Source organism: Mesorhizobium sp. C372A, assembly GCF_030323245.1.
GTDB lineage: Bacteria > Pseudomonadota > Alphaproteobacteria > Rhizobiales > Rhizobiaceae > Mesorhizobium.
In genome coordinates, this window is sequence record NZ_CP100475.1 from 2447501 (window position 1) to 2505171 (window position 57671).

Genomic DNA, 57671 nt, shown 5'->3' on the forward strand with positions numbered 1-57671 from the left:
CATGAGCCGAAAGGTTCGTGATTTGTCGCGGGAGACGCTCAATCTCCCGCATATGATGGGTTTGCCTAACCGCACCCTCGAACCGATCTCGAGAAGCTGGTCTTTTTGTGCCAATGACATCGAATTTGGATCCCGCACAGGATCCGGTTCAGGCGACAATTCCTTTGGAATTGCGCGGACGCCAACCCCGCAAGGGAGAGGCTGAAGCGACAATCCTTCGGATTGCGCGGATGGGCATTGGCAATGAGAACGATCAAGTGTCTTAAGGGCAATTGGTGGATGCCTTGGCATGCACAGGCGATGAAGGACGTGATACGCTGCGATAAGCTACGGGGAGGTGCGAATACCCTTTGATCCGTAGATTTCCGAATGGGGAAACCCACCTAAGGTACTTGGAAAATCAGAGTAGCAGAGCGATCTGCTACTGTGGTTTCCAAGTATCGATAATAGGTAACTTATCCTGAATACATAGGGATAAAGTGGCGAACGCGGGGAACTGAAACATCTAAGTACCCGTAGGAAAGGACATCAACCGAGACTCCGGAAGTAGTGGCGAGCGAACCCGGACCAGGCCAGTGGCGATTGAGAGACAAGCGGAACCTTCTGGAAAGTAGGGCCATAGTGGGTGACAGCCCCGTACGCGTAATGCAATCAATCGTCCTCGAGTAAGGCGGGACACGTGAAATCCTGTCTGAAATTGGGAGGACCACCTTCCAAGCCTAAGTACTCGTGCATGACCGATAGCGAACTAGTACCGTGAGGGAAAGGTGAAAAGCACCCCGACAAGGGGAGTGAAAGAGTACCTGAAACCGATTGCCTACAAACAGTGGGAGCCCGCAAGGGTCACCACGTACCTTTTGTATAATGGGTCAGCGACTTAGTGTGACGAGCAAGCTTAAACCGCTAGGTGTAGGCGCAGCGAAAGCGAGTCTGAACAGGGCGTTCAGTTCGTCGCATTAGACCCGAAACCGAGTGATCTAGCCATGAGCAGGTTGAAGGTAAGGTAACACTTACTGGAGGACCGAACCCATAACTGTTGCAATAGTTCGGGATGACTTGTGGCTAGGGGTGAAAGGCCAATCAAACTCGGAAATAGCTGGTTCTCCGCGAAATCTATTTAGGTAGAGCGTCGACCGAATACCCCAGGGGGTAGAGCACTGGATGGGCTAGGGGTCCTCACCGGATTACCAAACCTAACCAAACTCCGAATACCTGGGAGTACTAGTCGGCAGACACACGGCGGGTGCTAACGTCCGTCGTGAAAAGGGAAACAACCCTGACCTACAGCTAAGGTCCCCAAGTTATGGCTAAGTGGGAAAGGATGTGAGGATCCCAAAACAACCAGGATGTTGGCTTAGAAGCAGCCATCATTTAAAGAAAGCGTAACAGCTCACTGGTCTAAATAAGGGTCTTTGCGCCGAAAATGTAACGGGGCTAAAGCCATACACCGAAGCTTAGGGTTTGGTCCGCAAGGGCCAAGCGGTAGCGGAGCGTTCTGTAAGCTGACGAAGCCATACCCGTGAGGGGTGGTGGAGGTATCAGAAGTGCGAATGCTGACATGAGTAACGTAAGGGGAGTGAGAGACTCCCCCGCCGAAAGACCAAGGGTTCCTGCTTAAAGCTAATCTGAGCAGGGTTAGCCGGCCCCTAAGACGAGGCGGAAACGCGTAGTCGATGGGAACCACGTTAATATTCGTGGGCTTGGAGGTAGTGACGGATCGCACAAGTTGTCCAATCTTATCGGATTGAACGGGCAGCGGAGCGGTTCCAGGAAATAGCTCCTCCTTATAAACCGTACCCGAAACCGACACTGGTGGTCAGGTAGAGTATACCAAGGCGCTTGAGAGAACTATGCTGAAGGAACTCGGCAAATTGCACGCGTAACTTCGGAAGAAGCGTGACCCTTTTCTACGCAAGTAGAGGAGGGTGGCACAGACCAGGGGGTAGCGACTGTTTATCAAAAACACAGGGCTCTGCGAAGTCGCAAGACGACGTATAGGGTCTGACGCCTGCCCGGTGCTGGAAGGTTAAGAGGAGGGGTGCAAGCTCTGAATCGAAGCCCCAGTAAACGGCGGCCGTAACTATAACGGTCCTAAGGTAGCGAAATTCCTTGTCGGGTAAGTTCCGACCTGCACGAATGGCGTAACGACTTCCCCGCTGTCTCCAGCATAGACTCAGTGAAATTGAATTCCCCGTGAAGATGCGGGGTTCCTGCGGTTAGACGGAAAGACCCCGTGCACCTTTACTATAGCTTTACATTGGCATTCGTAGTGGCATGTGTAGGATAGGTGGTAGGCTTTGAAACCTGGGCGCCAGCTCAGGTGGAGCCACCCTTGAAATACCACCCTTATTACTATGGATGTCTAACCGCGGCCCGTTATCCGGGTCCGGGACAATGTATGGTGGGTAGTTTGACTGGGGCGGTCGCCTCCTAAAGAGTAACGGAGGCGCGCGATGGTGGGCTCAGAACGGTCGGAAATCGTTCGCTGAGTGCAATGGCATAAGCCTGCCTGACTGCGAGACTGACAAGTCGAGCAGAGACGAAAGTCGGTCATAGTGATCCGGTGGTCCCGCGTGGAAGGGCCATCGCTCAACGGATAAAAGGTACGCCGGGGATAACAGGCTGATGACCCCCAAGAGTCCATATCGACGGGGTTGTTTGGCACCTCGATGTCGACTCATCGCATCCTGGGGCTGGAGCAGGTCCCAAGGGTATGGCTGTTCGCCATTTAAAGCGGTACGTGAGTTGGGTTCAGAACGTCGTGAGACAGTTCGGTCCCTATCTGCCGTGGGTGTAGGAATATTGAAAGGATCTGTCCCTAGTACGAGAGGACCGGGATGGACGGATCTCTGGTGGACCTGTTGTGGCGCCAGCCGCATAGCAGGGTAGCTATATCCGGACGGGATAACCGCTGAAGGCATCTAAGCGGGAAACCCACCTTAAAACGAGTATTCCCTGAGAACCGTGGAAGACGACCACGTTGATAGGCCGGGTGTGGAAGAGCGGCAACGCTTGAAGCTTACCGGTACTAATAGTTCGATCGGCTTGATCGTTCTCATTCCTTATGCTCATCGTGAACACGATGATCTGACCAGCGCTCACGCATGGGCGGCCCTTCCAGGGCCTATGCTCCGCGAGGGCGCCGGAAAACCGGCGACGCGCAGTCGCGCTTGCGGGCTTACGCCCGAAAGCAAAACACAAACGTCGCCTTGGCACGAAAAAACAGCTTCTCGATATAACGTGCGTTTTGCCGACCTGGTGGTTATGGCGGAGCGGCTGCACCCGATCCCATTCCGAACTCGGCCGTGAAACGCTCCAGCGCTGATGGTACTTCGTCTCAAGACGCGGGAGAGTAGGTCGCTGCCAGGTCTGCAAAACGCACGTTGAACTCTCATCCGCAAACCGGATGAAACTGAAATCTTCTCTCTACGAAAAGGCCCGCCAAGGGATCACGGGCCGCGCAAGCGGCCCTTTCATTTGGTCAGCCATATACCTATCTGTAAGCCATCCTGTTCATAGGCCCAGGCTTACGTCCAGATAAGCAAGCAAACGCTTGCTTCAGATCCGGAGCAGGCAAGAGCTTGCCCTGGAGAGTCCGGAGCAAGCAAGAGCTTGCCCTGGAGGTGACGCGGGGTGGAGCAGCCCGGTAGCTCGTCAGGCTCATAACCTGAAGGTCACAGGTTCAAATCCTGTCCCCGCAACCAACAAAAAAAGCCCGCTTCACGCGGGCTTTTTGCGTTCGGACCGTGATCGATGGCCGCGACCGGATATTCAACGATCGAGGAGGGCAGCAAGGCTGGCGTGCTCGACTTTATTGACAGGTCCGCGAACCGGGGGGTGATGCCGCCTCGGCGCATTTCGGCGAGAGCTACACGTCGAGCATTGGGAGTTCGCCAGCCCGTCATGGCAAGCGATCTGCACGACAACAGCATGATTCGAGCGGCGGAGAGATCGTCGTACGAAGGCGCGAACCGTTGATTTAAACAACCCGCGCCTTGCCGAAGCTTTTCGTCGCGGGCCGCGTCAGCCAGCTCGCCGCAATGACGCCTGGAAGACCAGCGAGGTCCAGCTGTTGCTCGAGGCGAGATGGCAATAGAGCAGCGCAAGCGCGCCGGATTTCCTGAGATCGAGAAACGCCTCGTCGCTCAATTTGTTGAAGGCCGGCTCGTCGATCACCTGAAAGTCGGTGAGGTTGAGGGTCTCGCCGCCCTCCAGCGTCACCTTGCTCTGCCGCGGCGCGAACAGGCCGTGCGCGTCGATCTTGTCGATCATGGCGCGAGTCGCATTGAAGTCGGTCTGGAACTGGCTGCAGAAGGCGAGCGCCTGCTTCGAGGCCTCGGCCGGCTCGTTGCCGTCGAAGAAGGGCGCGATCTCGTCGCTGTCCTTGGACGAAGGCATCTGCTCGACGACGCGTTCGCTGGCACGGTCGATGCACAACGTCAGGCGGCCGGTCGTTTTCGATTCATCGGCGAGGATGAAGGGGTAACGGCGGACATAGGCGGGAATGTAATGCGGCTCCGCCCATTTGCCGTCGGCGCCTACGAACAGGTTCTGGTCCTGGCGCAGACCGGTGATGATGACAGGCGCCTTGGCGTCGCCAATGAAAACGATCGGATAGGAGCGCATCGCCGCCGGCATTTCCGATGCGACGACGGGGATGGCGTGCGCGGTGCGGGCAAAGGAGAAATCGGCCCGCGCCGTAAGGCCGAGTGAGCCGTGCCGCAGCGGATTGAGCGCCTCGGGTTTTTTGTAGAACAGCGGCAGCGTGTTGGTCGCGGTGCTTCCGGCCGGGGCCGTGTCTGTTTTCGCGTCAGTCATCCCTAGTGTTCTCCTCTTATACCATTCCGGTTTAGGCCAGTGGCTGCCGGTGCGCAACGCGTTGACGGCTGCTTCACCCTACGTGGCCAAGATAAATCTATCTGTTTGTTTGATCGTGCTCTTTTGTACTTCTGGAGATCGAGCTCTATAGACAGCACGCCATGAAGCGGCGAGATTGGCTGACGGGATAGACATCTCAAGAGAGCCGTCTGAAAGACAGACGAACCAGGGCAGGCGCATGGCATCGCTTTCGGATTTCGAGCAGGGGCAGAGCTTTTCCGTCGAAGCCGGCGGTCAGACGCTCACGATGGAACTGAGCGCGGTGCAGCCCATTGCCAACAGCCCGCGCGACGGCGGTGGCTTCACGCTGCTGTTCAGGGGGCCGCGCGACGCGGCGCTGCCGCAGGCTATCTATCGGTTCAACGGCAAAAGCGGCGCCCATGAGATCTTCATCGTGCCGATCGCTGCCGATGAGGCAGGGCGGCTTTACGAGGCGGTATTCAACTGATTTTTTTCGACCGGATCGGCCACGGGGACGCTCCGGCCATCAGGGCGATTTGGCAGCGCGGCGGCTCGACATATGATCGACTATATCGAGATTGCGGACGTATTTGACGGAGCGGCGTGTAGCGCACTGTGCGCGGAAATTCGGGCGGCCTTGGGCCGTCCGGCCGGCCTGCTGGGGCGTGCCGACCAGAAGATGGCATGGCCGGAGATCCGAAAGACCGTGCGCGCCGATGTTTCGCAGGCCACTGAAGAGCGAGTGAGTGCCCTGTTGGCGCAGCAGAAGGCGGCTCTGGAGCGGCATTTCGGGCTGCTGCTCGGCCAGGTCGAGAAACCTCAGTTCCTTCACTATCGGCAAGGCGATTTCTTTGTGCCGCACCAGGATGGCAACACGCCGCTCATTCACGACGAGTCGCGGTTCCGAAAGATCTCGGTGGTGATCTTTCTCAACCGTCAATCGGACAACCCTTCGCCAGAAAGCTATGCAGGCGGCTCGCTGGTCCTGCATGGGCCTTACAGCGGCCCGGACCTGCGCATTGCCATGCCGGCATTGCCGGGCTCTCTCGTCGCCTTTCGCTCGGAAACGACGCATGAAGTCACCCCGGTCACGTGCAACGAACGTTTCACCATCGTCTCCTGGTATCGCGGCACGTGACGACCGGCACGGCCCTTACGGCGAACGGATCATCAGGTCGTAGACGCCCTTGTCCTCGGCAACGGTGAAGCCGAGGCGCTTGTAGAGCCGCCGCGCTGGATTGTTCTTCTCGACATGGATCGAGACCGACTTGCCGACGGCGGCGGCCTCATCGATGAGATCGGCGAGCAACGCACCGCCAGACCCCTTGCCGCGATGCGCCGGCAGGAAGGCGATATCTATGATGCAATGCTCGCTCGCCGAGCGCTCGATATACAGGCGACCGATATCTTGCCTTGCCTGCTCGATCACCAGCCAGTCGGCGTTGGGATAGTATTTCTGGTAATGCGCGTGCTGCGCTTGAAACTGCATGTCGAGGAACGCCGTTTTCTGCGCGTCGCTCCACGGCGTGACGGCAAGTTCTTCGGCGCGGGTCGAGGCGTAGAGCGCCGACAGGAACGGCAGATCGGTGTCCGCCATCGGGCGGAACGTCAGATCAATCCGCGCCGCGCGCACCCAGCAAAATATAACAGGCCCGTTGTCCACAATCGGAAGCTGGATCATGGAGTGGCGCTTACGGACGCGCCGGATAAACGCCTTGCATGGCAATGATGAACGTCATCGCCAGATAGGGAGGCAGGTTGTTGTGAGGCAACGTACTGCCCGTTATGCTCAGTGCCTGGGGGTCCATCTGGACCAGATTTTGCGAAGTGTTGTTCTGATACAGCGTTCCGCCCCCGGACTTCCCCAGAATAACCGCATCGGTAAGAGTTCCCTGGGCGCCACTCTCGGTGGATATCGCGACAAAATGATTATGTTGCGGCATTTCCGTTTGCAGAAGGGTGACGGACGTTTCCCCACCCGTCTCGCCGAGAAACCGCTCCGACAAGCCATTGCCCTGTCCTTGCCCCATGGGCGCGGAGCCGGCCAAATTCGGCAACGCGAAGGTCGACTTGCCGTCGCCGCCGTAAACTGTGCCCAGCAGTGAAAACAGCGCCGTATTCTGCGAGATTGGCAGGAGCTGGCCATCGCAGGTCGCCCACCCCGTCGGGGCGAAATCTCCGGCAAAAATTCGAATTTCGGCGACGAACGGATTGGTCATGGCAAGTCTCTAGCTTTGCTGGGGGAAGATGCCAAATAGCGAGATGATGAAACTGACGGCGAGGAACGGCACCATATTGTCGTGAGGCTGGCTGCCGCCGGCCGGCGAAATGGCTCCGGCGGCCATGTTGCCATCAGGTGCGATACCCACATAGGGCGTCAGCAGGCTCGATGTCGCCAGGACACCGCCGGACGGACCCGGATTCTTGGCGATATTCGACGAACCGGTCCAGGTATGGGAATGGTTCGGCATTTGTTGGGTTGAAACAGTGACGGATTCGACCCCGCCCAGTTCTCCGATGATATAGGTCTGGCTGACCAGCGGGCCCTTGCCAGCATGGACGGGGATGCGGGATGCGAGGTTGGGCAGGGCGAATGTTTCCTCCCCGTCGCCGCCATAGGTCGTACCGATCAGATTGAACAAGGTTTCGTTCTCGGAGATCGGCATCAACTGGCCTTGGCAGAACGCCCAGCCATTCGGAGGGAAATTGCCACCGAACATCCTGATCTCGCCGACAAAAGGTTGGCTCATCGAAGCGTCCTCTTAATTTCGCGACGGGAATATGCCTTGCAGGGCAATGATGAAATTCAAGACGAGATAGGGCGATCTGTTCTCATGCGGCTGGCCGCCACCGACGAAAGTGATGTTTTCCTTCGCCATAGCCACCGCGCTGCCAGGCGGCTGATAGATCGGGCTGGCGTTCGCCCCCAACAGCGCGCCGGATGGATTGTTGACGTTGCCGGCAGTGTTCGATGCGTTGACGAAATGGTTGTGTGTCGGCATTTCGCCGAGCGTGAGCGTGTGAAACTCTTCGCCGCCCTGGCCGCCGACAATTGCACCGATAGGGCCGCCCGTATGAACCGGCGCACGTCCCCTCATATCCGGAAGGGCAAAATTTGTCTGGCCGTTGCCGCCGTACCTGGTGCCAAGAAGTGAGAACAATGGCTGGTTCTGGTTAAGCGGCAACAACTGGCCGTTACAAAATGCCCAGCCGCGCGGTGCATAGTTCCAGGAAATGATCTTGACTTCACCTAAATAAGGCTCGCTCATCCCCGTTCCCTTCGTTGGCGGCTTACTGTCTGAATTCTTGTATTATGCCTAAGTAAGACAACAAGTCGATATCAGATTCATAAAATATATTTCCTAGGACGAAATCCAAGGTTGCTGACTACGGTGTCGCGGCAGGCAGCAGTGGCAGCGGCTGGTTGAAGAACGTCCGGGTGTCCGTCAGTGCCGTTGCCCCGCCATTGACGGTTTCGATACCGGCCTCGCTCGCCTGCGGTACGTTGATCGTGCCGTCGGCGCCGCCGAGGCCGTCCGCGAGGAAGCGGATGGCATTGGCGTTGTTGACGTTGGTGATGGTGTTGGCATGAACGTCGGCATTGATGATAGCGCCGGCAAATGTGGCGGTGACCGTGATGCCGCGGCTGTCGGCATTGTCGCGAATGGTGTTGTTGGTGACCGCCGCGTGCACGGTGCCCGGCTGCACGAGCTGCGTGATCGAGACGCTGTCGCCACCGCTTATGCCGTTGACGCCGATGCTCTGGATAATGTTGTTGTCGATCAGCACCTTGGCGACGCCGAGGCTTTCATGCCCAACCCTGATGCCGTTGCCGGTTCGCGATCCCGAGGTTGCTACGCCTTGCGTACCGATGACGTTGTTGGCGATTGTGCCGTCAAGCGTCCGTGCGAGGTCGCCGCTGCTGAACACGTTGATGGCCGTCGAGTCGCTGTTGGTGACGGTGTTGTTCCGGACGGTGAAATTCAGATTGCCGCCCGTGCCGGCGCCGGAATTGCTGCTCTGGGTGAGGTTGATGCCGTTGTTCAGATTGTTGAATAGATTTCCCGTGGTCTCGCCGATGTGAGCGTTGACGGTGCCGTCATTGGCAATGACGAACAGACCGGTTCCAGGGATGACTCCCGGTCCGGGATAGGCGTTGTTGCCGGTGAAGGTTGCGCCGTCGACGGTCAGCGTCATCGTCGGCGCGCCGGCGACACCGGCGCCGTCCGCCTCGAAGATGAAGTCGCTGCCGGCATTGTTCGAGGCGCCGTTGTTCGAGAACGTGCCGCCGCTCACCACCAGGTTCGCCAACGTGCCGCCGGAATTGATGACCTGCACGTTATGGGTGAATGAGTTGGAGACCGTGAGGTTGGTGAACGTGGTGACGTGCGAGGCGTTGCCGGTAAGTTCGTTGAACAGGATTCCGGACTCGGTGTTGGCATCGGCATTGCTGTTCAGGGTCAGACCGTTGAGCACCACGCCGTTGACCCGCAGCCCCTTTATGCCGTTGCCCGCATTGTCGCTGATGATCATGTTGCTCAGGCTGACATCCTGAGTGTCGGTCAGGCTGACGCCATCGCCGGCCGAGTTCTGGATCGTGCCGCCGCTGCCCCCCGTCGCGCCGGTGCCGGTCACCACCAGATTGCCGCTGGTGCCGGTGTTGTTGAGCACGATGCCGTTGGCTGCACCATTGGACGCAATGCTCCTGAACGTCACGTCGCCGGCGCCGATCGTCGTGTTGGCGACATTAAGCGCCGTGCCCGTGCCGGACGCGATGGTGTTGCCGGTGCCCTGCACCGTCACCGTGCCGCCGCCGGTGGCATTGAAACCGGCGCCGCTGGTGGTGGCGATGACCAGCCCGCCATTGGTGAAGTTGATCGTCGCACCGGTATTGTCGCTCAGGCTGACGCCAGCCGCCGTGGTCGAGGTGATCGACTTCGACGCGCCGGAGAAGGTGATGATGCCGGCGACATTGTCGTCCAGCAGGAGGCCGATCTGGCCCGCCGCATTATGCGTGATGTTGCCCGACAGGGTGATGTTGCCGGCGGTCAGGGCGCGATCCTGGATGTTGACCGCCTGGCCGGTGCTGCCGCTGGTGATCGCGCCGGCATAGGTGAAGGCCGCCGTGCCGCCGCTGTTGGCGGTGCCTAGGCCATCGCCGATACGGATCACGGCGCTTGTTCCGCCCACCAGCGCGCCGGTGCCGAGGTCGATCGCTCCCGAACCGGTGACGGTATCGAGGATGACGGCGCTGGTGCCGCCGGCGCCTTTGTTCGTGGAAGCGAAGGTCACGCCGCCCGCCGCGATGGCAACGCTGTCAAGGTTGACCGCGACGCCGCTGCCGGTCGAAATCGTGTTGCCCGAGCCGATAACGGTCACGGTGCCAGTACCGTTGCTCGTGGCGTTGAAGCCGGTGCCGGAGGTGGTGGTGATGGCTAGGCCGCCGCCGGTGAAGTTGACCGCGGTGTTGGTGTTCGCCGTCAGGTCGACGGCATTGTTGGCTCCGGTGGTCAGTATCTTGCTGGCGCCGGAGAAGTTGATCGTGCCGCCGGTGTTGGCGTTGACGAGGATCCCGTTGGCCACGCCGCCGGTGGCGCTGAGAGTGCCCGACAATGTCGTGGTGCCGGCGGTGCGGGTGGAGATGCTGACGACGTTTCCGGCCGTGGTCTTGGTGACCGAGCCGGCATAGCTGACATTGGCCGAGCCGCCGGTGACCAGGAAGGCCGCGCCGGTCGCGCCGCCGAGCACACCGGAGCCGAGGCTGACAGTGCCGGCGCCGGTGACATTGGTCAGCGACACGTTGTTGGTGCCGCCGGTCGAATTGGTCGAGGTGAAATTGATGCCGGTGGTGGTGGCGATGCCGTTGAGGTTGACCGCCTGCGCGGAAGTGGAGCTCACCGTGCCGGTCGTCACATTGACCGTGCCGCCATTGATGGCGCTGAATCCGGTGGTGCCGTTTGTGACGATGTCGAGGTTTGCGAAGCTGACGGTCGAGGCCGTGGCGCCGTTGTTGATCGCGACTGCGGTGCCGGTCATCGGCGTCGTGGTGCCGAGATCGACCGTACCGGTGAAGCTCACCGTATTGGCCGCCGTCGCGCCGGAAATGCTGATGCCGCTCGCAGCGCCGTTGGCGATCACCGAGCCGGCGAAGGTGAAGCTGCCGCCAGCGCGGGTCGAGATCGTGGCCGCCGCGCCCGACGTGCTGATGATGGAGCTGGCGCCGTCGAAGCTGATCACCGCGTTGCCGCCGGTCACCGAAAGGCCGCTGCCGCCCGATATATCGACATTGGTACCGGCAATCGTGCCGCCAGCGCCCGACGCGCCGCCGAAGGCGATGCCGGTGCCGGTCGCTGCGGTGGTGATGTTGACGTTGGTCAGCGTCGTCGTGCCGGTGGTGTTGTCGAGTTTGAAAGCAATGCCGGTGGCGCCGGTGCTGGTGACGTTGGTGATGGTGGTGTTGGACGCGTTCAGCCACACATCGCTGGCGTTGCCGGAGAAAGTAACGTTGTTGATCGTCGTGCTGTTTGACGGCGTGATCTCGATACCCTGCGTGGCGAAATTGCTGATGGTCATGTTGCTGATGACGGTATTCGCAGCACCCGCGCCATTGTCCTTGACGCCACGCGCGGCACCCGCCGGGCTGCCATTCAGGATGAAGCCGTCGATGATGTTGCCGCTGGCGCCGAGCGTGATGACATTGTTGCCGGCGCTCGTCGTCAGCGTCGCGGCGCCATTGGGCGTCTGGTCGATGATCGAGATGCTGTTGCTGGCGAGCTGGATGGTGGAGGGCACCGTCAGCGCCAGATTGATGTTGCCGTTGCCGAAGCCGCGCACCTGCTCGCCGGTGGCGAGCGCCAGCGTGTCGTTGCCATTGCTGCCTGCCGCGGTGATGGTGCCGCCATCGTTGACGAGAACCAGGATGTCCGTCGCCACGGCTGCTGCTTCGGCGGTGGCCAGCGTCGCGAGATTGTTCTGGTCGCGACCGCTGCCGTCACCGGTCGCGGACGCGCCGACGAAATAGACCTTGCCGACTCCGAAGCCCAGGCCGGGAGCCGACTGGAAGTTCACATCCTGGAAATTGTAGGTGCCGGCAACCGGCGCACTGGATGCGTCGATGCCTACATTGGCGCCGATGGTCGAGAGCTGGTCGGTCGCCGATTCGCCGTCGCCATAGGTGAAAGCGAGGTTGGTGGCGCTGTTGAGGAACACGCCGGTGTTGACGCCGGCAATGCTGGAGCTGGCGCCGCCGACAACGGCATCGCCGAGGCGTACCGTCTGGCCGCCAGTGGTGCCACGCAGGTCGACGCCTATCGAGGTGCCGGCGGCGGCGGCATTGGTGACATCGAAGTCATTGGCCGTCACCGCCGCATTGATGGTGGCACCGTTGAGGTCGAAGGCCACGCCCGTGGTGCTGTTCAGGCCGATGTCGAGATCGTTGAAGGACAGCGCCGCGCCAAGCGCGCCGGAAACATCGACACCACGCGTGGTGATGCCTTGCAGGTTGACCGTGCCGAGAATGATGGCGCCGCCGCCCGACGAGGCGATATTGGTCAGCGAGATGCCGGTTGCGGCGGCAGTGGCCGAAACACTGTCGAAATTCATGCCCTCAGCGCCAATCGTAACGCCATTGAGGTTCAACGCGGTGCCGCCGGCCGTCGTGGTGATGCTGTTGTCGCTGAGGAGCGCGCCGACGCTGACCGTGCCACCGCCGCTGGCGTTGAAGCCCGTGCCGGAGGTGGTGGTAATCACCAGGCCACCCGTATCGAAGTTGATCGTCGCGCCGGTGTTGGTCGTCAAGTCGACCGCCGTATTGGCGCCAGTGGTCAGCGTCTTCGTGCCACCGCTGAGAGTGATGGTCCCGCCGGAGTTGCCGTGGACATAGATACCATTGTCGAAACCGCCGGTGGCGCTGAGCGCGCCGGACAGTGTGACCGAACCGCCGGTGACGCCGGAGATGTCGACGATCTTGCCGGCGGTGGTCTTGGTGACGGAGCCGCCATAGCTGACGGTCGCAGCGCCGCCATTGACCAGGAATGCGACGCCCGAAGCGCCGCTCAATGCGCCGGATCCGAGGCTGACTGTTCCGGTGACATTGGCCAGGCCAACATTGTTGGTGCCGCCGCCCGACGAGGTCGAGTCAAGCGCAATGGTGGCGGCGACGTTGGTGAGGCTGATCGACTGACCGCTGGTCGAATTTACCGTCTGGGCTGCAGCGGAAGCGGTGATGCCCATCGTGCCGCCGGTGCCCACGATGGCCGTGCCGGTCGTGGTGTCGATGGTCACACCGCCGGTGAAGCTTGTCGTGCCGCCGCTCTGCGACAGGCCGACGCCGCTCGTCGTATCGATGTTGGCGAGGCCGGTGACGTTGACCGTGCCTGATACCACATGGATGCCGTCGCCGGCCGTGGCGGTGTTGTTGACCGTCACCGCGCCGAAGGTGAACGTACCGGTGTTGGCGCCGGTGACGTCTATGCCGAAGCTGCTGGTGCCGGTGATGGTGGTGGCGCCGCTGACCGTGACGGTGGCGTCAACGCCATTGAAGGCGATGCCGTTGACGCCACCGTAGGCGGTGATGCTGTCGAACTGGATATCGCCGGATACACCGGATAGCGTCAGGCCATAACCGCCGACGCCATTGGTGCTTGTGCCGGCGACGAAAGCGCCGCCGTCGACCTGGTCGATGCCGACAGTCGCTGGAACGGCATCGAAGGTTACACCGCTCACCCCAAAGCCGCCGGTTTCGCCATTGTTGCCCAGAAGCGTGATGTCGGAGAAGGCGCTGACCTTCATCAGCCCGGCGCCGACCGTGCCGTCAACCTTGGCAATGTCGCCGCCGGTTGCCGACAGGATCAGGTTCGACAGTGCGATCTGGCTGGCAGCGGCGCCGTCGGTAAGCGACAGGGCGCCACCGGTGCCGCCGGCGATCGTGGCGCGGCGCAGGATAAGATCGGTGATGTTGGTGCCGGAGATGCCAAGGCCCGCACCGGTGTTCTGCACGATGACATTTTCGATGCCGGCCTTGCCGGAGAAATCGATGGTGTTGCCGTTCGCGGTCGTCAGCGTCGCCAGCACGCTGTCGACATTGGACGCTGCCGTGATGACGGTCGAGGCATTGATGCCGCTGAAGCTGAAGTTGCCGCCGAGGCCGCCGCCGACGGCGCCCAGCGGCGCGGTATCGATGGAATCGCCGGCCTTGAGACCGATCAGGATCTGGCCATCGGCAAGGTTGAGCGTGTTGTTGCCGCCGCCATTCTGCTGAGCCTGCATCATGTCGATGAGGTTGCTGGTGCCGTTCTGCGACGTGTCGACAAGGATGACAACCGAGGCGCCCGACGCTTCCGCGCCGGCAATCGAGCCCGGATTGGCGGCGGTGCCGTCGCCGTCGCCTTCCTGATCGACATAATAGGTGGTCGGTCCCTGGGCCTCGGAGAGGTCGCCGATGAAGCCGCCATTTGCGCCGTCGACATCCTGGAAATTATAGGTGCCGCCGACCGGGAAAACGCCGGTGGAATTGAGGATGTCGATTGCCTTGACCGTCGACAGCTTGTCGACCGCGCTTTCGCCGTCGCCATAGATCAAGTTGATCGCCGTCGTCGGGGTGAACTGGAAGCCGATGCCGGGTCCGGCGCCGGCGCCGCCGATGGTGGAGGATGCGCCGGCCGTGTTCGGATCGCCGAGCTGGATGGTGCCGGTGCCGGTGGTGTTGGACAGGTTGACGGCGGTGGTGCCGGTCGAGGAAGCACTGGTGAGCGTGAAACCGCCAGTCGTGAAGATGCTGTTGACGACGGCATCGGCGAAGGTGATGCCGGTCGAATTGTCGCCGGGCATGGCGATGGTCAGGCTGGCGAAGTTTACCGTCGAGCCGAGCGTGCCGGAAATGTCGACGCCGGTCGAGGTGATGCCTTGCAGGTTCACCGTGCCGAGATTGAGCGTGCCGCCGCTGACATTGTTGAGCGAAACGCCAGTCGCCGCTCCATTGACCGAGATGGAGCTGAAATTGATGCCGCCGGCGCCGACCGTTGCGTTGTCGAGGTTGAGCGCGGTGCCTGTCGTCGTGGTTATCGAGTTGCCCGTGCCGCTGACGCTGACCGTGCCGGCGCCGAAAGTGCTGGCGGTGAAGCCGGCGCCGCTCGAGGTGGTGATGACCAGGCCGCCATTGGTGAAGTTGAGCGTGCCCATGCCCTGGGTCGGGCTGATGCTGGGCAACTTGACGATCGCGTCGTTGGTGCCGCTGCTGGTGTTGAAGATCTTCGACGCACCGGAGAAGGTGGCCGTCCCGTTAGACGATCCGTCAAACCGCACGCCGATGCCCGTGCCGGTATGATCGATCGTGCTTGAAATATTGTAGACGCCGTTGGCGTTGCCGGTGAAGACGAAGGCCGCCGTACCAATGCCAGTTGCTGCCGTAGTCGAAACGACCGAACCGCTCATGTTGAGCTCGCTCCAGTCGGCCACGGCCTGCACGACCATGCCGGTGTCGACCTTGATCGAGCCGTTGTAGTTCAGCGTGGCGTGAATGAGGTCGTTACCGCCGCTGACGGCGATAGCCGCACCGGTGGTGCTTGTCGTCGCGCCGATGCTGGCGACGCCGCCATTGCCGCCAACGTTGATGATTCCTGCCTGCAGGCCGTTCGTGACAATGCCGGCTTCCCCACCGTCGATGGTCAGGGTGGAGCCGGCGACGTTGGCGATGTTTATGGTGCCCACTTGCGGGCCGCCGATATCGAACCCTCGGTAGCTGACGTCGAGATCGGTCGTGCCGGTGAAATTCACCGCACCGGCGCCGAGCAGGGCGTTCAGCGAGGCGCCCATGTAGCCGGTATCTTTCAGGCCGCCAATGTTGACGTCGCCCGCCAGATTGGACCCTGTCAGCAAGACGCCGGCAGCGTCCGATGTCGATACGGCCGAGACGCTGTCGAAGGTGACGCCGGCGACGCCGACGTCGGCGAAGACAATGAACAGACCATTGCCGCCGGAGGCGATCTTGTTGCCGGTGCCGGACACGCTGACGGTGCCGCCGAAGGCGGCGCCGAAGCCTTCTCCGGTCGTTGTCGTTATATCCAGGCCGCCATTGGTGAAGTTGATCGTGCCGTCCGTGTTGTCATACGGGACGATGGCGGAGAGGGGGCCTGTGTAGCCGATCTGTACAGCTGTCGTCGCGCCAGAGCTTATCTTCTTGCTGCTTCCCGAGAAGGTGACGGTCGCCGCCGTGCCGTTGGCGATGCCACCGATGAAGATCTGGCCGCCATCGGCTGCGTTGCCGTCGGTCAGATTGCCCGACACCGTCACCGAGCCGCCGGTCAGTTCTTGGATCGAGACGGCGGCACCGGTGCCGTTGCTGGCGATGGTGCCGGCATAGGAGATGATTGCATTGCCGCCGCTCTGATCGGCCGCCGAGCCGACATTGAAGGCTGTACCCGAACCGGTGTTGGTCAGCGTGCCGGTGCCGAGCGCGACCGTACCGGTCAGATGCTGCAGGTCGACACCGCTGCCGGAATTGAAGCTGGCGCTTGTCGAGGCGAAATTGATGTTGGCCGCAATGCCGTCGAGCGCCACCGCTCCCGCATTGGTGGCATTGATCGTTCCGGTCGTGACGTTGACCGAGCCGCCTCCGGTTGCAGTGAACGCCGTTGCGGCGTCCGTGGTGATGTCGACATCGGCGAAGGTGATTGTGGCGCCGGTGTTGTTGGTCAGCGATACGCCGCTGCCGCCGATCGTCGCCTTGTCCGTGAAGTTGACCAAGCCGCCGGTGCGGTTGGCGATTGCGATGCCGCCACCGGTCAGCGTGCCGGGCGTCGCGCTGTTGGGCAAGGTGCCGCGGGTGACCGTAATGTTGCCGTTGCCGCCGTCGACATCGAGCAGCGTGCCGGCAACGTTGATATTGTTGTTGATAATCGACAGGTTGCCGGTGAGGCCGTCGACGTTGAACGCCGTCTGGCCGGCAGCGACATTGCTGACGGTGACGCCTTCGATAACGATGCCGCCGGAATTGTTGAAGCCACCCACGCTCTGGTCGATGGCGAACACCGAGCCGCTGCCGCCGCTGTAGTCGAAGGCGGTGTTGCGCACCTGATTGCTGCCGAGCAGATGAAGGGTGTCGCCCGTGCTCTTGACCACGCCCTCATCGCCGGTGACATTGCCGCCGGTGGCGCCGAGATTGCCCTGCACATTGACCGGCTGGAACGTACCGGAGGTGAGGATGGAATTGCCGTTGCCGAAACCGGTGATCGACTGTCCCGAATCGAGCGTGAACGGCGTCGCGCTGAGGTCGACGATGCCGACAAAGGCGAAGGTCTGCGTGCCAACCATGGCATCGGCCTGGGCGGCCGTCACGGTGGTGACATCGGCGCTCAGCCCGTTCGTGCCCGCGTGAATAGTGCCGCCTGTCTGCGAGATCATGACGACCCCGCCGACAGTTACCGCCAGTTGGGCATCGCCGGTGAAGACGACATCGTCGAAGTCGTAGTTGCCGAGCGCCGGATCCAGCCCTATCGTATTGACAGTGTAGCCGCCGGTTGCGGCGGTGATGAAGGATTCCAGCCCATCGGCGGAATTGCCGTCGCCGAAGGTGAAGTTGGCGTTGGCCGACGTGGCCGTCGTGCCGCCTGACGACAATTCGACACCGACGCCGACATTGTCGATCTTGGAGCCCTGCAGGAAGGTGATCGTCTTGTTGCCGGTCGTCGACGACAGGTCGATGCCGCGCGAGGTCAGGTCGCCGGTGCCGGTAATGCTGGTCAGCCCGAAATCGGCTGTCGTTGACGAGCCGCTGAAGTCAATGCCCGTCTGGTTCAGCCCTTCGCCGAGCAACACCGTCGTCGTACCGAAACTGACGTCGTTGTTTGTGCCGCTGAAGTTGATGCCCGCGCTGCCATCGGCAGAACCGATGACAACGATGGTGGGGCCAGAGAATGTGACTGACCCGGTATTCCCCCCAATATCGATGCCGTTGAGGCCCGGCGCACCGATTTCCGCATAGCCGAAGCTGACGGCGCCGGTGTTGCCGTTGAGCGCGATGCCATTGCCAAGCACCTGGCTGATGAGCACGTCGCCGCTGAAGCCGACCGTTGCCGTGCTGCCGCTGATCGAGATGCCGTCGCCGGTGGTGCTGCCGATCGTCGTCGGGCCGGTAACGCTGACGCTGCCGCTGACGCCCGAAAGGCTGACGCCGGTTGTGCCGCCGACGTGGCCGATGTTGGAGAGCGTGACACCGAGCCCGATATTCGACGCCGTAAAGGCGGATGTGGTGTTGTTGTTGACGGTACCGCCGTCGATCGAAAGCGAGCCGGTGCCAGTTGACGTGGCCTGGACGCCGCTGCCGCCATTGCTGGTCGCGTTGAGCGTCTGGAAGCTGGTGATGGCATTGCTGTTGATCAGCAAGCCGTCGCCGGCATTATCCGACACCGTCGTCGTGCCGGTGAAATTGTAGGTGCCGTCGCCCTGGATCGACAGCCCAGCGCCGCCATTACCGGTCGAGCTCAGATTGCTGCCGGAAACGTCGTTGGCGCCATCGAACAGCACGCCATTGAGGGCGGTCCCCGACACGTTCATGCCGGTCAGCACGACGCCGGTAATGCCGCTGCCATGGATGCCGTTGGCGGTACCGCCGGAGATGTTGAAGTCCTGGAGCGAGTTATTGTTGGCCAGCGTGACGACGTCGCCGCTGCCCGAAGCGGTCAGCGTTGCGGCACCGGCCGCATCCGAGATGGTGCTGCCGTGATCGACGTTGTCGCCGGTCACATTGATCGGCAGGCCGCCGAGCGAGAAGGTGCGGCCGTTGCCGAAAGAGGCCAGGGTCTGCCCCGCTTCGAGCGTAAAGCCGTCGGTGTCGTCGATGACACCGCGATTGACCAGCACGAAAATCGCGGTGCCGTCGGTATTGTTGTCGGCGTCGGTGATCGAAGCCAGGTCCGAAAGCGAGGTACCGTCGCCTGTGCCGCCTGCGGCGACAAAGATCAGCTGCGTCTGGTCGAACAGTTGCGGCCCGTTGAACGTCGCCGTGCCGAATGCGTATTGGCCCGAACCGGAATTGAGGCCGCGTGCGTCGAGCGAGGCGAGGTTGCCGCCGATCGAGCCGCCACCGAAGGTGAATTGGGCGTTGGCGGTGTCGGCCGGCGAGCCGGCAATGCCGAGCCGCACGCCGGTGCCGACATTGGCGATGATGCCGCCATTGGTAATGATGATCGTGCCGCCGTTGGTCTGGACAAGGTCGATGCCGATGGACGTCGTGCCGCCGGTGCCGTTTATGTTCAGCGCCTGCGCCGTGAAATTGGTCTGGCTGTTCGAGAAGTCGAGGCCGATGCCGGAGCCGAGCCCGGAGATGATGATGTTGCCGGCGATGACGGACGCATTGAGGCCGGTAAACACCATGCCGTCGGTGCCGGGATCGGTGATGTCGATGTCGCCGAAGCGGATCGCGGCCGGCGAATCCGTGATCGCGATGCCCGGTCCGGTCGTGTTCGAGATCGTCGTCGCGCCGTTGACGGTGAAGCTGCCCGAAAGATTCTCGAGCACGACGCCCGATGCGCCGCCGGTCTGGGTGATCGAATCCAGCACGATATGGGCGGTGATCGGATCGATGAAGACACCGACGCCGTCGTCGCCGAGCGCCTTGTTGGCCGACACCTGGCCGCCGCTGATGGTGATCGAGCCGGCGACCCCGGTGCCCTTCACGGTAATGCCGGCATCGTTGTTGTCGAGCGCGTTGAGGGTGGCGAAAGTGTAGGTGCCGTGGCCGGTTATATCCAGGCCGTCGTCGCCATTGCCCTGCAGCAGCGTCGTGCCGGTGAAGTTATAGGTGCCGTCGCCTTCGATATGCAGTCCGTCGAGGCCGTTGCCGGTCGCGGTGAAGTTCGAGCCATTGACGCCGGTCGAGGTGCCGGTGAAGTCGGAGCCGTGGCCGCCGGTGCCGGTGACCGTGACGTTGGTCAGCGTGGCGCCGGCGATGTTGTTGCCGAAGATGCCGTCCTTGCCGCCGGTGATGGTGATACCGCTCAGCGTGTTGCCATTGGCGAGCGTCAGGACGTTGTTGGCGGGGTTGGTGCCCTGGATGGTGCCGTTGGAGCCGCCGAAATTGTAGGTGCCGATGCTGCCGTCGGCGAGCCGCGCCTGGACACCGCCGCCACCGCCGATAACGGTCTGTCCGTTGGCGAGCGTCACGCCGGCTGTCGTAATGTTGCCCTTGCCGCCCAGCGCGACGACGACGCCGTTAGCGCCGGCGCCGGCGACTGCATTGTCGAGCGTGGTCGGGTCGCCGATCGTGCCGAGGCCGAGGGCGTCGTTGTCACCATCGGCAAAGAAGAACTGGCCGAATGCCGTGTTGGTGGCGGCATTGATCGCCACCCGCGTCGACGTGCCGGTAACTTTGTCCTGGCTCTCGATGCGAACGCCGATGTCGCCACGCACGCGCTCGTTGACGCGTTTGCGCAGGCCGGGGCTGACCGGATAGACCGGCTCGGCGCCGTCATCGGCCGAAGACGAGCCCTTGTCGAAAGCGTTGAGCGGCACCGTCAGCCGGATGCTGCCGGCGAACTGGGTGTCATCGCGGTTGTCGTTGCGCACCTCGCCGGTGAAGGTCAGCGACGTGCCTTTGCCGATGACGTCGCCGATCGAATATTCCAGGCCGGCCTTGGCGCCGGTGATGCTGCCGTCGTCGCCGTCGGGATCGCCGAAATGGTAGGCGCCGACATCGAAACGCAGTGAATGGTTCTCGGGCAGGTTGAGCGGCACCTGAACGCCGACCTCGCCCTCGATGCCCCAGGCCGCGTAATCGCGGTGGGCGATGGCCGATATCTGCTCGATCAGCTGATGACCGACCAGCGACAGGCTCGACTCTTGCCCGGCCGTGCTGCGGTCGCCGCTGATCGGCAGATAGACGTTTACGTGCGCATCGTATTTTGAGGTGATGGCCTCGAGGCCGAGCGTCGAGGCGACGAACTGGTGACTGTCGTGGTTCTGGATGTTGAGATAGGCGTAGCCGCCGATCATCAGATCCGGATTGACGATGCGGCGAACGCCGAGGCCGACGTCCTGGCCGAAGCCGTCGTCGAAATCGTATTTCGAGCGCACATCGAGAAAGAGAACGGATTCGAGGTTCTGCTTCAGCGGCAGGAAACCCTCGATCGCCGTCTTGCCGCCATTGTTGTTGGCGCCGATGATGACGCGGACCTGCGGCTGCCACAGTCCGGTGTCGCCGGCATGGGCGGCTATGCCGGAAAGGGCAAGTGCCAGAGTGGACAGCGCAGTCGTCTTCCAGAGATGCCTGGAAAAACCTGACCGGCGATACTTGCTATTCGCCCGGAAGCTTCTTCCGTGCGTCGCCATGTCATTGATCTGCCGAGTTTTCTCGGTCGTCTCCATCCCTTGCGAACCCCGACGAGTACACGCTCCGTCGCTAATACTATCCGAATCCCAGTGTATAGCGAGCATGATTGTTTGCTTTACACGTACAAGATTTCAAAGTTGTTTATTGTGACAATTCAGCAACAGTAATTTAGCCCGAGCTCATGTACCGTATTGGCTTCCCCGCCAGGCTCGGCTGTTGTATCAACGCGCTCGGCGAAACCCTGACACGACGAGGATCGGATGGCTTCATTGCTGAGAACCGTTTGTGGCCGGGCCGCCTGGGTCGGCGCGCTATGGCTGGTCGTGACGGCAGGGTCGGCGCTTGCCGAAGAGCCGAAGTCAACCACATCTGCCGAGACCAAGCCTGCAGAAGGCAATCCGTGGGCGCTAAACTGCGCCAGCGGATCGGCCGGCATCGAGCTTCAATGCCAGGTCTCCCAAAACCTTACCGAGGCCAAGACGGGGCAGCGCGTTCTTACCGTTACGGTTCGCCGCGACAACGGCAATGGCAGCCTCGCCATGCTGCTGGCCTTGCCGCACGGGCTGTTCCTGCCTTCCGGCGCCTCGTACCAGATCGACCAGGGGCAGAAGACGACCATTGCCATCCAGACCAGCGACCAGAACGGCGCCTATGCCGCGACCCCTTTGTCGGCGGACCTCGTCAAGGCGATGAAATCGGGAACCAACCTGAACATCGGCATGGAGTCGGTGACGCGCAAGCCGGTGACCATTCCGGTCTCGCTTGCCGGATTCACTGCCGCGATCGACAAGCTTCAAGCGTTGAAATAGCCGGCCTATCTCGGCAGATGCGTAAGCATCAGCTTACGTTTTGGACTGGCCGGACTCACACGTGCTTGCGGCCGCCTGTCTCGCGGAACCAGCTGTCGGGGTAAGGATACCACCAGTCCTGGATCGCCGGTCTGTGGTCGATGATGACCATCTTGGAGCGTCGGAAGGCGTCGAGTCCCTGGCGTCCCAGCTCGCGGCCAAGGCCTGATGCCTTCCAGCCGCCGAAGGGCAAGGCGTCATTGTCGATCAGCGGGTTGTTGACCCAGACCATGCCGGCCTCGAGCCGCTCGGCCGCCTCATGCGCCTCGGCGAGGTCGGTGGTGAACACCGAGGCGCCGAGGCCGAACGGGCTGTCATTGGCAAGCCGGATCGCCTCGTCGAAATCCTTGACGCGGCAGATCGCGGCGACCGGTCCGAAACACTCTTCGCGCACGATCGCCATATCGGGGGTGACGCCGGTCAGGATCGTTGGCTCGTAGAACCAGCCAGTGTTGTGCGCCGGCGGAATGCGCCCGCCGGCAACGGCTATAGCGCCGTTGCTGACAGCATCATCGACCAGCCGCATCACTTTCGCCCGGGCGGCTTCGCTGACCAGCGGGCCGATCTCGGTCTTGTCCATGCCATTGCCGATGCGCAGCGCCCGCGTCTTCTCGGCGAACAGCTCGACGAAGCGATCGTGAACCGAGTCGACGACAAAGAAGCGTTCGGCCGAGGTGCAGACCTGGCCGGTCAGGTGGAAGGCGGCGGTGACGCTGCCGGCTGCCGCCACGTCGAGCGGCGCGTGCTCGCTGATGATCAGCGGATCGCTGCCGCCGGCTTCGATGACGCAAGGCTTCATGCGCTCGGCGCAGGCGACTGCCACGGCTTTGCCGGCGGCGACCGAGCCGGTGAAGGCGACAGCGTGGGTGCGCTCGGAGGCGATCAGCGCCTGCGCGGTGGCGGCCGTGCCGGGCAGGCAGGAGACCAGCCCTTCGGGCAGCGAGCGGAACACGGTCATGTAATCGAGTGTCGACAGCGTCGTGGCTTCGGCCGGCTTGATGATGCAGCCATTGCCGGCGGCAAGCGAGGCCGCAACGGTCCAGCACATCAGCAGGATCGGGAAGTTGTAAGGCATGATGTGCACGGAGACGCCATACGGCTCGTAGCGCGCATACTGGAACGACCCGGCCTGCGTCGTACCGGCGATCTTGCCGGCGTCGTCGCGCGCCATCTCGGCATAGTAGCGGAAGATCGGCGCGCAATTGGCGATCTCGCCGATCGCTTCGGGATAAGGCTTGCCCATCTCGCGCACCATCAGCTCGGCGCAGCGCGTGAAGTCCGCCGCCTCGATGGCGTTGGCGACCGCATGCAGATGCTTTGCCCGGCTCTTGGCATCGAGCTGCTTCCAGGCGGCTTGTGCCGTGGTTGCGGCGGTGAGCACGGCGTCGATCTCGCCGTCGCTGGCCGCGGCGATCGAGCCGACGGTCTCCAGCGTCGCCGGATCGATCACCGGTTTTGCCGTGCCGGTCATCGGCCGGTAGTCCGGATTGACGAAGAAAGCCGGCCGGTCAGCGGAGAATTGCATGGTCGTCCTTTCAGGTCCGCTCAGCGGATCATGTAGACCTTCTTGATGGTCTCATGGACGGTGCAGACGCCTTTCCAATTCTGAGGAAAGAACGCCGCCGTGTCCGGCTCGATCTGAATGACCTCGCCCGATTCGTGCACATAGGTGCAGCGGCCCTCGAGGAAGTGGCAGAACTCGTCGCGGGTGACATGGCAGTGCCATTTGCCGGGGGTGCAGACCCACAGGCCGCATTCCGAACGGCCCTCCGGCCCCTTGTAGAGCAGCTTGCCCGAGGTGTGGGACACGCCCTCGATCATGGTCGGGATGACGCCCCAGTCGACGAGGTCGGTGATGGCAAGCGGGGATTGCATGATGGGCGTGGTCATGGCGATTTCCTTTAAAAAAGTGCTCAGCGGCACATGAAGGCCTTGGTCAGTGTTTGCGTGATGGTGGAGGTGCCGGCCCAGCCGGCGGGGAAGAACACCAGCATGCCGGCCTCGACCGGGATCTCTTCGCCATTCTCGCGGACATAGGTCCCGCGGCCCGACAGGAAATGGCAGAACTCGTCGGCGGCAAAGGTAACCTTGCGGCTGCCTGGCGTGCACGACCACAGGCCGCATTCGCTTGAGCCGTCCGGGTTCTGCGAGAGGATCCTGCCGAGGCGCGCGGCGAGCCGGCAAGCGTGTTGCTGCCCCCGCCCCAGTCCTCCAGTTTCACGGTCGAGGCCTTTGGCCAGTGCGGTGTCGGCATATTGGGAAGCTCCGTTGCTGTTCAAGCCAGCATGTAGACGTTGCGCATGGTCTCATGCACGGTGCATTCGCCTGTCCAGCCGGCAGGGAACATGACCACGGTCCCGGCTGCGACTTCTACCACCTCCCCGGCATCTGACCGGTACGTCGCGCGGCCGGCGACGAAATGGCACAATTCGTCGCGCGGAATCGAGAGCCGCCAGCGGCCGGGCGTGCACACCCAGATGCCGGATTCCGGCTGGTTGTTGGGCCCCTTGTGCACCAGCCTGCCGGTCGAGTGTGAAGCGCCATCTAACGCATCCGGCTGGGCACCCCAGTCGACGAGATCGGTGCGGGTGGAGGCCTGGTGGAGGTGCGGCGCGGAGGAGGTCATGGGCGCGCTCCACGGTCATGATGCTCAGCCGCGGTGCGTTGCCGCTCTACAAGGCCCCCCTCTGTCCTGCCGGACATCTCCCCCTCCAGGGGGGAGATCGGCAGCTTCGATGACGGCGCATTTCTTGTGAGCTCTGCGATTGGGGAAAGCATTGGTGACAGCCGATCTCCCCCCTTGAGGGGGAGATGGCCGGCAGGCCAGAGGGGGGTGCCAGGGCTCGGCATCTTAAACATCGCACTCACAGCAGCGCCTCCAGCAGCCCGGCTGCCTTCTCAGGCCCGTTCTGGGCCTGCATCTGCGCCGAGGTCTTCGCCAGCCTGATCTTCATCTTGGGGTCAGTCAGGCAGGCTTCGATCCTGCTGATCAGCTGGGCGTCGCTCCAGTCGTAGCGCGGCATGCCGAAGCCGTGGCCGGTTTCCTGGACGCGGGTGGCGTTGTCGTGGCCGTCCCAGACATAGGGCATGATGATGGCCGGCTTGCCGAAATAGAGGCACTCTGTGAACGAGTTGTTGCCGCCATGGTGGATTACGGCATCGACCTGCGGGATGACTGAAGGCTGCGGAAACCAGCTCTCGACGATGACGTTGTCCGGCACATCCGTGTACAGGTCCTTGTAGCCGCCGACATTGACCAGCGCGCGGTAACGGGTCTTTCCCAGTGTTGCGATTATGCGCTTCAACAAATCGACATCGCCGGCGCCGAGGCTGCCGAAGGAGACATAGAGCAGCGGCCCGTCATTGTTCTCGGCGAAGGTCGGCACGGCGTATGGCTTTTCCTGCCGCACGCAGCCTTCGAGATACTGGAATTTCGTCGTATCAAGCGGATGGCGGCGTTTAAACTTTGCCGCTTCGGGATAGAGCAGCAGATTGAGATAGGGCGAGGTCTCGAAGAACTGACCGACCGGGTATGGCGCTTCATTGTTTGCGGTGAGGAAGGCGTTGAAGTCGTCGTGGATGGGCTTGATCACCGCATTGAAATGATCGCGATAGCGCTGGTGGCCCACATGGTCGTTCTCGCCGCAACCGGAGAGATGCGGCGGGATGTCCTCATCCTCGATCTCGTTTTCCGAGCAGGAGATGACGCGCACCCAAGGCTTGCCGAACTGTTTGATGGCCGGAAACAGGATGACATTGTCGACGCAAATGACATCAGGCTTGATGGCGGCTAGGACTCGCGGCAAATCCTTCTGCGCCCATTTGGCGCTGTCGACGATCGCGGTCCAGCAATCCTTCACGTAATTGTCGACCTGATCGTAGGGCGATTTGCGGAAGTTCGGGATGTGGCCGTTGATGAAGTCTTCCCAGAATTTCGCCATCTGCTCGGGCGGCATCGGCTCCGACAGGTTCACCGGATGCGCTTCGAAGCCGTAACCCTTGTAGACATCGACAAAGCCGGGGTCGGACAGGAACACTGCCTTATGGCCGCGCGCCTCGACGGCTTGCGCGATGCCGACCGAATTGAGCGCCGGGCCGTAGGCCGCTTCGGGAAAAAACGCGATCGTCTTCTGCGCCATCAAGCTCTCCTATTCCTGAAAAATTCTGACATCGGCGGCGTCCCAGCCGAGTTCGACCTGATCGCCCGACGAGACCGGCCGGCGGTCGGCGGCATCGGCGGTGACGCGCACCAGAAATGGTTTTGGCGACAGAGGCGTGCGGACATGCAGCTGCAGGTCGAGCCCGTGATAGGCCAGCGCCTCAACCGTGCCGGCGATGCGGTTGGCGGTCTCGGCTGACGGGAACAGCCGGATGCGCTCGGGTCGCACCGAAGCGACAGCGGAAGCGCCGGGTGTGAGCTTGGCGGGAACCTTGCCGGTGATGCGCGCGCCGTTCGCGGCGATCACGCCATCCGCAGACATCTTGCCCGGTACGAAATTCATCACGCCGATGAAGTCGGCGACGAAACGGTCGGTGGGATGCTCGTAGATCACGTGCGGCGTGTCGCATTGCAGCAGCTGGCCGTCCTTGAGCACCGCCATGCGGTCGGCCATGACGAGTGACTCTTCCTGGTCGTGGGTGACGATGACGAAGGTGATGCCGACTTCGTGCTGCAGGCGCTTCAGCTCCATCTGCATGGCGCCGCGCAGTTTCTTGTCCAGCGCGCCCAGCGGTTCGTCGAGCAGCAGCAACCGAGGCCGTTTGACCAGCGCGCGGGCGAGAGCGACGCGCTGCTTCTGGCCACCCGACAATTGCTCAGGCTTACGGTCGGCGAAGGGGACAAGCTCGGTGGTGGCCAGAATGGCCTCGACGCGGGAACGGATTTCAGCTTTCGGCAAGCGCTCCATCTCCAGCCCGTAGGAGACATTGGCGCGCACGCTCATATGCGGGAACAGCGCGTAGGACTGGAACATCAGATTGACCGGCCGCTTGTTGGGCGGGGTCCGGGCGATGTCTTTGCCATCGAGCAGTATGCGGCCGTCGGTTGGCGTCTCGAAGCCGGCCAGCATGCGCAGCAGCGTGGTCTTGCCGCAGCCGGAGGGTCCAAGCAGCGCGAAGAACTCGTTTTCGCGGATGTCGAGCGAGATGCCGTCGACGGCGGTGACCCGGCCGAACTTCTTCGAAACGTTATCAATTGCCAGCAGCGTGCGCGGTTCGCTCATTGGCCGATGATCCCACGGTTGAGCCGCTGCGACAGGGTCAGCGCGGTGATGGATACCGCCATGACGATGGTCGCCAGCGCGTTGATCTCCGGCGTGATGCCGAAGCGGATCATGGCGTAGATCTGCATAGGCAGCGTCGTCGAGGCGCGGCCGGCACCGGCGGTGAAGAAGGCGATGATGAACTCGTCGACCGAGAGCGTGAAGGCAAGCAGAGCGCCGGCAATCACTGCCGGCGCGATGACCGGCAATGTCACACGCCGGAAGGTGGTCAGAGCCGAGGCGCCGAGGTCGGCGGAGGCCTCGACGATCGACCAGTCGAAACTCTTTAGCCTTGCGCGCACCACCGAGCAGACGAAGGCGAGGTTGAAGACGACATGGGCGAGGATGATGGTGTGCAGGCCCATGGTCACGTTTAGCATGGAGAAGAACGACAGCAGAGCGATCGCCAGGACGATGTCGGGGATGATCATCGGTGCGAAGATCAGCGCCTCGAGACCCCTGCCGTATTGCCGGCGCATCTCGATGCCGATGGCCAGCAGCGTGCCGAGCAGCGTGGCGATGGCCGTGGAGACCAACGCCACGATCAGCGTGTTGAGCGCAGCGGAAAGGATGGCGGAATTGCCGGCCAGCGAGGCATACCATTTCAGCGAAAAGCCCGACCATGCCGTCGGCAATCCGCCTTCGTTGAAGGACAGCGCCACCAGCACGGCGATCGGGATGTAGAGGAAGGCGAAGACGAGGGTGAGGATCGTCCGCATGCCGATCGTACGGGTGAAGGAATGGGTCATCGCCGGCCTCCGACAATTGGAACGCAAGCGAACGACCAGAGTCCTTCTTCCCGTTCACGGGGAGAAGATGCCGGCAGGCAGATGAGGGGCAGCGCTGAGCGTCGCAAAGGTTGACGCCGCCCCTCATCCGCCCCTTCGGGGCACCTTCTCCCGGTGAACGGGGAGAAGGCAAGAATTGCGCAGCGCTCAGCCATCGGCGTCGCCCCTTGCCTCAGTCGCACGCCCCGCGGCGCGGTCGGCGGCGAGCGCCTGCGCCATCAGCACCAGAAGCATGATGGCGATCAGCGCCATGGCGAGCGCTGCGCCGAACGGCCAGTCATTAGCAGTCAGGAACTGGTCGTAGACCAGGTTGCCGATCATCTGGAAGCGGCCGCCACCGAGCAGCGCCGGGGTGACAAAATTGCCGATCGACAGCACGAAGACGAAGACAGCACCCGCAGCGATGCCGGGCACAGTCAGCGGCAGGATGACACGTCGGAAGGTGGTGGCAGCGGAGGCGCCGAGATCGCGCGATGCCTCGGCCAGTTCCGGGTTGAGGCGCGACAGCGGCGCGTAGCAGGCGAGGATGACGAAGGGCAGATAGTTGTAGACGAGGCCTGCGATGACCGCGCCTTCGGTATAGAGCATCGAGGGCGACTCGCCGGTGTAGCCGAACCAGCGCAAGAGCTGGGTGATCAGCCCTTCGCGGTTCAGCAGCACGATCCAGGCATAGGTGCGGATCAGGTAATTGGACCAGAACGGCAGCACGGCGAAGAACAGGAACACCGGCTGCCACCGGCGTGGTGCGGCGGCAATTGCATAGGCCGCGGCATAGCCGATCACGACTGCGATGAGCGTCGCGGTACCGGCGGTACGTGCTGAGTTGAGGAAGATGCCGGCATAGAGTGGGTCGAAGACCAGCCCGAAATTCTCCAGCGTGAAGGTGTAGTCGATGCCGCCATAGATGCCGCGCCGGAAGAAGGCGAGCGCCAGCACCAGCGCGCATGGCACCACCATCAGCGCGGTCAGCCAGACCAGCGCCGGGGCCATCAGCAGAGAGGAACGGGAGGTCCGCGTCACGCCGCACCCCCCTCTGCCCTGCCGGGCATCTCCCCCTCAAGGGGGGAGATTAGCAGTTCCAACCTCTCGCTTGCTTTCAAACATCGAAGATCGGCGAAAGCGACGCCACAGCCGATCTCCCCCCTTGAGGGGGAGATGACCGGCAGGCCAGAGGGGGGCGTGAAGGAACGCAAGCTTGCTTCCAGCAATCGAAGTGGCAGGCCGCTTACTGCGCGGCCTTGATCTCGCTGACGATCTTGGAATAGTCGCGCTGGGCTTCGCCGACGTCACGCAACTGCTCGAACTTGACGAGATCGGCCACCGGCATCGCCATGTTGGGGAATTTGGCCAGGAAGTCGGCCGGCAGGCTTTCCATCGCCGGCTTGTTCGGCACCTTGTAGTCGATGTTCTGCGCCGCCCAGGCGTGGTTCTTGGCGTCGAGCATGAAGTTGATGAACTTGAAGGCGTCGTCCTTGTGCTCGGACGCCTTCATCACCACCATCGTGTCGACCCACAGGTCCGAACCTTCTTTAGGGATGACGTATTTGATCTCCGGCTTGTCGGCGATGCCGTAATTGCACCAGCCGTCCCAGGCCTGCACCATCAGCGCCTCGCCGGAAACCAGCTTGGAATAGAAGGTGGTGTCGTCATAGGCGAGCAGGGTCTTCTTGGCGGAGATCAAGAGGTCCTTGACCTCGGCCATCTTGGCCGGGTCGGTCTCGTTGACCGAATAGCCCTTGTCGAGCTGCCCGGCGGCCAGCAGCCAGCGATCGGTCGCCAGCATGGTGGTCTTGCCCTTCATCTCGTCGGAAGGGGCGAGCAGGTCGCTCCAGCTCGTGGGCGCCGTCTTGACAAGGTCAGAGCGGTAGCAGAGGCCCGTCGTGCCCCAGGTGTAGGGCACGGAGAAAGCGTTGCCGGCATCGTGCGGCAGCTTGGTCGCTTCGGGATAGAGGTTGGCGAGGTTGGGGATCTTGGCATGGTCGATCGGCTCGGTCAGGCCAAGTTTGTTTAATACTTCGGCGAAGGGCGAGGAGACGAAGACCACGTCATAGCCCTTGCCGCCGGCGGCAATCAGCTTGCCCATGATCTCTTCATTGGTGGCGTGCACCACCACTTCGCCGGCAACGCCGGAGGCGGTCTTGAAAGCGGCCATGGCGTCGGGTGCCATGTACCCATCCCAGTTCGAAATAACGAGGTCGGCTGCGGCAGCCGGCACCGAGAGCGTCAGGGCGAGACCGAGAGCGATTGAGGATGTATTGAGCGCACGGCGCCGCAGGCTGGTAGCGGTCATGGCAGTCTCCCATTCGGTTTGCTCGTCGAAATCATTTGCCGGACCAAGGCCGGCGACGCGCGCGCCTGCCTCGATCCTGTTCCCTCGGTCTTTTCTCGCCGATTGTACCGACAGTACTATTGCAGAAAAAAGTACGTCAATCCATAATCTGTCAACCGACGGAGGAATTTGGCCGATTGTCCCTGTTCCGGCGATCAGCCAGACCAATGCGCCACATTCGCATTCGAGAAAAGTCATGCAAGCCGTAGCCAGACGACCTCGCACCAACCATCTCGATCTGGCGCAACGCATCCTGGATGTGGCGCGGCAGCGTGGCTTCGAGCCTGGCGCCCGCCTGCCCGAACAGCAGATCGCCTCGCTGTGCAATGTCTCGCGCACGCCCGTACGCGCGGCACTCGGCCTGCTCGCGGAACGGGGCGTGGTGCGCTGGGAGGCCGACAGCGGTTATCATCTGACGGTCGACCTCGCCGCCCAGCCCGCCATTGCCGCCGAACTACCCAGTGCGGAGGAAGACGAGCTCGCCGAAGCCATCCTGCGCGACCGCTCGGCGCGACGGTTGGACCAGACGGTGACCATCGCGGGGCTGATGCGACGCTACGACGCTGATCGCAAGACGGTACTAAAAGCACTTAACAAACTGACCGACGAGAATCTTCTGGATCGTGCGCCTGGGCAATCCTGGTTGTTTCGCCGCGCGCCGGACGATCCGGAGGCGCAAGGCGAAAGCTACGAGTTCCGCCTGGTGCTGGAGCCGGCGGCCATCCTGACGCCAGGCTTTCGGCTGGACGGGGCGCGGGCAGCAATGTTGCGGCAAGGCATGGAAGCGCTTGCAGCGCTGCCGGACGAGACATTCGACACGCGCGAGTTCCAGCGGCTGGACATGGATTTTCATGGCATGATCGCCGAGGGCTGCGCCAACCGTTTTGTGTCGGATGCATTGGCCGATCATCTCCGCCTGCGCCGGCTGCCGGGCATCTATTCCGGCGTCAACGTGTTTCGGCTGCGGCAATCGTTGCGCGAACACTCGGGCATACTCGACTATCTTGAAAGCCGGCAGTATGAGGTGGCTGCCGATCTGCTTCGCATCCACCTGCGGCTCTCCCGCAGCCAGCGACCGCAAGCAGCCAGCCGCGGAGCTCCCGCACTGTTCGGCATGATCAGCCGGCCGGATTGAAGAGGAATAATTGACGCGTAAAGCCAGCCCGACCATCGCGCTGTTTCCCGAAGCCAGTTTCGGCGCCGCGTTGAATTGCGTCGGTATCGCACAGGCATTGCGCGCACGGGGCGCTCGCCCCGTCTTCATCTGCCATGCCGGCTTCTCCGGCGTCTTTACCGACTATGGCTTCCAGGAATACCATCTGCCGACGGATGAGCCGCTGAGCGACAGCGACCGCCAGAGCTATTGGCAGGCCTTCGTGCGCCGGCACCTGCCGCATTTCCGGCTGAGCCCGATCGACCAGCTCGAGACCTATGTCGCGCCGACCTGGCAAGCGATCGTCGACACCGCCGTCAACGCCGAGGCGCCGCTGCGCCAATTGCTGGCGCGGCTGAAGCCGGACGCGGTGGTGCTCGACAACGTCATCATGTTCCCGGCGATCGCCGCCGCCGGCTGCCCGTGGGTGCGCGTCGTCTCCTGTGCCGAGACGGAACTGCCGGATGCCGAGGTGCCGCCCTATCTCTCGGGGATGGGTGCCGACGACCCGCAACGTGCGGCGTTCGAAGCGCGCTATCTCGCGGCCTCCGCACCCGCGCATGAGCGCTTCAACCGTTTTCGTGCGGATGCCGGCTTGGCGCCGTTGCCCAAGGGCCTGTTCCTCGAGACATCACCCGACCTCAATCTGCTGCTGACGCCAGCGATCGTACGGCGTGAGCGGGCCGAGCCGCTCGACCCCAAACGCTTTGTCTATCTCGAAGGCTGCGTGCGTTCGGAAGGGCCATTCGAGGTGCCGGTGTTTCCGCGCAATGGCGGCCCGCTGGTCTATGTCAGCTTCGGCAGCCTCGGCGCGATGGATGTCGGGCTGATCGAGCGCATGCTCGCCGTCTTCGACAGGCTGCCGGCGCGCTTCATCGTCAATGCCGGCGGCCTGCGCGACGCCTATCGCGCGGTGCCGGACAATGTCTATCTCGACGCCTGGTTTCCGCAGCCTTCGGTGGTGGCGAAGTCGGACCTGTTCATCCACCATGGCGGCAACAACAGCTTTTGCGAGGCGCTGCGCTTCGGCGTGCCGTCGCTGATCATGCCCTATTGCTGGGACGGTCACGACAATGCGCAACGCGCGGGAGAGACGGGCGTGGGCGACCATATCGGCCGCGACGCCTGGACCGAAGGGGGATTGGAGAGAGCCATTCTCGGCCTGCTGGCCGACGATGCGATGCGCGCCCGCCTCAGGGACAATGCTGCCAAGATGGCGCTGACCCCTGGAACGGATGTGGCCGCGCAAGCCATACTCTCTCTCATAGGTACGTGAACCAAAATGCAGGACAAAAATACCAACACCGCTCTCTTCACCGGCAACGATCCCAAGGCCTGGCTCGCCCAGCACGGCATCACGGAGGTCGAGTGCCTGGTGCCCGACATGAATGGCGTGCTGCGCGGCAAGGCGCTGCCGACAGCAAAATTCCTCAAGGCGCTGGAAGACCGCGCACTCTACCTGCCGAGCAGCGCTTTCCTGGTCAGCATCGATGGCCGCTACTCCGGTTCGATCGACGAAGGCTTTGCCTATCAAGACCCGGATATGCGCATGGTGCCTGATATGTCGACGCTGTGCCTGGCGCCGGGCGGTGGCCCTGGCAAAGCCTATGTCTTCGCCGACGCCTTCCACATGGAAGGCAAGCCCTGGATGGCCTCGCCACGACATGTGCTGCGCGCCGTGCTCGATCTCTACCGGAAGCGCGGTTGGCGCGCGGTGGTGGCGCCGGAAGTCGAATTCTATCTGACCGCGCCCAATCCGAATCCCGACCAGCCGCTGACAGCACCGGTCGGCGCCAATGGCCGCGCCGAGGGTTCGCAGCATCCCTATGACATGGTGGCGCTGGAAGAATTCGAGCCGGTGATAAGGCGCGTCTATGACTATGCCGCGGCCGCCGGTCTGCCGCTCGACACGCTGATCCATGAATCCGGCACCGCGCAGCTGGAGATCAATCTGCTGCATGGCGACGCGGTGCCGCTGGCCGACCAGGTGCTGCTGTTCAAGCGGCTGACGCGCCAGGCGGCGCAGCAGAGCGGCATGCACGCCACCTTCATGGCCAAGCCGATCGCGGCGCAGGCGGGAAGCTCGATGCACCTGCACATGTCCGTCGTCGATGAGAAGACGGGCGCCGCGCTGTTTGCCGACAGAGATGATGCAGACACCGAAATGTTCGGCCATTTCATCGGCGGCCTGCAGAGATATGTGCCCGAGATCATGCCGCTGTTCGCACCCAACGTGAACTCGTTCCGCCGCATCCGGCCGAACCACAGCGCACCGGCCAACATCGAATGGTCGCATGACAACCGCTCTTGCGGCCTGCGCGTGCCGGCAGGTGGCCGCGCCGCCCGGCGGGTAGAGAACCGCTTGCCGGGAGCGGATTGCAATCCCTATCTGGCGATCGCCGGTTCGCTGCTTGCCGGCTATCTCGGCGTCGAGCAGAAGCTGGCGCGCTCGGCTGAGGCCTCGGGCAATGCCTACAAGATCAAAAGCACGCTGCCGAAAACGATGGAGGAGGCGCTTGATCGTTTCATTGCTTGCGAGCCGGTGCGGGCATTGCTCGGCGAGGATTTTTTCCAGACCTATCTGCGCGTCAAGAGCGTCGAACTCGACCTGTTCCAAAGCGTGGTGACGAGTTGGGAACGCGACCATTTGCTGCTGAAGGTGTGATCATGGCCTCCGGCTCAACGGGTTTCAATTCGGGCCTCGATATCGGCAAATCCTACTATGTCGCCACCGCCAATCCGGCGCCGGACCATCCGGCGCTGGTGGGAGATGTCGGCGCCGATCTGGTGGTGGTCGGCGGCGGCTGCACCGGCCTGTCGGCCGCCCTTCATGCCGCCGAGCGCGGCCTGAAGGTGGTGCTGCTCGAAGGCGGCAAGATCGGCTGGGGCGCGTCGGGCCGCAATGGCGGCCAGATGATCCCCGGCCTGCGCAAAGGCGCCAAGGGGTTGGTCAAGCTTTACGGCCCCGAGCGGGCGAAGGCGCTGTTCGACCTCGCCTTCGAGGCGCGGGGCCTGGTGCTCGACATCATCGAGCGCCACGCCATCGACTGCGATCTGCGGCTGACCGGCCATCTCGTCGGTGCCGTTAATGGCTCCGACCTCAGGGATCTCGAAGACGAGGCCAAATGCCTTGAAAGCGTGATGAAGTTCCGCGACGTCGAGATCCTGTCGGCGGCGCAGGCACGCGGCAAGGTCGACACGCCCTATCATGGCGCGATGTATGAGCCGCTTGGCGGCCATATGCATCCGCTGAACTACACGCTCGGCCTTGCCCATGCCGCCGTGGCGGCCGGTGTCGTCATCCATGAAAATTCCGTAGCGGTAAAGCTGGAGCGCGAGCCTTCGATCCGGGTCTCGACGGCGCAGGGGTCGGTAAGGGCCAAACATGTCGTGCTGGCCGGCGACGCGCTGCTGCATGGGCTGGAGCCGCGCGTCAACAGCCGCATCATGCCGGTAGGCAACTATATCGTCGCCACCGAGCCGCTGGAGGGCAAGCGCAATGTGATCCCGGCCAATGTGGCGGTGTCCGATACACGCTTCGTCGTCAACTACTACCGCATGTCGGCGGACGGTCGGCTGCTGTTCGGCGGCGGCGAGCGCTACACGCCATCGCCGCCGGCCGACATCGCCGGCTTCGTGCGGCCGCACATGGAGGCCACCTTCCCGCAACTGAAGGGCTGCCGCATCGATCATGCCTGGGGCGGTCTGGTGTCGGTGACCACGTCGCGGCTGCCGCATGTCGGGCACTATGGCGAGGTCTATTTCGCGCATGGCTATTCCGGCAAGGGCGTCATCCTGTCGACGCTGTCGGGCAAGCTCTTGGCCGAAGCGATTACGGGCGACGCCTCGCGGCTGGACCTGTTCTCGACGCTGACGCCGATGCCGTTCCCGGGCGGTACGGCGCTGCGGGGTCCGCTCTATGTGCTGGGGATGTTGTGGTACGCCATGCGCGACCGCATCAAGCATTGAGGTTACTACCGGCGGGTGGATCATCGGAGGATTGCATGCGTGATTTTCAACTCCCCGGCCGCTCGCCGGTTCGCGCGACAGAAGCGATGGCGGCGACATCGCATCCGTTGGCGACGCTGGCGGCTATCGACATGCTGCGCTCCGGCGGCAACGCCATGGATGCCGCCGTCTGTGCGGCGGCAGTGCAAGGGGTGGTCGAGCCGCAATCGACCGGCATCGGTGGCGACTGTTTTGTGCTCTACTCCCCCAAAGGCGAGGGCGAGGTGCTGGCCTTCAACGGCTCGGGGCGGTCGCCTGCTGCTGCAAATGCCGATTGGTATCTGGAGCGGGGCCATAGCGAACTGCCTGGAACCGGACCGCATGCCGTCACCATACCAGGCGCCATCGATGCATGGTGCCGGCTACTCGAGGACCACGGAAAAAAGGGCATCGACGCCGTGCTGGCGCCAGCCATTCGCTATGCCGAACAGGGTTATGTCGTGCATGATCGCGTCGCCTTCGACTGGGCCGACGAGGTCGCCCTGCTCTCAGCCGATGAACATGCCGCGCGCATCTTCCTGCCCGAGGCAAGGGCGCCGCTAGCTGGCGATGTGCACCGGCAACCGCAACTCGCGAAAACCCTGCGCACCGTGGCAAGCCAAGGCCGCGCCGGTTTCTACGAAGGTGAGGTCGCGAACGATCTGGTGGAACGTCTTCGCGCACTGGGCGGGCTGCATGCATTGGAGGATTTCGCCGAGACCCAAGGCGACTACGTCACGTCGGTGAATACGTCCTATCGCGGCTACGATATCCATCAGATGCCACCGAACAATCAGGGCATGACGGCGCTGATCATGCTGAATGTGCTTTCGGGCTTCAGCCTTGGTTCGTTGGAGCCGAACAGTGCCCAGCGGCTGCATCTCGAGATCGAAGCCGGCCGGCTTGCCTACCAGGACCGCGATACTTTCATCGGCGACCAGGATTTCGTCCAGGTCCCCGTCGAACAACTGCTGTCGGCAGCCTATGCGGAGCGGCTGCGCGCCGCCATCGATCCGGCCCTCGCCATGACGCATCTGCCGCGGCTTGAGCTGCCGCGCAGCGACACCGTCTATATCTCCGTGGTCGACCGCGACCGCAATGCAGTCAGCTTCATCAACTCGACCTTCGGTTCCTTCGGCAGCGGCGTCGTCGGTCCCAAGACAGGCGTCGTGCTGCAGAATCGCGGCAGCAGTTTTCGCCTCACGGAAGGCCATCCAAATCATATCGCGCCGCGAAAGCGACCGATGCACACCATCATGCCTGGCATGGCGACGCGAGGGGGTAAGGTGGTGATGCCGTTCGGGGTGATGGGCGGCGGCTACCAGCCGTTCGGCCATGTCCATCTGTTGACCAACATGATCGATTTCGGGATGGACCCGCAGCAGGCACTGGATGCGCCACGGGTGTTCTACAAGGACAATGCCGTGCTGGCCGAGCGCGGGATTCCGGCTGAGGCGATCGCCGGCCTGCGTCAGCGCGGCCATCAGGTTTCGATCGCCGAGGAGCCGCATGGCGGCGGCCAGCTGGTGCTGATCGATTGGGAAAAGGGCACGCTCACCGGTGCCTCCGATCCGCGCAAGGACGGTTGTGCGCTGGGCTACTGATCTGCGTTACTGGAATGCGCATTCAGAACCAGATCAGCCAGACAAGCTGCAGGATTACCAGTGCAATGGCGTCCCAGAAGATGAGTTCCCCCATCGAGAACCAGCGCCGCGACCGGTTGAAGCTGTAGAACAGCCGCCAGACAAGTGCCGCGGCGGCGAGCGGCACCAAAGCGAGTAGCGAGCTCACGGCAGCCGCGCTCCCGAAACCGCATCGAACGTGTGCAGCGCCGCCGGCGGAAAGCGTAGATAAAGCGGCTGGCCGGGATCGAAAGCGCGATCGACATTCACTGTCCTGACGATCAGCGCATTCGCCTCGCTCTTGGCGAAGATCAGCACGTCCGGCTCGACCGGTTCGACGACGTCGACGGCAAACAGGATGGCATCGCCGGCAGTCGCGTCGACAAGCTGGATCTGCTCGGGGCGAATGCCGAGCACGATGGGACCATCAAGCTTTCCCGGAAGCGGGCAAGTGAAACCGCTGGCGTGGAAGACGCCGGCGCGGACATCGCCATCGAACGTGTTCATCGCTGGACGGCCGATGAATTCGGCGATGAAGCGATTGGCAGGCCGCCGATAGATCTCGCGCGGGTCGTCGTACTGGATCAGTGCGCCTTCGCGCAATACCGCGACCCTGGTCGCCAGCGTCATCGCCTCTTCCTGGTCGTGGGTGACGAAGACGAAGGTCTTTTTCAGCTCGCGATGCAGACGCTTCAGCTCGGTGCGCATGTGGAGCCGCAACAAGGCGTCGAGATTGGACAGCGGCTCGTCCATCAGACAGAGGCTCGGCTGCCAGACGAGTGCGCGGGCCACAGCCACGCGCTGCGCTTGGCCGCCCGACAATTGCGAAGGGCGGCGGTCGAGGTAACGGGTGATTTCGAGCAGCTCGGCCATGGCGCGGACGCAGCGGTCAAGCTCGGCGGCCGGCATTTTTCGGATGCGCAAGGGATAGGCGATGTTCTCGTAGACGCTCTTATGGCTGTAGAGCGCATAGTTCTGGAACACCATGCCCATGCCGCGCAGGCGCGGCGGCAGGTCGGTGACATCGCGACCCTCGACCATGATGCGGCCGGCCGTGGGACGTTCAAGGCCGGCAAGCAGCCGGCAGGCTGTCGTCTTGCCGGAACCAGAGGGCCCGAGCAGAACCAGGAATTCGCCGGGCTCGAAAGCAAGATCGAGCGCCTGCAGCGCCACCGTCCCGTCGGGGAAAGCCTTGGTGACGCCGTCGAAAACAATTGCCATGCGAGATCCCTTCAACCCTTGACCGCGCCGAAGGTGAGGCCGCGGACGAGCTGTTTCTGGACAAGGAACGTGAAAAGCACGATCGGCAGCGTTGCCACGATCGCGACTGCCGCGACCTGTCCCCAGAGCGTGCCATGCGGCGTCACCAGCCCCGGTATGCCGACGGTCAGCGGCCGCCCGTCGAAAGCGACGAGGATGAAGGCATAGAGGAACTCGTTCCACGACAGGATGAAGCAGAGCACGGCCGTTGCGCCGATGCCGGGCGCGGCCAGCGGCGCGACGACGAAAAAGAATGCGCCGAGCCGCGAGCGGCCGTCCATCATCGCGGCCTCGTCGATCTCCCTGGGGATTTCGGCGAAGAAGCCGCGCATCATCCAGACGACGAGCGACAGGTTGAAGGAGGTGTGGGCGATCACAACGGCGTAGATGGTGTCGATCAGGCCCAGCGAGGTGAAGAACAGGAACAGCGGGACGGCGATTGAGATCGGCGGCGCCATGCGCGTGGTCAGGAAGAAGAAGAACAGGTCTTCCTTGCCGGGAAAATCCGAGCGGGCAAAGCCATAGGCCGCTGGCGCGCCGATGACGATGCAGAGCACCGTAGACGACACCGAGATCAGCACCGAGTTGATTGCCAGCGGCCAGTATTCCTTGTCGATGAAGACGGCGGGATAGTTGGCAAGCGTCGGCGAAAAAATCCATTTCGGCACAGAAGACAGAAGATCGACGCGGTTCTTGAACGACGCCAGCACCATCCAGACATAAGGCGTCAGCGCCACCACGACGGCGACGAGCAACACCGCCCAGGCAAAGCTTTTCCAGGCGCGGTTGGTGGACTGATCGATCATCGCAGCGCCCTCAAAACGCCCCCACCTGCTTGCGGCTCGACCAGTAGACGGCCTTGTAGAAGACCGAGCACAGGATCAGCACGACGAGATAGATCATGAAGGCGACCGCGGCGCCGTAGCCGAGGTCCCAGTTACGGAAATTGACGCGGTAGGCGTAGATCGAGACCAGCTCGGTCAGCGTTCCCGGTCCGCCGCCGGTCATCAGGAAAACCTTGTCGAACTCCTTGAAGGCGTCGATGCCGCGCAGCAATAGCACCAGCGCGATGACGGGCCGCAGCAGCGGCAGCATGACGTTTCGGAAAATCTGGAACGGTTTGGCGCCATCCATCATCGCCGCCTCGAACGGCGCGCGCGGCAGGCTCATCATCCCGGCGAGCATGATCAGGGTGACGAAAGGCGTCCACTGCCAGACATCGATGGCGACGATGGTCGGAAACACCAGGTCGGGTGCCGAAAGCACCGCCGAATTCTGCGCCAGCAGGCCGACCTTGCGCATGTAGAAGGTGAGCATGCCGAAATCGCCCTGCAACAGCAGCCGCCAGATCAGCCCGACGGCGACCGGCGCGATCATCATCGGGATGAGCAGCAGTGTGGTGAGAAGCCGCTGGCTGGCGACGAAGCGGAAGATCAGGAAGGCCAGCGCAAAGCCGAGCAGGAATTCCAGGCCGACGGCGATGATGACGAATTTCAGCGTCAGCAGGAACGATGCCCAGAAGAATGGGTCGTTGCGCATCAGCTTGCGGAAATTGTCGAAACCGACGAAGGCGCCGGCATGGCTGGCGTCGGCGAAGCTGAGGTCGGTCAGCGCGGTGTAGACCATGTAGTAGAACGGGCCGACCAGGAAGACGACGACGAGCAGCGTCGCGGGCAGCATCAAGAGCGGCCCCACCCCACGGTCGAGAAGCGGCATTCCGCGCGGCGATGGAGTGCGGTTCGTCACGGGCGTTTCCTGCGGACAAGAACGGCTACCCGCTTGTGCGGGTAGCCTCTGCGCGACATCTCAAGGCCTATCGTGCCGGATAGGTCATGGGTGCGCAAGAACCGAGCAGTGTCGAGATGTCGGTGGCGGCGGTGTCGAGGGCGGCCTGCGCCTCCTTTTCGCCGGCGAGGTAGGATGACAGTTCGCGCACCAGTATGTCGGTCATCTCGGCCGATTGCGGCAGCGTCGCCTTCGGCACCGCATGCTCGTTGGCCTCCATCGACGCCTTGGCGTAGGGCAGTTTCTGCACCTCCGCCGAGGCATAGACATCGGGCCGGCCCGAGGCGCCGCCATTGAGATGCTGCTCGAGCTGGCGGTCATAGCCCATCATCCACTGGACGAAGAGGAAGGCGGCCTGCTGGTTCTTCGAATAGACCGGGATCAGATAGGTCCAGCCCTCGACCTGGCCGATCTTGCCGCCGTCGCCTTGCGGCACGAGATCGAAGCCAACCTTGCCGACCACGGTGGAGGCCGTGGTGTCGACCGATACGGCATAGGTTGCGTCGTTCCACATGATCAGCTCGGTGACCTTGGCTTGCTGCATCAGTGCCATGACATCATCCCAGAAATAGTTGAGGCTGTCCGGCGGCGAGAATTGCAGCAGGCTCTTGTAATATTCGAGCGAGGCGACGGCCTTGGGGCTGTTGACGATGACCGGGCCGCAGGCCGAGCCGCTCTTCACGTCGAGCACGTCGCCGCCGAAGGAATAAAGGAAGTTGAGCCACTCATACCACAGCGCCTCGTGGCGCTTGCCCTGCAGGGCGGTGCCGTAAAAGCCCTGGTCGGGGCGATAGAACCATTCGGCGATATCGCGATATTGCTTCCAGTCCTTGGCGGGAGCGAGGTCGTAGCCATACTTGGCCTTGAAGCCTGCCTGCTCCTTGGGATCGGCGAGCAGGTCCGAGCGATACCACATGAACATGTTGAGCACTGTGAAGGGGAAGCCGTACTCCTTGCCGTCATACCAGGAGATTTCGTGCCAGGCGGTCTGGTAGAGCTGCTTCTCCGGCTCGAAGCTCGGATCGCGCAAAGCCGGGTCGGCCATCATCTTGGCGATTTCGACCAGATGGTTGTTGGTGGCGAACTTGCCGAGTTCGCGATGCGGCTGGATGATGACGTCGTAGCGGCCGCGGTGCGAGTTGAGATCGAGCTGCACCTTGTTGACGGCTTCCGAGTGCTCGTACATCTCGACTTCGACATGGATGCCGGTCTGTTTTTCAAACTCCGGCGCCATCTTCTTCAGCGCTTCGAGCGGCGGCAGCGCCTCGCCGACCATGCGGATGGTCTGGCCGCTATAGGGTTTCGACGCCTCTTTCAGATCCCACGCGGCCGCTTGTGTCACTTGCCACGTCAGGGGCCACACAAATACGGCTGCGACGAGCAGTCTGGACGCAGTACGTCTCAGCGGCTTGAGCATTCTTCCCTCTCCCTAGAAGTCGTGCCTGGCGGGCTGGCGCCCGTTCTGTCATAAAATGTGTGGTACTGCAAATCAAAATGTGGCACCTTGCAACAAATGGCTGGGAGGTGTTAACAGACCGGCAGCAAACCGGCTTTCCCGACCAGGCGAGGGACCTTTCGGATGGACTTCATCTTCATGCTGACGCGCAACGATCGCACGGTCGAGGACTGTCTCGACCTGGTCGAATTGATTGAGCCGGTCGGCCTGAAGCATGTCGGCTTCAAGGATATTGGCGTCGCGCCGGATGTGCTGCGCAAGCTCGCTGTCGCCATTGGCCGGACAGGCGCCACCACTTACATGGAAGTTGTCTCGACGACGGCTGAGGCCTGCCTTAATTCCGCGCGCATCGCCAGGGATCTCGGCGTCCGGCGCCTGCTCGGTGGAACCCAGGTCGACGAGATCATGGCGTTGCTGGAGGGGAGCGGCACCGAATACTACCCTTTTCCGGGTCGGCCGGTCGGCCATCCGACCAAGCTCGGCGGTTCGGCCGAGGATGTCGAGGCCGACTGCCGCGCCTTCGCCGAGAAGGGTTGTGCGGGATGCGACATCCTCGCCTATCGCGCCACCGAGGCCGACCCGGCCGAACTGGTGCGCGCAGCCCGGCGCGGGCTTGGTCCGTCGCGGCATCTGATCGTCGCCGGCGCCGTGGCATCAGCCGATCGGATCAAGGCGATCAAGCTGGCCGGCGCCAACGCTTTTACCATTGGCACAGCGGTGTTCGACGGTTCCTATTCGCCGACGAAAGGTTCTATCCTCTCGCAACTGCGGGATGTTCTCGCGGATTGCGAGCGTGTCTAATGCCAGTCATCGGCATCGATCTCGGCACACAAAGCCTGAAGGCGATCGTTGTCGATGACGAATTGCGGCTGCGTGGCGAGGCCGCTGTGTTGTACCAGCCGGCCTTCCCGGCGCCCGGCTGGGCCGAACAGAATCCGGCGCTGTGGCTGGCGGCGCTCAAGCCGGCCATTGCCGGCGCGCTCGACAAGGCTGGGCTTGCGCCGTCCGACATCAAGGGCATTGCCATTGCCGGCCAACTCGACGGCTGTGTTGCGGTCGACAGCAGCGGCCAGGCCCTGACGCCGTGCATCATCTGGATGGATCGGCGCGCGGCGGCAGAGATCGCCGCCATCGATCCGGACTTCATCCGCGAGCGCACCGGTCTCGTTCTGGACGCCACGCATATGGCGGCGAAAATCCGCTGGGCCGCGCGCAACCTGCCCGAAGCGCGCCGAGTGGCGCTCTGGCATCAACCGGTATCATTCGTGGTCGCAGCGTTGTGCGGTCGTGCCGTCATCGATCACGCGCTGGCCTCGACGACCATGCTCTATGGGCTGAAGGAGCACAACTATGCCGGCGATCTGCTGGCGGCCTTCGACATCGATGCAGATAAATTGCCCGGCATCGACGATGCATCTGAGATCGCCGGCGCCTTGACGCACGCCGGCGCCGAGCTCACCGGTCTGCCTGTGAGCACGCCGCTGGCGGTCGGCACCGGCGATGATTTTTCGGCCGCCATAGGCGCCGGGGTCGTCGTGCCCGGTGTCGTCGCCTGCAATCTCGGCACGGCCGAAGTGGTCGGCGCGGTGTCCGGCACGCTTCGCCTCGACCCCGGCGGCCTGGTCGAGACCCATGGCTTTCTCGGCGACGGCTATTTCATCTCCAATCCCGGATGGCTCTCGGGCGGCGCGGTGACGTGGTTTCTAACAACCTTCGGCGTCGATTCGCCGGCGGCGATGTCGGAACTGGCGGCGACGGTGGTTGCCGGCAGCGACGATTTGCTGTTCCTGCCGGCCTTGTCCGGTGCCATGGCGCCGCGCTGGATCGCCGAAGCGCGTGCCGCTTTCTACGGCCTGACATCCTTCCACGGCAAAGCGGCCTGCGCTCGCGCAGTGCTGGAAGGCTGCGCCTTCGCCATGCGCGACGTTGTCGACCGGCTGGACGAGCTCGGCATAACAACCGGGCGCATCCGGCTCTCAGGCGGTGGCGCGCGCAGCCGGGTATGGGCGCAAATCCGTGCCGATGTCAGCGGCAGGCCGGTCGAGATCGCGGATGCGGCCGATGCCTCGCCGATCGGTGCTGCAATCCTTGCCGCCGCAGCCATCGGCCTTACCTCCTCAGTGCAGCAGGCGGCTGAAAGGCTGGCCGGCCACATCGAGACGATCGACCCTGATCCTTCCGCCAAGGCCGCCTACGACAGAAGTTACCGCCGGTATCGCACCTTGTTCGATGCCCTGACCCCGCTTCATGCTGACTGACCGGACTGCATCCTATGTCCAGACAAATGCTCGATCGCCTTATTGCCGGCACGCTGCCTGACCCGGATAGCCAGGGAATGCTGTCGGTGCCGCTGAAGACCATCGTCATAGGGCGCGGTCTCGGCGACGAAGCCGATGCGCTGGTCAAGCCGCTGCCGCTCGGCCGCAGGCTCGCCGTTGTCATGGATCCCGACACAAGGCTGGCTCTCGGCGAGAGAGTGTCGATTGCGCTGCGCGGCTCGATCGATGTCGACAAGATCATCCTGCCGCGCCATCCGCATCCCGACATGGACGCCGTGCGATCGGTGATCGCCCGCACGAAAGACGCCAGCGGCCTAGTCGCGGTCGGATCGGGCTCGATCAATGACATCACCAAATATGCCGCCCATCTGACCCAAAAGCCCTATGCGGTGTTCGGCACCGCGCCGTCGATGAACGGCTACACCTCGGTGTCTGCGGCAATCACAGAGGACGGCCTGAAGAAATCGCTAACGGCGAGCCTGCCGGTCGGTGTCTTCCTCGATCTCGATGTCATGGCGCGAGCGCCGCACCGGCTGATCGCTGCCGGCTTCGGCGATTCGATGGCGCGGTCGACCGCGCAGACCGATTGGCTGATGGCGCATCTGTTGCTCGGCACGCCCTACCGGGAGGCGCCGTTCATGCTTCTGGCCGAGGACGAGGAGGCGCTTATCGCCAAAGCCGGCGAACTCGGGACCGGCGACCTTGAGGCGATGGAAGTGCTGGTGCGCACGCTGGTCATGTCAGGCCTTGGCATGACTTTGTGCGGCGGCTCCTATCCGGCCAGTCAGGGCGAACATCTCATCGCCCACTATATCGACATGCGGGGCCAGGGATTGCCCGAGGCGCATCACGGCGAGCACATAGCGGTGACGACGTTGACGATGGCGCGGCTGCAGGAACGCGTGCTGGCGCTGCGGGAGCTGCAGCTCGCGCCGTCCGCCGATACGCCAGACCGCTTCATCGAAATCTTCGGCGAAACGCTCGGACGTTCCTGCTGGGCGGCATTCAAGCCCAAGCTGCTGGACCGCGAACGGGCAAACGCCATCAACACCATGCTGGCCAAGCAATGGCGCTCGCATCGTGAAAGGCTGGTGCGGGTGGCACGCCCGGCGCGCGAGATCGCGGCAGCACTGCGCGCCGCCGGCGCGCCGACCACGCCGCAGGAGGTTGCCATACCGGCTGGCTTCTACGACGAGGCGGTCGCCAATGCCCGGCTGATCCGCGACAGGTTCACCATGCTCGACGTCGCGGCTGCCTCGCTCGAAACGGTTGCGGCGGGAGCCTGAGCGGGTGCTGCGTCCGCTTGCCGACTTCACCGCGCTAGACCGGCGCAACATCGCCGTCGTTCTGACCGATATCGACGACACCTTGACCGACAAGGGACGGCTGCCGGCAAAAGCCTATGCGGCGCTCGAGCGGCTGAAGCAGGCCGGCTTCCTTGTCGCGCCGGTGACCGGCCGCCCTGCCGGCTGGTGCGACCTGATCGCGCGGCAATGGCCGGTCGATGGCGTGATCGGCGAGAACGGCGCTTTCTATTTCCGCTATGACGGCACTGCCAAGCGCATCGTTCGTCACTATGCCAGGAGTGCCGGCGAAAGGCAGGCTGACGCGGCGCGCCTGCGCGAGATCGAACGCGCCGTGCTCGCGGAAATTCCGGGTGCGGCGGTCGCCGCTGACCAGGCCTATCGCGAAGCCGATTTGGCGATCGATTTTCGCGAGGATGTCGCGCCGCTGCCCAAATCTGAAGTGCTGAAGATCGTCGCTATCTTTCAGCGCTATGGAGCGGCGGCGAAAATCTCGTCCATCCATGTCAATGGCTGGTTCGGCAAATACGACAAACTGTCAACAAGCCGGCTATTCTTGCGCGACTGTTTTGGTATAGACATAGACCACGACAAGGACAGCATTGTCTTCGTCGGCGATAGTCCAAACGATGCACCAATGTTCGGCTTCTTCCCCAACAGCGTCGGCGTCGCTAATGTGCTGGACTTCGCCGGCGAGCTTCCGGCGTCTCCCGCCTTCGTCACAAGCGGGCGCGGCGCGGAGGGATTTGCCGAGCTTGGCGACGCGCTGATTGCTGCAAAGGGAATGGAATAGTCATGGACCAAGGCCGACTGACGAAGAAGGAGCGGCACGCGCTTATCCTTTCGGAAGTGCGCCGGTCGGCGTCGATACGCATCTCCAAGCTCGCACGGCGCATCGGCGTCGCCGGCGAGACCATCCGCCGCGATCTCATCGAACTCGGCGATGCCGGGCTGATCAACCGCACCTATGGCGGTGCGACGATCTCGCTGGTGACATCAGAACCGGTGATTTCCGAGCGTGGCCTGACCCTGATCGAGGAGCGCGCCCGCATCGGCCGCGGCGCGGCAAGCCTTGTCGAGAAGGGCCAGATCGTGATGATCGATGGCGGTTCGACCACCTATGAGGTGGCGCGCAACCTTTCGCAGCTGAAGCGCGACCTGACCATCATCACCAATTCCACCGGAGTGGCCTCTGTGGCCGGCGCCAATCCGACCTTTCGGGTGCTGCTCTGCCCCGGGACCTATGATAGCCGGGAAGGCAGCGTGTTGGGCGAAGACACCGTCGAGTTCCTGCGCCGCTACAATGCCGACGTCGCCATTATCGGGGCATCGGGGATAAGCGCCGATGGTCCGAGCGACATGATCTCGGGTGCCGCAGCCGTTAAACGCGCGATGATATCGCGTTCATTGTCGACGGTGCTGGTGGTGACCCACGACAAGTTTGGCCGCAGCAGTCTCGAACGCATCTGCGGGCTCGATGACATTGCCGATATCGTCACCGACAGCGAACCGAAGGCCGACCTGCGCACTGCTGCCGAACAGGCGGGCACGGAGCTGCATGTGTTTGCCGCCGGCTGATCAGCAACTGCCTATCCGGCGGCATCCCGGTTGGTCAGCGCGATGTGGCAGCAGCCGGAGCCGTGGCCCGGCGTCCAGGTGACATTGTCGAAGCGCACGCCCGTTGCCTCGAACAGACCACGGTCGAAAGCGCCGGCGATGCGGCAGAGCGTGGCGAGTTTTTCATCACCGACACCGGCCTCGACCCAGGCGTCCTTCAGCGGACAACGCTTCACCTTGAAAGCGATGTGGTCCGGCCCGCGCTCGACATCCGTCGGATACATCAGGCCGCCATCCGGGCTGACGGCCAAAAATGCCTCGCCGATGGCCGGCGCGTCGTTAGGTCCGAAACGGGCGAAGGCGGCCGCCGCCACCTCCTTGCCGCGCTGCTCGATGGTGCGGATCATGATCGCCTCGGCCTTTTCCGCGCCGAGTTCGCCGGTCAGCTCGTCGAGAAACAGACGGTAGAGATCGGCGCGGTTGCGGAAGGCGGAATCGAGTTCGAGCGACAGTTTTTCGGCTCTGGCTTCTGGTTCGGTCATGGTACCTGCCTGCTACTTTTGTTCAATCTTGGCGCCGCCGCAACCAGCGCCTTGCCGATTGCCGACTGCGGCGCGTCGATTACGTTGCGGGCGTCGCCGCTCTCGGCGATCCGCCCGGCGTCGAGAAGAACGACGCGGTGGGCGATGGCCCGCACCACGCCGAGGTCATGGGAAATAAAGAGATAGGTGATCCGTTCCCTGACCTGCAGGTCGAGCAGCAGCTCGAGGATCTGTCCGCGCACCGAAACGTCGAGCGCCGACACCGCTTCGTCGAGCACGATCAGCGACGGTTTGGTCGCGATGGCTCGGGCGATGGCGACGCGCTGGCGCTGGCCGCCGGAGATTTCGTGAATGGCGCGCGAGGCGAGATCGGCTGCCAGCCCGACGCGCTCCAGCAAGGCAGCAATGCGGGCCGGCCTCTCGGCGCGGGAAGCGATGGCATGGATGCGCAAGGGATCGTCAAGCACGCGAGCCACCGTGGCGCGCGGGTTGAACGCGGCGAGCGGATCCTGGAAAACCATTTGCAGGCGCGCGCGCTTGGTGCGCAGGGCCGCACCCTTCAAGAGCAGAAAGTCATCGCCTTCGAACTGGACGGTGCCGGCGTCGGGCTCGATCAACCTAAGCACCAGCCGCGCGATCGTCGACTTGCCGCTGCCGGAGGGCCCGGCCAGCGCCAGCGTCTCGCCGGGTTCGATGGCGAAGGAGACACCGTCGACGGCCGCGATGGCCTTGCCGCCACGACGGTATCGCTTGGTAAGACCGAAGACGGTGAGCAAGTTCATGCCGGCGCCCGTCGTAGCAGCGGATCGGCGTCGAGGCCGAGATGGGCGTCGAGCAGCGTTCGCGTATAGGCATGGCGCGGGGCGTTTATGATTTGCTCCGTCGGGCCGAGTTCGATCAGTTCGGCGTTCCGGAATACAGCGATACGCTCTGCGAGTTCGGCGGCCAGCGCGATGTCGTGGCTGATGAACAGCAGCGTCATGCCGTCCTCCGCCACCAGTTGCCGAATGAGGCTGACGATTTCCGCTTGCACAATGGTGTCCAGCGCGCTGGTCGCCTCGTCGGCGATCAGCAGTTTCGGACCGGCTGCAATGGCCGCGGCAACAGCAACGCGCTGCTTCTGGCCGCCGGAGAGCTGGTGCGGGAAAGCACGCATGGCGGTTTGTGGGTCGGGCAGCCGGACACGTTGGAGCAGGGTTTTGGCTTTGGCGTAAGCTTGTGGCCAGTCGAGGCCGAGGTGGGTGCGGGCGACTTCGGCGATCTGTTTGCCGACGGTCATGACGGGGTCGAGGCTGGCGGAGGGGTCCTGGAAGACGAAACCAATGTCGCGGCCGGGAAGGGGGAGCGTGCTGGGCTCGGTTAATTTGAGAGGTCGGCGTTCCGTCACACCCCCCTCTGTCCTGCCGGACATCTCCCCCGCAAGGGGGGAGATTGCTCTCTCATCTCCGCCTTCGCCAACCACGAACGTTGCAGAAGGGAAGCCGTCGGCAAAGCTGCTGATCTCCCCCCTTGCGGGGGAGATGTCCGGCAGGACAGAGGGGGTGGGAAGGATCGCGGCGCCTGAAATTGCCACTTGACATGCCCTTCAATCTTGGCGCTCGCCGGCAGCAGTCCAGCCACCGCCAGCGCCAGCGTGCTCTTGCCCGAACCGCTTTCGCCAATGACCGCCAGCCGCTCGCCGGCAATAACATCCAGGCTGACCCCCTTCAGCGCCGTCACCTCGGTCCCATCCCGCCGATAGTGCACCGAGAGATCGCGAATCTCAGCCAGCGCGGTCACGACAGGCTCCTCCGCACGACCGTCGTCTCCACCACGCCTTCGCCGGCGAGATAGATACCGAGCACGGTCAGCACGAGTGCGATACCTGGAACGATCGACAGGAAGGGCGCGGTGCGCAGCACAGTGCGGCCCTCGGCAATCATGCCGCCCCAGGTGACGCGATTGGGGTCGCCGAGACCGAGGAAGGAAAGCGCTGCCTCGGTGAGGATCGCGGCCGCCACGATTACCGAGGACAAGGCCAGCACCGGCGGCAGAGCGTTGGGAAGCACTTCGCGAAAAGCGATCTCAAGCGGATGCATGCCGATGACGCGAGCGCCGGCGACGTAATCGCGCTCGCGGATCGACAGCACTTCGGCGCGGGCTACACGCGCCGGTCCGGTCCAGGCGCCAAGCGCTATTGCCGTGACGACGACGCCGAGCGACGGCCCGACGACACTGACGAAGGCCAGCGCCAGGAGAAAACTCGGCACGGTCTGGAAGGCATCGGTGATGCGCATCAGCCCCTCGTCGACAAGGCCGCCGGCAAAGCCGGCCAGCGTGCCGACGATCGCGCCGACGAAGAGTGCCGCCGCCGCCGCCGCCAGGCCGACCGCCAGCGAGGTGCGGGCGCCGTGGAACAGTTCGGCCAGCACGTCACGGCCGAGCCGGTCGGTGCCGAGCGGCAGCGACCAGTCCTGGAACGGCGGCAGCAGTGCTGATCCGGCAATGGCCTGCGGGTCGCCGGGGAAGAGCAGCGACGCAAACAGCGCCATGGCGAACAGAAGCGCCAGGATGATCGCGCCAGCGACCGCTTCCGGCCGGCGCAGGAAGCGCGGCAGCGCGCTCACGCGCTGGCCTCGCTGGCGCCGACGCGCGGGTCGAGGAAGGCGTAGGCGATGTCGACTGCAAGGTTGATGGCAATGACGAGGACGGCGCTGGTGAGGATGATGCCGAGCAGCAGCGGCGTGTCGCGCGAGGCGACCGCTTCCTGCGCCAGCCGGCCGAGGCCGGGCACGACAAAAACGCTTTCGATGACGACGCTGCCGCCCAGCATCTGCGCCGATTGCAGGCCGAGCATGGTGATCAGCGGCAAGAGCGCGTTGCGGGCGACATGGGCGAGCACGATGCGGCGGCGCGACAGCCCCCTGGCGCGGGCGGCGAGCACAAAATCCTGCCGCCACGCCTCCGCCATGCCGGCGCGCATCATGCGCAGATAGAGCGCCAGATAGATGAAGCCGAGCGCGGAAACCGGCAGGACGAGGTGGACGGCGATGTTGGCGGCGCGGTCAAAACCGGTCTTGTCCGAGGCCAGGCTCTCGATGCCGCCGATCGGCAGCCAGCGCAGGTCGACGGCAAAGACGACGATCAGCACCAGGCCAAGCCAGAAACCCGGCACGGCATAAAGCGCCAGCGAGCCGATCGACAGGAAGCGGTCGCGAAAGCTGCCGGGTCTGGCGCCGGCATAGATGCCGAGCGCCGAGCCGAGCCCGAAGGAGAGCGCGGTGGCGGTGACCATCAGGAGCAGTGTCGTCGGCAGGCGTTCCAGGATGACATCGCGAATTGGCCGCGAGAAGGTAACGGACTGGCCGAGGTCGAAATGCAGCAGCGCCCAGAGATAGTTGGCGAGCCGTGTCAGCTCGGACTGGTCGAGGCCCCAGCGATGGCGCAGCAATTCGATCATCCCGGCATCGCCGCCGGTCGAGACGATGTAGGCGTCGACCGCGTCACCGGGGGCGGCTTCCAGGAGGAGGAATGTGCCGATGATGACGATCAGCAGCACGAAGATGCTGCCGGCGAGGCGACGGCGGATGAGGGTGAGGGCGCGGGTCATGGGAAAGGCATAGCGCTGCGCCAGTCGGGAGAGGTGCGGTGTGACGAAACGCGGCCCTACGCCATGCCTTCACACCAATTTCTTTGCGAACTTTCATCCGCGCAAATGTGTCACGATTCCAGATAGGTGTCCGCCCAGTTCGACACCGCCCATCGCGGGTTGTTGGCGATGTTGCCCACGGTATCGCGCGCGACGCTGATGAAGCTCCATTCGGCGACGTTGATCAGCGGCAGGTCCGCCGCGACCTGTTTCTGGAATTCCTTGTAGAGGTCGGTGCGCGCTGACGTATCCAGCGTCTCCGAAGCCTTGGCGATCAGCGCGTCGAGCGCGGCGTTCTTGTAGCCGCCCTGGTTGGAGAACGGCACGCCGTCGGGAATGCCGCTCTGCACCAGGATGGTGGTCGAGATCGCCGGGTCGCCGCGGAACACCGGCGGGCCGACGGCGAGGTCGAAGGCGTGGTCGGTGTAGACGGCCTTGATGTGCGCGGCCGAGTCGTTGTTGACGATCACGGCGTCGATGCCGATTGCCGCCAGCGCCTGGCGCAGATAGTCGCCGAACTGCTTGGTCTCGTTGAAATAGGGTGCCGGCAGGAGTTTCAGCGCAAAACGCTTGCCGTCATCGGCGCGCTTGTACCCCGCGTCGTCGAGCAGGGCGTTGGCCTTGGCGACGTCGAAGGGATAGATCGGCACGTCGGCAGTGTAGAATTGCGGATCGTTCTTCGGCACCGGGCCGGTGGCGGTCGCGGCGTAGCCGAGGAACACCGTCTTGACGACGAAGTCCTTGTCGATGGAATGCGCGATCGCCTGGCGGACCTTCACGTCGGCCAGTTCCTTGCGGCGATGGTTGATCTCGACGATGAGTTGATAGGTCAGCCCCTCATAGCCTTTGGAGATCACCTTCAGTCCCGGCACTTTGGAGATACGGTCGAGGTCAGCCAGGGGCACGGCGGAGAAGGCGGCGAGCTGGATCTGTTCGGCCTCGAGCGCGGCTGCAGCGGACGTGCGGTCGGGCAGCACCTGATAGATGATCTCGTCGAGATACGGCTCGTCCTTGGCCCAGTAATCCGCATTCCTGGTCAGCTTGTAATACTGGCCGGCCTTGTATTCGCCGAACTTGAACGGTCCCGTGCCGATGGGCGCGTTGTTGGCCGGGTTGTCCTCGATCTTGCCGACTTCGTAGATATGTTTCGGCACCACGCTCGACAGCGCCGGCAAGGCGTTGCGTATCAGCTGGAACGGCGTCGGCTTGGCGAATTTGAACACGGCGGTTAGATCGTCAGGGGTGTCGACACTGGCCAGATCCTTGAACACGGTGCGGCCGAGATTTTGCAGCGGCTTCCAGATCTGCAGCGCCGAGAAGGCGACGTCCGCCGAGGTGAACGGCTTGCCGTCATGCCACTTGACGCCGTCGCGCAGTTTGAAGGTCACCGACAGCCCGTCGGCAGCACCTTCCCAGGAGAGCGCAAGGCGCGGTTCCAGTCCGTCCTTGCCTTCGAACGAGGCTTCGGCCAGCGTTTCGACGATCTTGCTGGAGATGAAGAAGACGCCGTTGGAGGCGACGATGGCCGGATTGAGGTTGCGCGGCTCGGAATCGGCGGCAAGCACGAGGCGGCCGCCCTTCTTCGGCGTCTGCGCCCAGCTGAATGTGGGCATGGCGGTGGAGGCCAGCAGTAAAACTGAGCCGCCAAGCAGCGTGCGTCTGGAAATATCCGACATGATTAACCTCCGTCCTCTCCGCGACCAGATGGGCGCACCCCTCGAAGCTGGCGGCACCCGCCAGCATCCTCGCGGCGATTATGGCCCTTGCCAAGGGTTTCGCCAGAGACGGAATTGGCGCATCTTTGCTTGGCTTTGAAATTTTCGTCCGCTGGACCAGTCTAGAGGTGGCCCTTTCATTCTGGTATTCTGGTAGGACCAGATTGCCTTGATGTGCAGCAATGACGACTTGGTGACTGCCTGCTGAAGCTATTTTCCTTGTTTCTGGCTGGACCAGAGTGAGCAAAATGGTGCAGATTTGATCGAAAGCCAAGGGATCGGCCGCTGCACGACGGGCGATCCCACGGAAATCAGGGAGAGAACAATGAACATTGCCCCGGGCAAGAGCGCCGTCAGCAATATCCCGTTCGACCAGGCGAGGGTCGACCGGCTGATGGAAGAGGCCGGCATCGATGTTCTGCTCGCGACGTCCAAGCACAACACGCAGTATCTGCTCGGCGGCTACAAGTTCATCTTCTTTGCCGCCATGGATGCGATCGGCCATAGCCGTTACCTGCCTGTCGTCGTCTATGAAAAGGGTGGGCCCGATCATGCCGCCTATATCGGCAACCGCATGGAAGGCGCCGAGCACCAGAACAACCCGTTCTGGACGCCGACGCTGCATGCCGCCTGCTGGGGCACGCTTGATGCTGCCAATCTTGCGGTCGAGCACATCAGCAAGATCGGCAAGGCCGGCGCCCGCCTCGGCATCGAGCCGGCCTTCCTGCCGTCGGACGCCTATGCGCTGATCCGCAAGGCGTTGCCGGAGGCCAGGCTGATCGACGCGACCGGCATGCTGGAGCGCATGCGCGCCATCAAGACGGACGCCGAGCTGGAAAAGCTGCGTATTGCCTCCGAGCTAATCACGGATTCCATGCTGGCGACCATCCAGTGGGCGCATGAAGGCAAGACCAAGGCCGAGATCATCGAGCATCTGCGGCGCGAAGAAACCAATCGGGGCGCGCATTTCGAATATTGCCTGCTGACGTTGGGCGCCAGCCACAACCGCGCGGCGTCACCGCAGGCTTGGAAAAAGGGCGACGTGCTGTCGATCGATTCCGGCGGCAATTATCACGGCTATATTGGCGACCTCTGCCGCATGGGCATTTTGGGCGAACCGGATGCCGAACTGGAAGATCTGTTGGCCGAGGTCGAGACAGTGCAGCAGGCGGCGTTCTCGAAGGTGAGGGCAGGCACCATCGGCGGCGACATGATTTCGCACGCGGAGGGCGTGCTGAAGGCGTCGAAGGTCGCGCCCTATACGGATTTCTTCGCCCACGGCATGGGGCTGATCACGCATGAGGCTCCGTTCCTGATGACCAACCATCCGGTGACCTATGAAGGCACCTATGCCGCCAAGCCGCTGGAGACAAACATGGTGCTGTCGGTGGAGACGACCATGCTTCACCCGACGCGGGGGTTCATCAAGTTGGAGGACACGTTGGCGGTGACGGATACGGGATATGTGATGTTTGGGGATCGGGCGCGGGGGTGGAATAGAGGTGGGATAGCCTAGCTCGGCGCTACCCCCTCACCCGGATTGCCATCCGAATTCCGAAGGGCAATTCGGGGCTATCCGACCTCTCCCCGAGGGGAGAGGAGTTTGCGCCGGCGCTGGCTTCTGCCTCTTCTCCCCTCGGGGAGAAGGTGGCCGCGAAGCGGCCGGATGAAGGGGGCCTTTCGCGATTACTTCCCCGCCGGGATCAGCCTGAAATCCGGCAGCTCCCGCAGCACCAGTTCGGGTCCAGCCGGCGAATAGACAACGAAGAGCTGCATCGGCCCATCGCCCGTGTTCAGCGTCGAATGGAAACGGCTTTCCGGCACATAGATGGTGCAGCCGGGGCCGACCTTGGCGACGACCGGATTGCCCTCCTCGTCCTCGACCATCTGCTCGCCATTGCCCGACATAACGAAGATGATCTCTTCCGCGCCGGGATGGTTGTGGCGCGTGTGTCCCTTGCCTGAGGGCAGGTCGACGACACCGCCGGAAAAGCGCTCAGCGCCATTCACTTCAGGCGCCACCGTCAGCGACAGCTTGCCCCAGTCAAAGCCGAAGGCGCTCACGTCCTTCGGGTATACGAATACCTTGCTCTTGTCGGTCATGATCTCATCCCCTTCTTTTTCTTCTGGTCGTGCAGCATGACGGCCTTGAAATCCGCCGTCTGCCTGGCGATCGCGGCTTCAGCCGGCAGCCGTTCCATCGAACTCGCGCCATAAAAGCCGTGCAGGCCCTTGCAGCGGTCGAGGATGTAGCGGGCATCATCCGGCATCGAGATCGGCCCGCCATGGCAAAGCAGGATGACATCCTTGCGCACCGAGCGCGCCGCGTTGGCGATGGCGTCGATCTCGACCACGCAGTCGTCGAGCGACTTGGCCGACGTCGCGCCGATCGAGCCGCCTGTCGTCACCCCCATATGGGCGACGACAATGTCGGCGCCGGCTTTTGTCATGGCGCGCGCCTCGTCGGGGTTGAAGACATAGGGCGTGGTCAGAAGATCGAGCTTGTGCGCCTCGGCGATCATGTCGACCTCCAGCCCGAACCCCATGCCGGTTTCCTCAAAACTCTGGCGCATGCTGCCATCGAACAGGCCGATGGTCGGGAAATTCTGCACGCCTGAAAAGCCCATCGTCTTCAGCTCGGCAAGCAGCAACGGCATGATGACGAAGGGATCGGTGCCGTTGACACCGGCCAGCACCGGCGTCTTTTTGACCACCGGCAGCACCTCATAGGCCATTTCCTTGACGATCTCATTGGCGTTGCCATAGGCGAGCAGGCCGGCAGCCGAGCCGCGCCCGGCCATGCGGTAGCGGCCGGAATTGTAGATGATGATGAGGTCGATGCCGCCGGCTTCCTCGGCCTTGGCCGACAGGCCGGTGCCGGCGCCGCCCCCGACGATGGGCACGCCGTCGGCGATCATCGCCTTGAACTTCTTCAATATGTCCTTGCGCGGTATTGCGGGCATTTGTTGGCTCTCACTGTCTGGCGATGTCGAGGAAGGCCGCGGTTGCGGCTTTGGCAAATTCCGGATCGTTGATGTGCAACGGCAGGCGTGTGACCCGGCGTGTGGCGCTCGGCCTGATGGTGCGCTCGATGGCACCGAACAGCACGGCGTCGGCTTCGGGGTCGAAGAAGGCGCCGCCCTCGATATCGAGTGCCGAGACACCTTTTTCGGGGATCAGGAAATGCACAGGGCCCTCGCAGCGAGCGAGCCTGGTGCCGATCCACTCGCCTATACCGCGGCATTCGTCCACCGTGGTGCGCATCAGTGTGACGTTGGGATTGTGCTCGTAGAACAGCCGGCCCCTAAACTTCTCGGGAATGGTCGGCGGCGCCCAGAAATTGACCATGTCCAGCGCGCCGACCGAGCCTACATAGGGCAGCTTGGTGCGGGCGATGGCGCCGAAGCGGTCCTCCGTCGCCGGCAGCACGCCGCCGAACAGCAGGTCGCAGACTTCCGTCGTGGTGATGTCGATGACGCCGGCGAGCAGGCCCGAGTCCGCGAGCTTCTCCATCGAGCGGCCGCCGGTGCCGGTGGCGTGGAAAACCATGCAGTCATAGTTGGCGCGCAACTGATCCGCGATGGCGGTCACGCAAGGCGTGGTGACGCCGAACATGGTGAGCCCGAGTGCCGGCTTGCCGGTGGCAGTCGGCGCCGGCCTGGCGGCCATGCCGGCGATTGCCTGCGCCGCATTGTGCAGCACGACGCGTGACAGCCGGTTCAGTCCCGCCATATCGGTGACCGATGGCATCATGATGATGTCGGAGACGTCGACATAGGGCGCGGTGTCGCCGGAGGCGAGCGTCGAGACCATGATCTTGGGCAGCCCAAGCGGCAGCGCGCGCATGCCGGCAGTGATGATCGACGTGCCGCCGCCGCCGCCAATGCCGATCACGCCTGATATGTCGTCGCGCGACTGAATGAAATTTGTGAAGGCGGCGCTCATGCCGGCCACTGCCGTGCCGCGATCATCGATGCCGAGCACGCCACTGGCTCCACCCGGATGATGCGCCGCGACCTCGCTGGCCGGGATATCGACCGGCACCGTGGCACCGCGCGTTCCGATGTCGACGCGGGCAACCGAACTGCCGGTGGCGGCAATAGCATCGGCCAGGAAGGCAAGTTCCTCGCCCTTGGTGTCGGCTGTGCCCACCACGTAGATGCGCTTCATCGCGTTTCTCCCGTCACCGGCCGACCGGCGCCGGGCCGCCTGTCGCCCTTTGCCGGCCTTTCGGTGGGCAAAGGTCATTGCAATTTTTTGAGACGCGCGTATCGTATTGACATGGAAGTCTCACGTCAACAAGCCGCTGGGAACGACGACGCCAACGAGGCTGCCGAACGCGGCCCACGGGCCCGCACAAAACGGCTGATGCTGGAGACGGCGACGCGGCTGATGCAGGCGGGCGTCACCCCGTCGGTCAGCGAAGTCGCGGAGGCGGCGCAAGTGTCGCGCGCCACCGCCTATCGCTATTTCCCCAGCCAGGCAGCCCTGGTGCAGGCGGTGGTTGACGAGGGGCTTGGGCCGATCCTGACCTGGCAATCGACGTCCACCGATGCCGGGCGGCGCGTTGCCGAATTGTTCGATACCGCCATGCCGCGCATCGAAGCTTTCGAGGCAACTTTCAAGGCAGCGCTGAAACTGTCGCTCGACCAATGGGCGCAGCGGCAGGCGGGCACGCTGGGCGGCGAGCCGCAATTCACGCGCGGACATCGCGTCCAGCTGCTGAAGGATGCCATCGCACCGCTCAAGGGCCGGCTGCCGCCGCGCGAGTTCAAGCGCCTGGCGCAGGCGCTGTCGATGATGTTCGGCGTCGAAGTGCTGATCGTGCTGAAGGATATATGGGGGCTCGATAGCCGCGGCATGCGGTCGGTCGCGCAATGGGCGGCGGGCGCCCTTGTGCGCGCCGCGGTGGCGGAATCAACGGCTGAAATCGATGCGGCCCCGACGGCGGCATTGGCGAAATAGCGCCAATCTGGTTCGACCAGATTTGGATG

45 protein-coding genes, 1 tRNA gene and 2 rRNA genes are annotated in these 57671 nt (G+C 63.1%); 18 read left to right on the top strand and 30 right to left on the bottom strand.

Annotated elements, in window-relative coordinates; genetic code table 11:
• The first annotated feature begins 251 nt into the window (after positions 1-251).
• The 3 genes from NLY42_RS11635 to NLY42_RS11645 all read left to right on the top strand — a co-directional run bounded on the left by NLY42_RS11635 (position 252) and on the right by NLY42_RS11645 (position 3704).
• Positions 252-3053, top strand: a 23S ribosomal RNA gene (locus NLY42_RS11635).
• 201 nt (positions 3054-3254) lie between these two features.
• A 5S ribosomal RNA gene (gene rrf, locus NLY42_RS11640) occupies positions 3255-3369 on the top strand.
• Positions 3370-3627: 258 nt separating this feature from the next.
• Positions 3628-3704, top strand: a tRNA-Met gene (locus tag NLY42_RS11645).
• 319 nt (positions 3705-4023) lie between these two features.
• Here NLY42_RS11645 and NLY42_RS11650 read toward each other — a convergent pair.
• Positions 4024-4818, bottom strand: a complete 795-nt coding sequence (locus tag NLY42_RS11650; RefSeq protein WP_023737477.1) for a SapC family protein — start codon at positions 4816-4818, stop codon at positions 4024-4026.
• A gap of 238 nt (positions 4819-5056) precedes the next feature.
• Here NLY42_RS11650 and NLY42_RS11655 point away from each other — a divergent pair, with 238 nt between their 5' ends.
• Together NLY42_RS11655 and NLY42_RS11660 are read left to right on the top strand one after the other, a co-directional pair.
• Complete coding sequence (locus NLY42_RS11655; protein WP_023672960.1) at positions 5057-5326, top strand: DUF6916 family protein; 270 nt, start codon at positions 5057-5059, stop codon at positions 5324-5326.
• A 72-nt stretch (positions 5327-5398) separates the two neighbouring features.
• Entirely contained in the window at positions 5399-5977 is a 579-nt protein-coding gene (locus tag NLY42_RS11660; protein WP_023672959.1) for a 2OG-Fe(II) oxygenase, read from the top strand.
• Between the two features lie 15 nt (positions 5978-5992).
• On the opposite strand, the gene NLY42_RS11665 is transcribed toward NLY42_RS11660, so the two are convergent.
• The 5 genes from NLY42_RS11665 to NLY42_RS11685 form a co-directional block, all read right to left on the bottom strand.
• Positions 5993-6436 carry a GNAT family N-acetyltransferase gene (locus NLY42_RS11665; protein ID WP_081731103.1) on the bottom strand — a complete coding sequence of 148 codons (444 nt, stop codon included), beginning with the start codon at positions 6434-6436 and terminating at the stop codon, positions 5993-5995.
• Between the two features lie 94 nt (positions 6437-6530).
• The gene (locus tag NLY42_RS11670) at positions 6531-7058 is read right to left on the bottom strand and encodes a phage tail protein (RefSeq protein WP_023754201.1); all 528 of its coding nucleotides are present in this window, start codon (positions 7056-7058) and stop codon (positions 6531-6533) included.
• Between the two features lie 9 nt (positions 7059-7067).
• On the bottom strand, positions 7068-7589 hold the full coding sequence (locus tag NLY42_RS11675; protein ID WP_023672956.1) for a phage tail protein: 522 nt from the start codon (positions 7587-7589) through the stop codon (positions 7068-7070).
• 12 nt (positions 7590-7601) lie between these two features.
• A complete protein-coding gene (locus tag NLY42_RS11680; protein WP_023672955.1) occupies positions 7602-8108 on the bottom strand; it encodes a phage tail protein in 507 nt (168 codons plus the stop codon).
• 118 nt (positions 8109-8226) lie between these two features.
• Entirely contained in the window at positions 8227-21162 is a 12936-nt protein-coding gene (locus tag NLY42_RS11685) for a beta strand repeat-containing protein (protein ID WP_156933818.1), read from the bottom strand.
• A 261-nt stretch (positions 21163-21423) separates the two neighbouring features.
• Here NLY42_RS11685 and NLY42_RS11690 point away from each other — a divergent pair, with 261 nt between their 5' ends.
• A complete protein-coding gene (locus tag NLY42_RS11690; protein WP_023754204.1) occupies positions 21424-21972 on the top strand; it encodes an invasion associated locus B family protein in 549 nt (182 codons plus the stop codon).
• Positions 21973-22027: 55 nt separating this feature from the next.
• Here the strand turns inward: NLY42_RS11690 and NLY42_RS11695 are convergent, their stop codons facing one another.
• The 9 genes from NLY42_RS11695 to NLY42_RS11735 form a co-directional block, all read right to left on the bottom strand.
• On the bottom strand, positions 22028-23536 hold the full coding sequence (locus NLY42_RS11695; protein WP_023754205.1) for an aldehyde dehydrogenase family protein: 1509 nt from the start codon (positions 23534-23536) through the stop codon (positions 22028-22030).
• Positions 23537-23556: 20 nt separating this feature from the next.
• Entirely contained in the window at positions 23557-23901 is a 345-nt protein-coding gene (locus tag NLY42_RS11700; protein ID WP_023672951.1) for a cupin domain-containing protein, read from the bottom strand.
• Between the two features lie 23 nt (positions 23902-23924).
• The gene (locus tag NLY42_RS11705; RefSeq protein ID WP_245263512.1) at positions 23925-24290 is read right to left on the bottom strand and encodes a cupin domain-containing protein; all 366 of its coding nucleotides are present in this window, start codon (positions 24288-24290) and stop codon (positions 23925-23927) included.
• Entirely contained in the window at positions 24287-24637 is a 351-nt protein-coding gene (locus tag NLY42_RS11710; RefSeq protein ID WP_023754206.1) for a cupin domain-containing protein, read from the bottom strand. Before NLY42_RS11710 ends, NLY42_RS11705 begins: the two co-directional genes overlap by 4 nt.
• A 238-nt stretch (positions 24638-24875) precedes the next feature.
• Positions 24876-26150, bottom strand: a complete 1275-nt coding sequence (locus NLY42_RS11715) for a glycosyltransferase (protein ID WP_023754207.1) — start codon at positions 26148-26150, stop codon at positions 24876-24878.
• Positions 26151-26159: 9 nt separating this feature from the next.
• Complete coding sequence (locus NLY42_RS11720) at positions 26160-27233, bottom strand: ABC transporter ATP-binding protein (RefSeq protein ID WP_023692047.1); 1074 nt, start codon at positions 27231-27233, stop codon at positions 26160-26162.
• A complete protein-coding gene (locus NLY42_RS11725; protein WP_023754208.1) occupies positions 27230-28021 on the bottom strand; it encodes an ABC transporter permease in 792 nt (263 codons plus the stop codon). Before NLY42_RS11725 ends, NLY42_RS11720 begins: the two co-directional genes overlap by 4 nt.
• A 186-nt stretch (positions 28022-28207) precedes the next feature.
• A complete protein-coding gene (locus NLY42_RS11730) occupies positions 28208-29050 on the bottom strand; it encodes an ABC transporter permease (protein ID WP_031244712.1) in 843 nt (280 codons plus the stop codon).
• Positions 29051-29285: 235 nt separating this feature from the next.
• Positions 29286-30350 (bottom strand): polyamine ABC transporter substrate-binding protein, encoded by a 1065-nt coding sequence (locus tag NLY42_RS11735; protein ID WP_023754210.1) that lies wholly within the window; start codon positions 30348-30350, stop codon positions 29286-29288.
• A 235-nt stretch (positions 30351-30585) separates the two neighbouring features.
• Between NLY42_RS11735 and NLY42_RS11740 the strand changes: the two genes are divergently transcribed.
• From NLY42_RS11740 to ggt, 5 genes are read left to right on the top strand one after another with little or no spacing between them, the layout of a single operon-like run.
• On the top strand, positions 30586-31524 hold the full coding sequence (locus NLY42_RS11740) for a GntR family transcriptional regulator (RefSeq protein ID WP_023685712.1): 939 nt from the start codon (positions 30586-30588) through the stop codon (positions 31522-31524).
• Between the two features lie 10 nt (positions 31525-31534).
• The gene (locus NLY42_RS11745; protein WP_023698837.1) at positions 31535-32818 is read left to right on the top strand and encodes a glycosyltransferase; all 1284 of its coding nucleotides are present in this window, start codon (positions 31535-31537) and stop codon (positions 32816-32818) included.
• A 6-nt stretch (positions 32819-32824) separates the two neighbouring features.
• Positions 32825-34207, top strand: coding sequence for a glutamine synthetase family protein (locus NLY42_RS11750; RefSeq protein WP_023754211.1), 1383 nt, complete (start codon positions 32825-32827; stop codon positions 34205-34207).
• A gap of 2 nt (positions 34208-34209) precedes the next feature.
• Positions 34210-35511 carry an NAD(P)/FAD-dependent oxidoreductase gene (locus tag NLY42_RS11755; RefSeq protein WP_023754212.1) on the top strand — a complete coding sequence of 434 codons (1302 nt, stop codon included), beginning with the start codon at positions 34210-34212 and terminating at the stop codon, positions 35509-35511.
• A gap of 35 nt (positions 35512-35546) precedes the next feature.
• Positions 35547-37133 carry a gamma-glutamyltransferase gene (gene ggt / locus NLY42_RS11760; protein WP_023754213.1) on the top strand — a complete coding sequence of 529 codons (1587 nt, stop codon included), beginning with the start codon at positions 35547-35549 and terminating at the stop codon, positions 37131-37133.
• A 22-nt stretch (positions 37134-37155) separates the two neighbouring features.
• On the opposite strand, the gene NLY42_RS11765 is transcribed toward ggt, so the two are convergent.
• From NLY42_RS11765 to NLY42_RS11785, 5 genes are all read right to left on the bottom strand, one after another.
• Positions 37156-37320 (bottom strand): hypothetical protein, encoded by a 165-nt coding sequence (locus NLY42_RS11765; RefSeq protein ID WP_023726413.1) that lies wholly within the window; start codon positions 37318-37320, stop codon positions 37156-37158.
• Entirely contained in the window at positions 37317-38372 is a 1056-nt protein-coding gene (locus NLY42_RS11770) for an ABC transporter ATP-binding protein (protein ID WP_023754214.1), read from the bottom strand. Before NLY42_RS11770 ends, NLY42_RS11765 begins: the two co-directional genes overlap by 4 nt.
• 11 nt (positions 38373-38383) lie before the next feature.
• Positions 38384-39217, bottom strand: a complete 834-nt coding sequence (locus tag NLY42_RS11775; protein WP_023754215.1) for a carbohydrate ABC transporter permease — start codon at positions 39215-39217, stop codon at positions 38384-38386.
• A 10-nt stretch (positions 39218-39227) separates the two neighbouring features.
• Positions 39228-40157, bottom strand: coding sequence for a carbohydrate ABC transporter permease (locus NLY42_RS11780; RefSeq protein ID WP_155923309.1), 930 nt, complete (start codon positions 40155-40157; stop codon positions 39228-39230).
• Positions 40158-40224: 67 nt separating this feature from the next.
• Positions 40225-41538 (bottom strand): ABC transporter substrate-binding protein, encoded by a 1314-nt coding sequence (locus NLY42_RS11785; protein ID WP_023751732.1) that lies wholly within the window; start codon positions 41536-41538, stop codon positions 40225-40227.
• A gap of 237 nt (positions 41539-41775) precedes the next feature.
• Here NLY42_RS11785 and NLY42_RS11790 point away from each other — a divergent pair, with 237 nt between their 5' ends.
• The 5 genes from NLY42_RS11790 to NLY42_RS11810 are packed head-to-tail and all read left to right on the top strand — an operon-like array spanning position 41776 to position 46813.
• On the top strand, positions 41776-42453 hold the full coding sequence (locus NLY42_RS11790; RefSeq protein WP_023743084.1) for a beta/alpha barrel domain-containing protein: 678 nt from the start codon (positions 41776-41778) through the stop codon (positions 42451-42453).
• Positions 42453-43910: a xylulokinase gene (locus NLY42_RS11795; RefSeq protein ID WP_023754216.1), complete on the top strand. Its 1458-nt coding sequence runs from the start codon at positions 42453-42455 to the stop codon at positions 43908-43910. Before NLY42_RS11790 ends, NLY42_RS11795 begins: the two co-directional genes overlap by 1 nt.
• Positions 43911-43924: 14 nt before the next feature.
• On the top strand, positions 43925-45217 hold the full coding sequence (locus tag NLY42_RS11800; RefSeq protein ID WP_084779818.1) for an iron-containing alcohol dehydrogenase: 1293 nt from the start codon (positions 43925-43927) through the stop codon (positions 45215-45217).
• Between the two features lie 7 nt (positions 45218-45224).
• Complete coding sequence (locus tag NLY42_RS11805; RefSeq protein ID WP_023672931.1) at positions 45225-46028, top strand: HAD-IIB family hydrolase; 804 nt, start codon at positions 45225-45227, stop codon at positions 46026-46028.
• A gap of 2 nt (positions 46029-46030) precedes the next feature.
• Positions 46031-46813 (top strand): DeoR/GlpR family DNA-binding transcription regulator, encoded by a 783-nt coding sequence (locus NLY42_RS11810; protein ID WP_023672930.1) that lies wholly within the window; start codon positions 46031-46033, stop codon positions 46811-46813.
• Positions 46814-46824: 11 nt separating this feature from the next.
• Here NLY42_RS11810 and NLY42_RS11815 read toward each other — a convergent pair whose 3' ends face one another.
• The 7 genes from NLY42_RS11815 to NLY42_RS11840 form a co-directional block, all read right to left on the bottom strand.
• Positions 46825-47334, bottom strand: coding sequence for an L-2-amino-thiazoline-4-carboxylic acid hydrolase (locus NLY42_RS11815; RefSeq protein WP_023672929.1), 510 nt, complete (start codon positions 47332-47334; stop codon positions 46825-46827).
• On the bottom strand, positions 47331-48116 hold the full coding sequence (locus NLY42_RS11820) for an ATP-binding cassette domain-containing protein (RefSeq protein ID WP_023672928.1): 786 nt from the start codon (positions 48114-48116) through the stop codon (positions 47331-47333). Before NLY42_RS11820 ends, NLY42_RS11815 begins: the two co-directional genes overlap by 4 nt.
• A complete protein-coding gene (locus NLY42_RS32000; protein ID WP_502882203.1) occupies positions 48113-48745 on the bottom strand; it encodes an ATP-binding cassette domain-containing protein in 633 nt (210 codons plus the stop codon). The genes NLY42_RS11820 and NLY42_RS32000 overlap by 4 nt, the downstream gene beginning before the upstream one ends.
• Positions 48718-49113 carry an ATP-binding cassette domain-containing protein gene (locus tag NLY42_RS32005; protein ID WP_502882204.1) on the bottom strand — a complete coding sequence of 132 codons (396 nt, stop codon included), beginning with the start codon at positions 49111-49113 and terminating at the stop codon, positions 48718-48720. Before NLY42_RS32005 ends, NLY42_RS32000 begins: the two co-directional genes overlap by 28 nt.
• Complete coding sequence (locus NLY42_RS11830) at positions 49110-49940, bottom strand: ABC transporter permease (protein WP_023754219.1); 831 nt, start codon at positions 49938-49940, stop codon at positions 49110-49112. Before NLY42_RS11830 ends, NLY42_RS32005 begins: the two co-directional genes overlap by 4 nt.
• Positions 49937-50923, bottom strand: a complete 987-nt coding sequence (locus tag NLY42_RS11835) for an ABC transporter permease (protein WP_023756469.1) — start codon at positions 50921-50923, stop codon at positions 49937-49939. Before NLY42_RS11835 ends, NLY42_RS11830 begins: the two co-directional genes overlap by 4 nt.
• A gap of 110 nt (positions 50924-51033) precedes the next feature.
• The gene (locus NLY42_RS11840; RefSeq protein ID WP_023754220.1) at positions 51034-52638 is read right to left on the bottom strand and encodes an ABC transporter substrate-binding protein; all 1605 of its coding nucleotides are present in this window, start codon (positions 52636-52638) and stop codon (positions 51034-51036) included.
• A 364-nt stretch (positions 52639-53002) separates the two neighbouring features.
• On the opposite strand from NLY42_RS11840, the gene NLY42_RS11845 reads away from it, so the two are divergent.
• A complete protein-coding gene (locus NLY42_RS11845; protein ID WP_023754221.1) occupies positions 53003-54193 on the top strand; it encodes a M24 family metallopeptidase in 1191 nt (396 codons plus the stop codon).
• A gap of 170 nt (positions 54194-54363) precedes the next feature.
• Here the strand turns inward: NLY42_RS11845 and NLY42_RS11850 are convergent, their stop codons facing one another.
• The 3 genes from NLY42_RS11850 to NLY42_RS11860 are packed head-to-tail and all read right to left on the bottom strand — an operon-like array spanning position 54364 to position 56847.
• Positions 54364-54780 carry a cupin domain-containing protein gene (locus NLY42_RS11850; RefSeq protein ID WP_023737504.1) on the bottom strand — a complete coding sequence of 139 codons (417 nt, stop codon included), beginning with the start codon at positions 54778-54780 and terminating at the stop codon, positions 54364-54366.
• On the bottom strand, positions 54777-55640 hold the full coding sequence (locus NLY42_RS11855; protein WP_023754222.1) for a phosphoenolpyruvate hydrolase family protein: 864 nt from the start codon (positions 55638-55640) through the stop codon (positions 54777-54779). Before NLY42_RS11855 ends, NLY42_RS11850 begins: the two co-directional genes overlap by 4 nt.
• A gap of 10 nt (positions 55641-55650) precedes the next feature.
• Positions 55651-56847 carry a Tm-1-like ATP-binding domain-containing protein gene (locus NLY42_RS11860; protein ID WP_023754223.1) on the bottom strand — a complete coding sequence of 399 codons (1197 nt, stop codon included), beginning with the start codon at positions 56845-56847 and terminating at the stop codon, positions 55651-55653.
• Positions 56848-56958: 111 nt separating this feature from the next.
• Here NLY42_RS11860 and NLY42_RS11865 point away from each other — a divergent pair, with 111 nt between their 5' ends.
• Complete coding sequence (locus NLY42_RS11865) at positions 56959-57642, top strand: TetR/AcrR family transcriptional regulator (protein WP_023754224.1); 684 nt, start codon at positions 56959-56961, stop codon at positions 57640-57642.
• Positions 57643-57671: the final 29 nt, after the last annotated feature.

Bases quoted from the DNA above. Each gene is read 5' to 3' on its own strand.
- NLY42_RS11650 (WP_023737477.1), bottom strand. From the start codon at position 4,818: ATGACTGACGCGAAAACAGACACGGCCCCGGCCGGAAGCACCGCGACC.
- NLY42_RS11655 (WP_023672960.1), top strand. From the start codon at position 5,057: ATGGCATCGCTTTCGGATTTCGAGCAGGGGCAGAGCTTTTCCGTCGAA.
- NLY42_RS11660 (WP_023672959.1), top strand. From the start codon at position 5,399: ATGATCGACTATATCGAGATTGCGGACGTATTTGACGGAGCGGCGTGT.
- NLY42_RS11665 (WP_081731103.1), bottom strand. From the start codon at position 6,436: ATGGCGGACACCGATCTGCCGTTCCTGTCGGCGCTCTACGCCTCGACC.
- NLY42_RS11670 (WP_023754201.1), bottom strand. From the start codon at position 7,058: ATGACCAATCCGTTCGTCGCCGAAATTCGAATTTTTGCCGGAGATTTC.
- NLY42_RS11675 (WP_023672956.1), bottom strand. From the start codon at position 7,589: ATGAGCCAACCTTTTGTCGGCGAGATCAGGATGTTCGGTGGCAATTTC.
- NLY42_RS11680 (WP_023672955.1), bottom strand. From the start codon at position 8,108: ATGAGCGAGCCTTATTTAGGTGAAGTCAAGATCATTTCCTGGAACTAT.
- NLY42_RS11685 (WP_156933818.1), bottom strand. From the start codon at position 21,162: ATGGCGACGCACGGAAGAAGCTTCCGGGCGAATAGCAAGTATCGCCGG.
- NLY42_RS11690 (WP_023754204.1), top strand. From the start codon at position 21,424: ATGGCTTCATTGCTGAGAACCGTTTGTGGCCGGGCCGCCTGGGTCGGC.
- NLY42_RS11695 (WP_023754205.1), bottom strand. From the start codon at position 23,536: ATGCAATTCTCCGCTGACCGGCCGGCTTTCTTCGTCAATCCGGACTAC.
- NLY42_RS11700 (WP_023672951.1), bottom strand. From the start codon at position 23,901: ATGACCACGCCCATCATGCAATCCCCGCTTGCCATCACCGACCTCGTC.
- NLY42_RS11710 (WP_023754206.1), bottom strand. From the start codon at position 24,637: ATGACCTCCTCCGCGCCGCACCTCCACCAGGCCTCCACCCGCACCGAT.
- NLY42_RS11715 (WP_023754207.1), bottom strand. From the start codon at position 26,150: ATGGCGCAGAAGACGATCGCGTTTTTTCCCGAAGCGGCCTACGGCCCG.
- NLY42_RS11720 (WP_023692047.1), bottom strand. From the start codon at position 27,233: ATGAGCGAACCGCGCACGCTGCTGGCAATTGATAACGTTTCGAAGAAG.
- NLY42_RS11725 (WP_023754208.1), bottom strand. From the start codon at position 28,021: ATGACCCATTCCTTCACCCGTACGATCGGCATGCGGACGATCCTCACC.
- NLY42_RS11730 (WP_031244712.1), bottom strand. From the start codon at position 29,050: ATGGCCCCGGCGCTGGTCTGGCTGACCGCGCTGATGGTGGTGCCATGC.
- NLY42_RS11735 (WP_023754210.1), bottom strand. From the start codon at position 30,350: ATGACCGCTACCAGCCTGCGGCGCCGTGCGCTCAATACATCCTCAATC.
- NLY42_RS11740 (WP_023685712.1), top strand. From the start codon at position 30,586: ATGCAAGCCGTAGCCAGACGACCTCGCACCAACCATCTCGATCTGGCG.
- NLY42_RS11750 (WP_023754211.1), top strand. From the start codon at position 32,825: ATGCAGGACAAAAATACCAACACCGCTCTCTTCACCGGCAACGATCCC.
- NLY42_RS11755 (WP_023754212.1), top strand. From the start codon at position 34,210: ATGGCCTCCGGCTCAACGGGTTTCAATTCGGGCCTCGATATCGGCAAA.
- ggt (WP_023754213.1), top strand. From the start codon at position 35,547: ATGCGTGATTTTCAACTCCCCGGCCGCTCGCCGGTTCGCGCGACAGAA.
- NLY42_RS11770 (WP_023754214.1), bottom strand. From the start codon at position 38,372: ATGGCAATTGTTTTCGACGGCGTCACCAAGGCTTTCCCCGACGGGACG.
- NLY42_RS11775 (WP_023754215.1), bottom strand. From the start codon at position 39,217: ATGATCGATCAGTCCACCAACCGCGCCTGGAAAAGCTTTGCCTGGGCG.
- NLY42_RS11790 (WP_023743084.1), top strand. From the start codon at position 41,776: ATGGACTTCATCTTCATGCTGACGCGCAACGATCGCACGGTCGAGGAC.
- NLY42_RS11795 (WP_023754216.1), top strand. From the start codon at position 42,453: ATGCCAGTCATCGGCATCGATCTCGGCACACAAAGCCTGAAGGCGATC.
- NLY42_RS11800 (WP_084779818.1), top strand. From the start codon at position 43,925: ATGTCCAGACAAATGCTCGATCGCCTTATTGCCGGCACGCTGCCTGAC.
- NLY42_RS11810 (WP_023672930.1), top strand. From the start codon at position 46,031: ATGGACCAAGGCCGACTGACGAAGAAGGAGCGGCACGCGCTTATCCTT.
- NLY42_RS11815 (WP_023672929.1), bottom strand. From the start codon at position 47,334: ATGACCGAACCAGAAGCCAGAGCCGAAAAACTGTCGCTCGAACTCGAT.
- NLY42_RS11820 (WP_023672928.1), bottom strand. From the start codon at position 48,116: ATGAACTTGCTCACCGTCTTCGGTCTTACCAAGCGATACCGTCGTGGC.
- NLY42_RS32000 (WP_502882203.1), bottom strand. From the start codon at position 48,745: ATGTCCGGCAGGACAGAGGGGGGTGTGACGGAACGCCGACCTCTCAAA.
- NLY42_RS11835 (WP_023756469.1), bottom strand. From the start codon at position 50,923: ATGACCCGCGCCCTCACCCTCATCCGCCGTCGCCTCGCCGGCAGCATC.
- NLY42_RS11840 (WP_023754220.1), bottom strand. From the start codon at position 52,638: ATGTCGGATATTTCCAGACGCACGCTGCTTGGCGGCTCAGTTTTACTG.
- NLY42_RS11845 (WP_023754221.1), top strand. From the start codon at position 53,003: ATGAACATTGCCCCGGGCAAGAGCGCCGTCAGCAATATCCCGTTCGAC.
- NLY42_RS11850 (WP_023737504.1), bottom strand. From the start codon at position 54,780: ATGACCGACAAGAGCAAGGTATTCGTATACCCGAAGGACGTGAGCGCC.
- NLY42_RS11855 (WP_023754222.1), bottom strand. From the start codon at position 55,640: ATGCCCGCAATACCGCGCAAGGACATATTGAAGAAGTTCAAGGCGATG.
- NLY42_RS11860 (WP_023754223.1), bottom strand. From the start codon at position 56,847: ATGAAGCGCATCTACGTGGTGGGCACAGCCGACACCAAGGGCGAGGAA.
- NLY42_RS11865 (WP_023754224.1), top strand. From the start codon at position 56,959: ATGGAAGTCTCACGTCAACAAGCCGCTGGGAACGACGACGCCAACGAG.